The organism is Paraburkholderia sp. J69-1, from assembly GCF_905220255.1.
Lineage (GTDB): Bacteria > Pseudomonadota > Gammaproteobacteria > Burkholderiales > Burkholderiaceae > Paraburkholderia.
This window is the reverse complement of sequence record NZ_CAJMZG010000011.1, coordinates 169,562-227,232: the sequence shown is the minus strand read 5'-3', so window position 1 is coordinate 227,232 and position 57,671 is coordinate 169,562. Positions and strand designations below refer to the sequence as shown.

The 57,671-nt window shown below is 64.7% G+C and carries 53 protein-coding genes (2 of these 53 running past the window's edge); 25 read left to right on the top strand and 28 right to left on the bottom strand.

Annotated elements, in window-relative coordinates; genetic code table 11:
• The 3 genes from U5A67_RS21885 to U5A67_RS21875 form a co-directional block, all read left to right on the top strand.
• Nucleotides 1-69, top strand: the end of a protein-coding gene (locus tag U5A67_RS21885; protein ID WP_028224764.1) for a type B 50S ribosomal protein L31. 195 nt of this gene lie to the left of the window's left edge; only the last 69 of its 264 coding nucleotides appear in the window; its start codon lies off the left edge, out of view; its stop codon occupies nt 67-69.
• Between the two features lie 337 nt (nt 70-406).
• Nucleotides 407-2,161: a glycosyltransferase family 39 protein gene (locus U5A67_RS21880; RefSeq protein ID WP_321815836.1), complete on the top strand. Its 1,755-nt coding sequence runs from the start codon at nt 407-409 to the stop codon at nt 2,159-2,161.
• 7 nt (nt 2,162-2,168) lie between these two features.
• Nucleotides 2,169-3,536 (top strand): MATE family efflux transporter, encoded by a 1,368-nt coding sequence (locus tag U5A67_RS21875; RefSeq protein ID WP_321815835.1) that lies wholly within the window; start codon nt 2,169-2,171, stop codon nt 3,534-3,536.
• Between the two features lie 81 nt (nt 3,537-3,617).
• Here the strand turns inward: U5A67_RS21875 and lipA are convergent, their stop codons facing one another.
• The 5 genes from lipA to U5A67_RS21850 form a co-directional block, all read right to left on the bottom strand.
• Nucleotides 3,618-4,610, bottom strand: coding sequence for a lipoyl synthase (gene lipA / locus U5A67_RS21870; protein WP_321815834.1), 993 nt, complete (start codon nt 4,608-4,610; stop codon nt 3,618-3,620).
• A 2-nt stretch (nt 4,611-4,612) separates the two neighbouring features.
• The gene (locus U5A67_RS21865; RefSeq protein WP_321815833.1) at nt 4,613-5,734 is read right to left on the bottom strand and encodes an acetoin dehydrogenase dihydrolipoyllysine-residue acetyltransferase subunit; all 1,122 of its coding nucleotides are present in this window, start codon (nt 5,732-5,734) and stop codon (nt 4,613-4,615) included.
• 4 nt (nt 5,735-5,738) lie between these two features.
• Complete coding sequence (locus U5A67_RS21860) at nt 5,739-6,743, bottom strand: alpha-ketoacid dehydrogenase subunit beta (RefSeq protein ID WP_321815832.1); 1,005 nt, start codon at nt 6,741-6,743, stop codon at nt 5,739-5,741.
• A gap of 46 nt (nt 6,744-6,789) precedes the next feature.
• The gene (locus tag U5A67_RS21855; RefSeq protein ID WP_321815831.1) at nt 6,790-7,767 is read right to left on the bottom strand and encodes a thiamine pyrophosphate-dependent dehydrogenase E1 component subunit alpha; all 978 of its coding nucleotides are present in this window, start codon (nt 7,765-7,767) and stop codon (nt 6,790-6,792) included.
• 127 nt (nt 7,768-7,894) lie between these two features.
• Entirely contained in the window at nt 7,895-8,956 is a 1,062-nt protein-coding gene (locus tag U5A67_RS21850; protein ID WP_321815830.1) for an ATP-NAD kinase family protein, read from the bottom strand.
• Between the two features lie 488 nt (nt 8,957-9,444).
• Between U5A67_RS21850 and U5A67_RS21845 the strand changes: the two genes are divergently transcribed.
• From U5A67_RS21845 to U5A67_RS21835, 3 genes are all read left to right on the top strand, one after another.
• Nucleotides 9,445-11,457 (top strand): sigma-54-dependent Fis family transcriptional regulator, encoded by a 2,013-nt coding sequence (locus U5A67_RS21845; protein ID WP_321815829.1) that lies wholly within the window; start codon nt 9,445-9,447, stop codon nt 11,455-11,457.
• 222 nt (nt 11,458-11,679) lie between these two features.
• Nucleotides 11,680-12,276 carry a helix-hairpin-helix domain-containing protein gene (locus U5A67_RS21840; RefSeq protein ID WP_321815828.1) on the top strand — a complete coding sequence of 199 codons (597 nt, stop codon included), beginning with the start codon at nt 11,680-11,682 and terminating at the stop codon, nt 12,274-12,276.
• A 130-nt stretch (nt 12,277-12,406) separates the two neighbouring features.
• The gene (locus U5A67_RS21835) at nt 12,407-12,844 is read left to right on the top strand and encodes a YidB family protein (protein WP_205983956.1); all 438 of its coding nucleotides are present in this window, start codon (nt 12,407-12,409) and stop codon (nt 12,842-12,844) included.
• Between the two features lie 94 nt (nt 12,845-12,938).
• Here the strand turns inward: U5A67_RS21835 and clpB are convergent, their stop codons facing one another.
• On the bottom strand, nt 12,939-15,536 hold the full coding sequence (clpB, locus tag U5A67_RS21830; protein WP_205983955.1) for an ATP-dependent chaperone ClpB: 2,598 nt from the start codon (nt 15,534-15,536) through the stop codon (nt 12,939-12,941).
• Nucleotides 15,537-15,718: 182 nt separating this feature from the next.
• Complete coding sequence (locus U5A67_RS21825; protein WP_321815827.1) at nt 15,719-16,225, bottom strand: Rrf2 family transcriptional regulator; 507 nt, start codon at nt 16,223-16,225, stop codon at nt 15,719-15,721.
• A 118-nt stretch (nt 16,226-16,343) separates the two neighbouring features.
• Between U5A67_RS21825 and U5A67_RS21820 the strand changes: the two genes are divergently transcribed.
• Nucleotides 16,344-16,889 carry a group III truncated hemoglobin gene (locus U5A67_RS21820; RefSeq protein ID WP_415767900.1) on the top strand — a complete coding sequence of 182 codons (546 nt, stop codon included), beginning with the start codon at nt 16,344-16,346 and terminating at the stop codon, nt 16,887-16,889.
• A gap of 300 nt (nt 16,890-17,189) precedes the next feature.
• Entirely contained in the window at nt 17,190-18,557 is a 1,368-nt protein-coding gene (locus tag U5A67_RS21815; protein ID WP_321815825.1) for a M23 family metallopeptidase, read from the top strand.
• Nucleotides 18,558-18,628: 71 nt separating this feature from the next.
• On the opposite strand, the gene U5A67_RS21810 is transcribed toward U5A67_RS21815, so the two are convergent.
• From U5A67_RS21810 to U5A67_RS21785, 6 genes are all read right to left on the bottom strand, one after another.
• Nucleotides 18,629-19,108, bottom strand: a complete 480-nt coding sequence (locus tag U5A67_RS21810; protein WP_205983952.1) for a molybdenum cofactor biosynthesis protein MoaE — start codon at nt 19,106-19,108, stop codon at nt 18,629-18,631.
• Between the two features lie 34 nt (nt 19,109-19,142).
• A complete protein-coding gene (gene moaD / locus U5A67_RS21805; protein ID WP_205983951.1) occupies nt 19,143-19,400 on the bottom strand; it encodes a molybdopterin converting factor subunit 1 in 258 nt (85 codons plus the stop codon).
• A gap of 19 nt (nt 19,401-19,419) precedes the next feature.
• The gene (glp, locus tag U5A67_RS21800) at nt 19,420-20,640 is read right to left on the bottom strand and encodes a gephyrin-like molybdotransferase Glp (protein ID WP_415767895.1); all 1,221 of its coding nucleotides are present in this window, start codon (nt 20,638-20,640) and stop codon (nt 19,420-19,422) included.
• 250 nt (nt 20,641-20,890) lie between these two features.
• Complete coding sequence (thrC, locus tag U5A67_RS21795; RefSeq protein WP_321815823.1) at nt 20,891-22,342, bottom strand: threonine synthase; 1,452 nt, start codon at nt 22,340-22,342, stop codon at nt 20,891-20,893.
• A gap of 34 nt (nt 22,343-22,376) precedes the next feature.
• On the bottom strand, nt 22,377-23,708 hold the full coding sequence (locus U5A67_RS21790; protein ID WP_321815822.1) for a homoserine dehydrogenase: 1,332 nt from the start codon (nt 23,706-23,708) through the stop codon (nt 22,377-22,379).
• A gap of 67 nt (nt 23,709-23,775) precedes the next feature.
• Nucleotides 23,776-25,014 carry a pyridoxal phosphate-dependent aminotransferase gene (locus tag U5A67_RS21785; RefSeq protein ID WP_205983947.1) on the bottom strand — a complete coding sequence of 413 codons (1,239 nt, stop codon included), beginning with the start codon at nt 25,012-25,014 and terminating at the stop codon, nt 23,776-23,778.
• A gap of 604 nt (nt 25,015-25,618) precedes the next feature.
• Between U5A67_RS21785 and U5A67_RS21780 the strand changes: the two genes are divergently transcribed.
• From U5A67_RS21780 to U5A67_RS21725, 12 genes are all read left to right on the top strand, one after another.
• Nucleotides 25,619-25,993: an Mth938-like domain-containing protein gene (locus U5A67_RS21780; RefSeq protein WP_205983946.1), complete on the top strand. Its 375-nt coding sequence runs from the start codon at nt 25,619-25,621 to the stop codon at nt 25,991-25,993.
• 170 nt (nt 25,994-26,163) lie between these two features.
• Nucleotides 26,164-27,855 carry a glycosyltransferase family 39 protein gene (locus U5A67_RS21775; RefSeq protein ID WP_321815821.1) on the top strand — a complete coding sequence of 564 codons (1,692 nt, stop codon included), beginning with the start codon at nt 26,164-26,166 and terminating at the stop codon, nt 27,853-27,855.
• A 141-nt stretch (nt 27,856-27,996) separates the two neighbouring features.
• Nucleotides 27,997-28,368 carry an SMR family transporter gene (locus tag U5A67_RS21770; RefSeq protein WP_321815820.1) on the top strand — a complete coding sequence of 124 codons (372 nt, stop codon included), beginning with the start codon at nt 27,997-27,999 and terminating at the stop codon, nt 28,366-28,368.
• A gap of 166 nt (nt 28,369-28,534) precedes the next feature.
• Nucleotides 28,535-29,689, top strand: coding sequence for a DegT/DnrJ/EryC1/StrS family aminotransferase (locus U5A67_RS21765; protein WP_205983943.1), 1,155 nt, complete (start codon nt 28,535-28,537; stop codon nt 29,687-29,689).
• Nucleotides 29,690-29,796: 107 nt separating this feature from the next.
• The gene (locus tag U5A67_RS21760; protein ID WP_321815819.1) at nt 29,797-30,885 is read left to right on the top strand and encodes a glycosyltransferase; all 1,089 of its coding nucleotides are present in this window, start codon (nt 29,797-29,799) and stop codon (nt 30,883-30,885) included.
• A complete protein-coding gene (locus tag U5A67_RS21755; protein ID WP_321815818.1) occupies nt 30,882-31,850 on the top strand; it encodes a formyltransferase in 969 nt (322 codons plus the stop codon). Before U5A67_RS21760 ends, U5A67_RS21755 begins: the two co-directional genes overlap by 4 nt.
• Entirely contained in the window at nt 31,847-32,896 is a 1,050-nt protein-coding gene (locus U5A67_RS21750) for a bifunctional UDP-4-keto-pentose/UDP-xylose synthase (protein WP_205983941.1), read from the top strand. Before U5A67_RS21755 ends, U5A67_RS21750 begins: the two co-directional genes overlap by 4 nt.
• 18 nt (nt 32,897-32,914) lie before the next feature.
• Nucleotides 32,915-33,811 (top strand): polysaccharide deacetylase family protein, encoded by an 897-nt coding sequence (locus tag U5A67_RS21745; protein WP_321815817.1) that lies wholly within the window; start codon nt 32,915-32,917, stop codon nt 33,809-33,811.
• 162 nt (nt 33,812-33,973) lie between these two features.
• Entirely contained in the window at nt 33,974-34,435 is a 462-nt protein-coding gene (locus U5A67_RS21740) for a peroxiredoxin (protein ID WP_205983997.1), read from the top strand.
• Nucleotides 34,436-34,837: 402 nt separating this feature from the next.
• A complete protein-coding gene (locus U5A67_RS21735) occupies nt 34,838-36,679 on the top strand; it encodes a PhoH family protein (protein ID WP_205983939.1) in 1,842 nt (613 codons plus the stop codon).
• A gap of 251 nt (nt 36,680-36,930) precedes the next feature.
• Nucleotides 36,931-37,968, top strand: coding sequence for a C40 family peptidase (locus U5A67_RS21730; protein WP_321815860.1), 1,038 nt, complete (start codon nt 36,931-36,933; stop codon nt 37,966-37,968).
• A 141-nt stretch (nt 37,969-38,109) separates the two neighbouring features.
• Nucleotides 38,110-38,928, top strand: a complete 819-nt coding sequence (locus U5A67_RS21725) for an SDR family oxidoreductase (RefSeq protein WP_205983938.1) — start codon at nt 38,110-38,112, stop codon at nt 38,926-38,928.
• 80 nt (nt 38,929-39,008) lie between these two features.
• Here the strand turns inward: U5A67_RS21725 and U5A67_RS21720 are convergent, their stop codons facing one another.
• The 9 genes from U5A67_RS21720 to U5A67_RS21680 all read right to left on the bottom strand — a co-directional run bounded on the left by U5A67_RS21720 (nt 39,009) and on the right by U5A67_RS21680 (nt 45,833).
• Complete coding sequence (locus U5A67_RS21720; RefSeq protein ID WP_205983937.1) at nt 39,009-40,019, bottom strand: inorganic phosphate transporter; 1,011 nt, start codon at nt 40,017-40,019, stop codon at nt 39,009-39,011.
• Nucleotides 40,020-40,029: 10 nt separating this feature from the next.
• Complete coding sequence (locus tag U5A67_RS21715; protein ID WP_205983936.1) at nt 40,030-40,656, bottom strand: DUF47 domain-containing protein; 627 nt, start codon at nt 40,654-40,656, stop codon at nt 40,030-40,032.
• A 179-nt stretch (nt 40,657-40,835) separates the two neighbouring features.
• On the bottom strand, nt 40,836-42,218 hold the full coding sequence (locus U5A67_RS21710) for a replicative DNA helicase (protein WP_205983935.1): 1,383 nt from the start codon (nt 42,216-42,218) through the stop codon (nt 40,836-40,838).
• A gap of 215 nt (nt 42,219-42,433) precedes the next feature.
• On the bottom strand, nt 42,434-42,886 hold the full coding sequence (rplI, locus tag U5A67_RS21705) for a 50S ribosomal protein L9 (RefSeq protein WP_205983934.1): 453 nt from the start codon (nt 42,884-42,886) through the stop codon (nt 42,434-42,436).
• A 27-nt stretch (nt 42,887-42,913) separates the two neighbouring features.
• On the bottom strand, nt 42,914-43,189 hold the full coding sequence (gene rpsR, locus U5A67_RS21700) for a 30S ribosomal protein S18 (protein ID WP_205983933.1): 276 nt from the start codon (nt 43,187-43,189) through the stop codon (nt 42,914-42,916).
• A 2-nt stretch (nt 43,190-43,191) separates the two neighbouring features.
• Nucleotides 43,192-43,491 carry a primosomal replication protein N gene (priB, locus tag U5A67_RS21695; RefSeq protein WP_027818338.1) on the bottom strand — a complete coding sequence of 100 codons (300 nt, stop codon included), beginning with the start codon at nt 43,489-43,491 and terminating at the stop codon, nt 43,192-43,194.
• Between the two features lie 44 nt (nt 43,492-43,535).
• Entirely contained in the window at nt 43,536-43,907 is a 372-nt protein-coding gene (gene rpsF, locus U5A67_RS21690; protein ID WP_027818337.1) for a 30S ribosomal protein S6, read from the bottom strand.
• A gap of 236 nt (nt 43,908-44,143) precedes the next feature.
• The gene (locus U5A67_RS21685) at nt 44,144-45,040 is read right to left on the bottom strand and encodes a zf-HC2 domain-containing protein (RefSeq protein WP_321815816.1); all 897 of its coding nucleotides are present in this window, start codon (nt 45,038-45,040) and stop codon (nt 44,144-44,146) included.
• A complete protein-coding gene (locus U5A67_RS21680; RefSeq protein WP_321815815.1) occupies nt 45,030-45,833 on the bottom strand; it encodes an RNA polymerase sigma factor in 804 nt (267 codons plus the stop codon). Before U5A67_RS21680 ends, U5A67_RS21685 begins: the two co-directional genes overlap by 11 nt.
• Before the next feature lie 249 nt (nt 45,834-46,082).
• Here U5A67_RS21680 and U5A67_RS21675 point away from each other — a divergent pair, with 249 nt between their 5' ends.
• Together U5A67_RS21675 and U5A67_RS21670 are read left to right on the top strand one after the other, a co-directional pair.
• A complete protein-coding gene (locus U5A67_RS21675) occupies nt 46,083-46,991 on the top strand; it encodes a metallophosphoesterase (protein WP_321815814.1) in 909 nt (302 codons plus the stop codon).
• Between the two features lie 17 nt (nt 46,992-47,008).
• Nucleotides 47,009-47,395, top strand: coding sequence for a cupredoxin domain-containing protein (locus tag U5A67_RS21670; protein WP_321815813.1), 387 nt, complete (start codon nt 47,009-47,011; stop codon nt 47,393-47,395).
• A 34-nt stretch (nt 47,396-47,429) separates the two neighbouring features.
• On the opposite strand, the gene U5A67_RS21665 is transcribed toward U5A67_RS21670, so the two are convergent.
• A complete protein-coding gene (locus U5A67_RS21665) occupies nt 47,430-48,341 on the bottom strand; it encodes a substrate binding domain-containing protein (protein WP_321815812.1) in 912 nt (303 codons plus the stop codon).
• A 201-nt stretch (nt 48,342-48,542) separates the two neighbouring features.
• Here U5A67_RS21665 and gcl point away from each other — a divergent pair, with 201 nt between their 5' ends.
• The 3 genes from gcl (at nt 48,543) to U5A67_RS21650 (ending at nt 52,198) form a co-directional block, all read left to right on the top strand.
• Nucleotides 48,543-50,318 (top strand): glyoxylate carboligase, encoded by a 1,776-nt coding sequence (gcl, locus tag U5A67_RS21660; protein WP_321815811.1) that lies wholly within the window; start codon nt 48,543-48,545, stop codon nt 50,316-50,318.
• A 105-nt stretch (nt 50,319-50,423) separates the two neighbouring features.
• Complete coding sequence (gene hyi, locus U5A67_RS21655) at nt 50,424-51,221, top strand: hydroxypyruvate isomerase (RefSeq protein ID WP_205983924.1); 798 nt, start codon at nt 50,424-50,426, stop codon at nt 51,219-51,221.
• A complete protein-coding gene (locus U5A67_RS21650; protein ID WP_321815859.1) occupies nt 51,137-52,198 on the top strand; it encodes a 2-hydroxy-3-oxopropionate reductase in 1,062 nt (353 codons plus the stop codon). Before hyi ends, U5A67_RS21650 begins: the two co-directional genes overlap by 85 nt.
• A gap of 418 nt (nt 52,199-52,616) precedes the next feature.
• Here U5A67_RS21650 and U5A67_RS21645 read toward each other — a convergent pair whose 3' ends face one another.
• The 5 genes from U5A67_RS21645 to cysT all read right to left on the bottom strand — a co-directional run.
• Nucleotides 52,617-53,636 (bottom strand): asparaginase, encoded by a 1,020-nt coding sequence (locus U5A67_RS21645; RefSeq protein ID WP_321815810.1) that lies wholly within the window; start codon nt 53,634-53,636, stop codon nt 52,617-52,619.
• A gap of 157 nt (nt 53,637-53,793) precedes the next feature.
• Complete coding sequence (locus U5A67_RS21640; RefSeq protein ID WP_205983920.1) at nt 53,794-54,720, bottom strand: CysB family HTH-type transcriptional regulator; 927 nt, start codon at nt 54,718-54,720, stop codon at nt 53,794-53,796.
• Between the two features lie 101 nt (nt 54,721-54,821).
• Complete coding sequence (locus U5A67_RS21635; protein ID WP_205983919.1) at nt 54,822-55,880, bottom strand: sulfate/molybdate ABC transporter ATP-binding protein; 1,059 nt, start codon at nt 55,878-55,880, stop codon at nt 54,822-54,824.
• Nucleotides 55,881-55,882: 2 nt separating this feature from the next.
• Entirely contained in the window at nt 55,883-56,857 is a 975-nt protein-coding gene (cysW, locus tag U5A67_RS21630; protein ID WP_321815809.1) for a sulfate ABC transporter permease subunit CysW, read from the bottom strand.
• Nucleotides 56,854-57,671, bottom strand: partial view of a sulfate ABC transporter permease subunit CysT gene (cysT, locus tag U5A67_RS21625; RefSeq protein ID WP_321815808.1) — the 3' portion only. It continues 73 nt past the right edge of the window; only the last 818 of its 891 coding nucleotides appear in the window; the start codon falls outside the window, past its right edge; its stop codon occupies nt 56,854-56,856. The genes cysW and cysT overlap by 4 nt, the downstream gene beginning before the upstream one ends.

Here is a 57,671-nt window from a genome sequence, read left to right as displayed (position 1 = left end):
ACGGCCGGCCGTGTCGAGAAGTTCAACAAGAAGTTCGGCGCACGCGCCACGGGCAAGGCAACGAAGTAAATCTTCGTCGCACCGGCTTCGCGCCGGTCCCCGCAAAAAAGGGCAGCCTACGCTGCCCTTTTTTATTGCCTGCGCCGTTATCCGTGTCTTTGCCTCGGCACCGCGTTTCATTGCACCCGCATCGAGGTGCGGTAAGACTCGGTCGTACCTGCGCAGTGACGCATACAGGCGCGCCCGGCTAGAATGCCGGATGCTCCCGACCGGGCGCAGGCACGTCAATCGCGGCACGCCGCTGCGAGTCACTGGCGGATGGATGGCGGATTGTTTGCCATTCGCAACGATGCTCCGCCACGACGACGCCCCACCCGGTCCGCTTACCCGAATTTCTCCGCACTGCATGAAGCCTGCCATTCGCCTGACCGCCTCCGCCACCAGCGCCTTGCCGCGCTGGCTGCTGCTGACCATCACCATCGTCTTCGCCTCGTTCGGCCTGTTCGGCCGCGATCCGTGGAAAAACGAGGACGCAGCGGGCTTCGGCGTGATGTGGACGATGGCCGGCGGCACCTCGCACGACTGGCTGCTGCCCAATCTGGTCAGCAAGTATGTGACCGAGAACGGCCCGCTGGGCTACTGGCTCGGCGCGCTGTGCATCCGCCTGTTCGCGCCGTGGGTCGATGCGAGCAATGCCTCGCGGGTCGCCACCGGCCTGCTGTTCTGCTTCGCCTGCGCGTTCGTCTGGTACAGCGCCTATCTGCTGGGCCGCCGCGCCGAAGTGCAACCGTTCAAATATGCCTTTGGCGGCGAGCCCGAGCCGCGCGACTACGGCCGCACGCTGGCCGACGGCGCCCTGCTGATTCTGCTGGCCTGCTTCGGTCTGGCCGAGCGCGGCCACGAAACCACGCCGCAACTGATGCAGTTCCTCGGCATCGCCATGCTGGTCTACGGCCTCGTGCGCGCCATCGACAAGCCGATTCAAGGCGCTGTCTGGTGGGGCGCGGCGCTGGGCGTCGTGATGCTCTCGAGCGGCCCGGTGCTGGTGGGCGCGCTGCTGGTCGGCACGCTGGCGATGCTGACGATCGCGCCCGAGACGCGCTCGCGCTGGCTGCTGGTGGCCGGTCTGCCGGTGGCGATCGTGGTCGGCTTCTCGTGGCCGCTGCTGGCCCTGCACGCCTACCCCGACGATGCCGTCTGGTTCATCAACCAGTGGGCGCGCACCAACGTCAACGCGTTCGCGGGCCCGCCGGGATCGGTCATGCGCTACGCCGCCAAGAACCTGCCGCTGTTCACCTGGCCGGCCTGGCCGCTCGCGATCTGGGCCTGGGTGAGCTGGGCCGGCCTGCGCCGCGCGCCGCACATCGCGATTCCGCTTTCGGTGATCGTGCCGCTGCTGATCCTCGTGATCGTGCAGAGCCACGAAACCAATCGTCTCTTCATGCTGGTGCTGCCGGCGCTGTCGGTACTTGCAACTTTCGCGCTGCCCACGCTCAAGCGCGGCGCGATCAACGCGATCGACTGGTTCGCGGTGCTGAGCTTCACGATTCTCGGCACCTTCGTGTGGCTGGTCTGGCTGGCGGGCATGACGGGCTTTCCGGCGCCGCTCGCGCGCAACCTCGCGCGCCTCGTGCCGGGTTTCGCCCCGCAGTTCAAGATTCTCTCCTTCGTCTGCGCCGTGGGCGTGACGCTCTGCTGGATGGCGCTGGTGCAGTGGCGCGTGGCGCGTCACCCGAAGGTGCTGTGGCGCAGCGTCGTGCTGTCGAGCGGCGGCACCACGCTGATGTGGGTGCTGCTGATGACGCTCTGGCTGCCCGTCGTCAACTACAGCCGGACCTATAAGGACGTGGCCCAGCAGATCTCCGCGCATCTGCCCGCCGACTATCAGTGCATTTCGCCCGTGCGTCTGGGCGACGCGCAGATCGCCACCTTCGCCTACTTCGGCAAGATGCATTTCTCGTTCGACGAAGATTGCGACGTGATCCTGCGCCAGGACACCCAGGATTACGGCGAGCCGAGTTCGATGTCGAACTTCGTCTGGAAGCTGGTCTGGGAAGGCCGCCGTGCCGCCGACCGCGACGAACGCTTCCGTCTCTACGTGCGCATCGACCGCCCGCAGCCGCCGCTGAAGAAGCACGTCTGGCGCAAGCGCCCCGATTGAGACCGCGGTGACCACGACTTTCATCGGCGACGTCCGGCGCATCGCCGGCCTCGCCTGGCCGGTGCTGGTCGGCCAGCTCGCGATCATCGCGTTCGGCGTGATCGATACGGCGATGGTGGGCCGCTATTCGGCGCTCGACCTGGCCGCGCTGGGGCTGGGTTCGTCGATTTACGTTTCGGTCTATATCGGCCTCACCGGGATACTCTCGGCGCTGCAGCCGGTGGCCGCGCAGCTCTACGGCGCGCGCAAGGACACCGAGATCGGCGAGGAAGTGCGTCAGGCCTTCTGGCTCGCGCTTGTGCTGATGGTGATCGGCTTCACGATTCTCTATTTCCCCGGCCCGCTGCTCGACCTCGCCCGCGCGCCAGACGCGCTGCGCGATCGCACCATCGGCTATCTGCGGCTGCTTTCTTTCGGGCTGCCCGCGAGTCTGGCGTTCCGCATCTATAGCTCGCTGACCAATGCGGTGGGCCGTCCGCGTCTGGTGATGTTTCTGCAGGTGGGCGCGCTCGCGCTCAAGATACCGCTCAATACGTGGCTGATTTTCGGCGGTCTGGGCGTGCCCGCGCTCGGCGGACCTGGCTGCGCGCTGGCGAGTACGTCGATCAACTGGGCGCTGGCGCTGTGCGCGGCGGTTGCGTTCACGCGCATCGACGTGTTCGCGCCGTTCGAGATTTTCAAACACTTCTGCTGGCCGGTGTGGAAGCGCCAGGCGGAGTTGCTCAAGCTCGGCATTCCGATGGGGCTGTCGTATCTGATCGAAGTGACGTCGTACACCTTCATGGCGATCTTCATCGCGCGCCTGGGCACGACGACGCTCGCCGGGCATCAGATCGCCGGGAATATGGGCGCGGTGCTGTATATGACGCCGCTTTCGATCGGCGTGGCGACGTCGACGCTGGTGGCGCAGGCGCTGGGCGGCGGACGTCACGCCGAGGCGCGCACGCTCGCGCGGCATGGCGTGATGACGGCGGTGGCGATCGCGTGCTGCTATGGCGCGATCGTGTACGTGCTGCGCCCGCTGATTATCGGCGGCTATACGCCCGATCCGGCGGTCGCCGTGGCGGCGATGCCGCTCGTGGCGATCGTCACGGTCTATCACGTGTTCGACGCGCTGCAGATCACGACGGCCTTCGCACTACGCGCCTACAAGGTCGCCGTGGTGCCGACGGTCATCTACGCGATTGCGCTCTGGGGCGTGGGCTTGGGCGGCGGCTATGCGCTCGGTTTCGATGTGTTCGGCACCCTGCCCGCCTGGGCAACCGGTGCACGCGGTTTCTGGATCGCCAATGCGGCGAGTCTGGTGATCGCGGGTGCGGGTCTGGTGGTGTATCTGTCGCGCGTGAGTACGCGCTATCTGCGGGCTGAGGTTTGACGTTTGAAGCCGAAGGCGCGCGGTGAGCGCGCCTTCGGTGTCATCGATTCATGCTGGCTTGGCTGTTAGTTGCGATATCGACTAGCCAGCGTTGCGCGCCGCCTCCACCGTCTGCGCCGCATGATACGAAGAGCGCACGAGCGGCCCGGCCACCACTTCGCGAAATCCCATCTGCAATCCCGCCTCGCGCAGCGCCGCGAACTCGCCCGGAGGCAGATAACGCCGCACCGGCAAGTGAAACCGCGACGGCGCGAGATACTGCCCGATCGTCAGCACCTCGACGTCGTGCGCGCGTAAATCACGCATCGTCGCCAATAATTGCGCGTCGGTTTCGCCCAGCCCGACCATCAGCCCGGATTTCGTCACGAGCGCCGCATTGGCCGCCTTCGCACGCGCAAGCAAGGCCAGCGAGCCGCGATAATCCGCGCCCGGCCGCGCCGCGCGATACAGCGACGGCACGGTCTCGACGTTGTGGTTGAATACATCGGGCCAGGCCACGGACAGCGCATCCAGCGCACGATCGATACGCCCGCGAAAATCCGGCGTCAGAATCTCCACGCCGATACCCGGCACGCGGGCCCGCACCTGCGCGACGCACTGCGCGAAATGCCCCGCGCCGCCGTCGCGCAGATCGTCGCGATCCACCGACGTAATCACGACATGGCGCAAGCCCAACGCCGCCACCGCCGACGCCAGATGCGCGGGTTCATCGGCATCGAGCGGCGCGGGGCGCCCGTGCGCGACGTCGCAGAACGGACAGCGCCGCGTGCACAGCCCGCCCATGATCATGAACGTGGCCGTGCGCTGCGCAAAACATTCGCCGATGTTCGGGCACATCGCCTCTTCGCAGACCGAATGCAGCCGATGCTCGCGCAGCACGGCGGCCACCGCCGCGACGGTCGTGCTCATGAGCGGCCGCGCCCGCAGCCAGGACGGCTTGGGCTGCGTCTCGCCCGCCGATGCCGGCACGATCTTGACCGGAATGCGCGCAAGCTTGTCGCGGTTGCGCAGACCATGCTGACCGAGCGCGGTGTCGCCCGGCAGCGCGGCTTCCTGAGACACGACCTCGCCCATGATCAGCCTCCTGCTGCGAAAAAGGCCTTCAGCAGTCGATTGACCTCGGCGGCGGCTTCCATCTGCACCATATGCCCCTTGCCCGCGATCACCTCGACGCGCACGACCGGCGCCAGACCCTGCGCATGCCGCGCCGGAATGATCTGGTCGGTCTCGCCCCAGACCACCAGCACCTTCGGCGCAAGCGTCGAGAGCCGGTCGCGGAACACACGCCGCTGCGCGCCGCCCTCGAACGCCTGCGCCGCAATCTTGCCGAGCGCCTCCTGCACGCCTTCGAGCCGCTTGTACTTCACGAGGTCTTCGACAAGCTGACGCGTCACCAGCGCCGGATCGGCGAACAGCTTCGTCACGTGCGGCTTCAACGCATTGCGATTCGCCGCCGCAACAAAGCCCTCGATATACGCGCCGTTGATGTCGTCGCCCAGCCCGGCGCTCGCGATCAAAGCCAGCGATGCCACGCGCGCAGGCGCCTTGTCCGCGACCGCCATCGCCACCGCGCCGCCCAGCGAATGGCCCACCAGATTGGCGCGCTCGATTTGCTGCGCGTCGAGAAAAGCGATCACACTCTGCGCGAGTTCGTCGAGTGCACCGCTTTCTACCGCCTTGCCCGACTCGCCGTGCCCCGGCAGATCGAACGCCCAGACGGTGCGGTCCGCGGCGAGATCGGCGTGATTGAACAGCCAGTTGTTGAGGTCGCCGCCAAAGCCATGAATCAGCACCACGGGCGTGCCGCCGCCTTCACCGAGCTTCAACCAGCGCACGGTACGCCCGCCAATCTGCGTCTTTTCGGGCTGCGGGCCTGAGTCCGCCTCGCCGGCTTTCGCGGGCACGAAATCACGCTGGAATTCGCTCACGGCCGCATCTATTTCGGCATCCGAAATTTCACTATCGGCAACGACACCGAGCAGCGCGCCCACCGGCAGCGTGTCGCCTTCCTGCGCGATCTGCCGCCGCAAAATGCCTTCGAACGCGCATTCGACGCCCGACGCGATCTTGTCCGACTCGACGTCCAGCAGTTCGTCGCCTTTCGTAACCGTGTCGCCCGGCGACTTGAGCCAGCCGTTCACCTGGCCCTGCTCCATCGACAAGCCCCATTTGGGCATCGTGATCATGTGAATCGGCATAACGTCAGCTCCTTGCGGCGCGCGCGGCTTCGGCGATCTGATCGGCCGAGGGGATATAGAGATCTTCGAGCGAGGCCGCGAACGGCACCGGCGTATGCGGCGCAGTGACCATGCGCACGGGCGCCTTGAGATCGCCAAACGCCTTGCTCGCCACCAGCGCGGCGATATCGGTGGCCATCGAGCAGCGCGGGTTCGCCTCGTCCACGACCACGATGCGGCCGGTGCGGCCGACGCTCTCCAGAATCGTGTCCTCGTCGAGCGGCGACGTCGTGCGCAGATCGATCACATCGGCTTCGATGCCGTCTTTCGCGAGCTTCTGCGCGGCGTCGAGCGCGTAATGCACCATGCGCCCGTAGGTGACGATCGTGACGTCGTCGCCATCGCGCACGATATTGGCCTCGCCGAAAGGAATCGAATACGACTCTTCGGGCACATCGCCTTCCATCGTGTAGAGCAGCTTGTGCTCGCAGAAGATCACCGGATCGTTGTCGCGGATCGCCGCGATCATCAGCCCTTTCGCGTCATAAGGCGTAGCCGGGCACACGACCTTGAGCCCCGGAATATGCGTGAAAAGCGAAGTCAGCATCTGCGAGTGCTGGGCCGCCGCGCGCAAACCCGCACCGTACATCGTGCGGATCACCACCGGCGTCACCGCCTTGCCGCCGAACATATAGCGAAACTTCGCGGCCTGATTGAAGATCTGATCGAAGCACACGCCCATGAAGTCGATGAACATCAGCTCCGCCACCGGGCGCATGCCGCACGCCGCCGCGCCCACCGCCGCGCCGATAAAACCGCCTTCCGAAAGCGGCGTATCGAGCACGCGGCCCGGGAATTTGCCGTAAAGCCCTTTGGTCACGCCCAGCACGCCGCCCCACGCATCCTGCTCGCCGGGCGCGCCCGCGCCGCCCGCGTTGTCTTCGCCCATCACGATCACGCTGTCGTCGCGCGACATTTCTTGTGCAAGCGCCTCGTTGATCGCTTGCGAATAGGTGATTTTCCGTGCCATTTTCGTCTCCTTGATCGGGAATCCTGATGATTGACCTGCAATGCGTTCAGGGATACGACACGTACACGTCCGTGAGCAACGCTTCGGGCGCGGGCAACGGCGCGGCCTTCGCTTTGGCCACGGCGTCGTCGATCAGCGCCTTGACTTCGGCGTCCACCTTGCGCAGATCGTCGGTATTGGCCAGCTCTGCGCGCACCACGCGCTCTTCGAAGCGCTTCAGGCAATCCTTTTCTTCGCGCAGCTTCTGCACTTCGCCAGGCGCGCGATAGGTCTGCGCATCGCCTTCGAAATGGCCGAAATAGCGCGACAGTTTCATCTCCACCAGCGTCGGGCCACCGCCGTTACGCGCCCGCGCAATCGCTTCGCCCAGCGCTTCGTGCACGGCGAAAAAATCGAAACCGTCGACGATCACGCCCGGCATGCCGAAGCCATTGGCGCGATCGGCGATGTTATCGGCGGCGACCGACCACGTGGATGACGTCGCTTCCGCGTAGCCGTTGTTTTCGGCCACGAAAATCACCGGCAGACGCCAGACCGAAGCCAGATTCATCGATTCGAAAATCACGCCTTGATTCGAGGCGCCATCGCCGAAAAAGCACACGCCCACGCCGCCGGTTTTCTTCTGCTTCGCCGCGAGCGCCGCACCGCAGGTGAGCGGGCCGCCCGCGCCCACGATGCCGTTCGCGCCCAGCATGCCCTTGGCCAGATCGGCGATGTGCATCGAGCCGCCTTTACCGCGGCACGAACCGGTTGCGCGGCCGTAAATCTCGGCCATCATCTCGCGCACATCCACACCCTTGGCGATGCAATGGCCGTGGCCGCGGTGCGTGGTGGCCACGTAATCGCGATCGTTCAGATGGCTCATGACGCCGACCGCCGACGCCTCCTCGCCCGCATAGAGGTGCACGAAGCCGGGAATCTCGCCGGTCGCGAACTCGACGTGCAAACGCTCCTCGAATTCGCGGATCGTGCGCATCGAGCGATAGGCATTCAGCAACTGCTCCTTGTTCAACTGGCCTGACATGGTTGTCTCCTGTCGATAAGACACGGTGTATGCCTGCAGCACTGCAACCGGCGGCGCGCGCCTGGGAAAGCGAAGCCGCCGGAATCGCTGTTGCCTCCTTTTTCGTTGAGGTCTGGTTTCGAATCAATCAGTCGCGCCCGATGGCCTCGCGCATCAACTGGTGTGAGGCCGCATAGCGCAGCGTGCGGGCGACATCGACGGTCAACGGGCCTTGCCAGTCGAGCGAAACCTCGTAGCGATCGCCGCGCGACGGTTCGATCTCGCGCTCGCCATCGAAGGCCAGCGTGCCGTGGCCCGCGTCGAGCGGCAGCGCCATGCCGACTTCGAGACGCTGACAGGTGCGCAGCGTCACGCGCTCGATGCGGCCCGGCGCGATGGGCGCGATCAGCGGCAAGCCCGCTTCGTTGTGTTCCCGCGGATGAACGAAGGTCATGTGCAAGCCATGCGCGGCGTCGCGCGCGACGGGCGCCCACGCGCCGCCAATCGACGCCAGCCCGATACCGTCCGGCGGCGCGAAAGCCAGAAATAACGATTCGATATCCGAACTATCCGAGATGGCACGCGCCCCGATAAACGGCTGGCGCGATACGCAGATATCGACCAGCGCGATCTCCTCGTGGCCGCGATTGGGCCCTTCCACGCAGCGCGCCACGAGCCGCTTGTTGCGCACCAGCGCGGCTTCGGCAGGCACGGCGCACGTGGCCACCAGCGCGCCCGCCATGCCGGCGACGGTGGCTTCGCGCAGTTCGGGGAACGCGTTGTTGGTGCCGGTGGACAGCGCGATGAGCGGCGTCGTGCCGCAATGCGCCGCGACCGCGCGATGGGTGCCATCGCCGCCCAGGACGGCGATCAGCGCGACCTGCTCGCGAACCATATGCGCGACGCCCGCGTGCGTATCGGCGACGCTATCGCTCATCGGCAGATCGATGAACTCGACGGCAGACCAGCGCTCGTGCGCGGCCACGGCCGCATGGGTTTCGATCGCGCGCAGCACCAGTGCCGCCACGCCGGTGCGGTCGCGCAGCGTCAGCACGCGATCGACGCCCAGTGCGCCCAGGCCGGCCAGCAGGCGCACGACCATATTGGCTTTTTCCGCCGTCGGGAATACGGAAGCATGCGTGGTGAGGCGGCGGATATCGCGACCCGATGCCGGGTTCGCGATCACGCCTACGGTCACGGGCGTCGTCACGGGCGTTGTCTCCTGTCCACGCATCGCGAGGCGTGCGTGGACGTGTTGTGATGGCTACGCTCGACGCTAATAGCGGCGTGAGCGCGCCTTTGATGGCAACACTCTCTGCAAGCGTTATGCCAATCGCGCTAAAAACGATGGCGATGGCGCTCGAACGCTTGAGTCGCGGGCGTTTGCGGTAGCCGCAGCTGGGCAGCGGCAACGGTCCGAAAAGGCTCGCGAACGTCTCAAGCGACGCGCCCACGACGGTCGCTTCCCGCCGCCCTCGCCTCGCCATCAAACGCCATCCGCGCCAAAGCCTTGCCACAAGGGCGTCACACGCTTTGACGCGGCGTCTCAACATCGTCTCGATGCCCGTTGAGACGATCGTCTCAGGCGTCTCGCTTGCTGCGCTGCGGTGTGATCGCGCGCGGCGAATGTGCTACAAAAGGTCGCGCCGCCCGCTCGCAGCGCTCCTCTGGATCGGCTGAAATCGACTGGAATCGCCCATGCCCTACGCTCTAGCGCCCACCCGGCACGCCGAACGCGTGCGCGGCGCCGTCGAAGGCCGGCTGCCTGCGCCGTCCGACTCGCCACGCCTCGTGTCGTCGTGGCAGCGCTCGTTCGAGCGCTATCAGCTCGATCCCGGCTCGGTGATCGGCCCGCGCGTGCTGAGCACCGCCGAGCTGCGCGAAATCCGCGATCGCGAGGAAGCGTTTCTACGCGCCTCGGGCCAATGCCTCACGCGCCTGCACGAAACCGTGCGCGACGCCGATTACTGCGTGATGCTGACCGACGCGCACGGCGTCACCATCGATTCGCGCATCGACCGCGAGCGGCGCAACGATTTCAAGCACGCGGGCCTTTACGTCGGCTCGTGCTGGTCGGAAAGCGAGGAAGGCACCTGCGGCATCGCCAGCGTGCTCACCGATCTCGCGCCCATCACAGTGCACAAGACCGATCACTTTCGCGCCGCGTTCACGACGCTCACCTGCAGCGCCGCGCCGATCTTCGCGCCGGGCGGCGAGCTGATCGGCGTGCTCGATGCGTCCGCCGTGCAGTCGCCCGACAACCGCGACAGCCAGCGCATCGTCAATCAATTGGTGCGCCAGAGCGCCACGCTGATCGAAGACGGCTACTTCCTGCATCGCACCTCGGCGTGCTGGATTCTGTTCGGGCATCAGAACCGCAATTACGTCGAGGCGCAGCCCGAACTACTGATCGCCTTCGACGAAAACGGCAACGTGGTGGCGGCGAACCGGCGCGCGCGCGAAAGCATCGCCGGGCTCGATGCGCCGCGCCATATCGACGAGATTTTCGATTCCTCGCATGTGCAGTTGCGCGATATCGGCCGGATCGAAGCGATTGCAGCGCTGCGCCTGCGCGCGAGCGGCGCGATGCTTTACGCGCGCATTCGCGCGCCGCTTGCGCGTACCGGACGCAGCGCCGCGCCGGATCTGCATGGCGCGACGCCGCTGCGCGATGCGCGCGCCACGCCCGGCGACGAGGCGCACGAACGCAGCGCGCTCGGCCCGTTTCTGCGCAGCGCCGATGCGCGTGTCGCGGAAAACGCCCGTATCGCCCAGCGCGTGGCGGGCAAGCGCCTGCCGGTGCTGCTGCTCGGCGAAACGGGCGCGGGCAAGGAAGTGTTTGCGCGCGCGATCCACGACTCGGGGCCGCGCCGCAACCGGCCGTTCGTGGCGGTGAATTGCGGCGCGCTGCCTGAAGCGCTGATCGAGAGCGAACTGTTCGGCTATGCGCCGGGCGCGTTCACGGGCGCGCGACGCCACGGCGCACGCGGCAAGATCGCGATGGCCGATGGCGGCACGCTGTTTCTCGACGAAATCGGCGATATGCCGCTCGTGTTGCAGACGCGGCTGCTGCGCGTGCTCGCGGAAGGCGAAGTGCTGCCGCTGGGCGGCGAAGCGCCCACGCGCGTCGAACTCGATGTGATCTGCGCGACGCACCGCGATCTCGCGCAGATGGCGGCCGCCGGCAGCTTCCGCGACGATCTCTACTACCGCCTGTGCGGCGCGGTTCTCACGCTGCCGCCGATGCGCGAGCGGCGCGATATCGACACCTTGATCGACACGGTGTTTGCCGAGGAAGCGCAGGCGGCCGGACGCCCGCTCGCGCTCGACACGGCGCTAGCCGCGCGTCTTGCGGCCTACGCGTGGCCCGGCAATCTGCGCCAGTTGCGCAATGCAATGCGCTACGCATGCGCGGTGTGCGACACGGTGCGCGTGGAAGCGCGTCACTTGAGCGCCGATCTCGCGGCGCAATTGCCGCCGGGCAGCGCGGCCAGCACAACGGGAACGCGTCAAAACGCCTCGGACGCCTCGAACGCATTGAGCGACTCGAACGCCAACGAAACCGAAGCCGACGAACGCACACGCATCCTCGCCACGCTCACGGCGCATCGCTGGCGCCCGAACGCGGCGGCAGCGGCGCTCGGCATCTCGCGCGCAACGCTTTATCGGCGGATTGCGAAGCTTGGGATCGTCGGGCCGCATCGGGCCTGAAAATACGCACCATGCTGGCGCGCGCCGCCTCGATCGCGCCACCGGATTGCACAGAAGTATTAAATATTGTGCGGTGCGATTGTCTTGCCACGAAAGCGTGGGTATAAATCGACCGCTTCCCGTCCACGGATACGTCAACTGTCCTATTCTTGTAGCGCAGCACCAGACTGGATGCGTCGTCCGTTCCCGGCTAACTGAAATGCCCTCAATGGAGTGATTGCCATGCTCAAGAAGTTGCTGATGCTGTTTCTCGCCATCGGATTTTCGCTGTCCGCCGCGCTTGCCGCCGCCGTCGAAGTCAATAGCGCCGACCAGACCGCGCTCGAATCGGTCAAGGGCATCGGCCCGGCCCACGCCAAGGCGATCCTCGACGAACGCAGCAAGAACGGGCCGTTCAAGGACGCCGACGATCTCGTGAATCGCGTCAAGGGCATTGGTCCCAAGTCGGTGCAGAACCTCGAAGCGGCCGGTCTGACGATCAACGGCTCGTCGGCGCCGCCGGCGGGCAAACCGGCTGCATCGGCCAAGAGCAGCAAGAGCACGGGCACGGCAGCAGCGACGACAGGCACCGCGCCGAACCCGGCGACCACCACGGCTCAAGGCACGCCGGCACCCGCTGCCACGACCGCACCGCAAGCCGCTTCGGACGCCAAGGCCAGCAAGTCCAAGCGCAAGAGCAAGAAGGACGCCGCAGCAAGCGCCGCCGATGCAGGCACCGCCGCCTCCGCGCCGGGTGCGGCTTCGGACACGACGGCGAAGAAAGGCAAGAAGGCCAAGAAGAGCAAGGCAGCGTCGGCTACCGCCGCCTCAGGTACTTAAAACAGGTGCCTGAAACTCGCGTGCCAATCCGGCGTCTACGTTTCCAGCTTTCATTTCCGGCGCGCCCGTTGCGCGCCGCCCCACTCAACGGCCGCGGCCCCCGCCACGGCCATTATTCAGAGAGATCGTCATGAGCCTGCTTGATACCCTCGGTTCCCTGCTTGGTTCGTCGCAACAGCAACAAGGCGGCGGCCAGGCCCAACTCCTCGCGCTTGCGATGGAATTCGTCAACAACCAGCCGGGCGGCCTGAACGGCCTGATCCAGAAGTTCCAGCAAGGCGGCCTCGGCGACGTCGTGCAATCGTGGGTCGGCAACGGCGAGAACCAGCAGGTTTCCGGCGATCAACTGCACAACGTACTGGGCTCGGATGTGGTTTCGGGTCTCGCGCAGAAGGTTGGCATGGAGCCGAGCCAGGTGAGCGGCCTGCTCGCCCAGGTGCTGCCGCACATCGTCAATGCCGGCACGCCCAATGGCGAAGTCCCGCAAGGCGGTCTGATCAATTCGGAAAGCGTGCTGGGCACGCTCGGCGGTCTGGCCTCGCTGTTTGGCGGTAACAAGCAAGCCTAAACCACTGCCGCGACCATGAATAAGGGCTCCCCGATTGGGGAGCCCTTTGCGTTTGCAGCGGCGCGCGCCTCCCGGCCCGCACCATCGCGGCGTGTTAGTGCACGACGCGCTCGAACACCAGCTTGCCGTCCTGGACATCGACGGGAATCACGTCCTTCGGCCCGAACTTGCCCGCGAGGATCAGCTTGGCGACCGGATTTTCGATCTCCTGCTGGATCGCGCGCTTGAGCGGCCGCGCGCCGAACAGCGGGTCGTAGCCGACATCGGCGATCTTGCCGAGCGCTTCGTCCGACACCACCAGCTCCATGTCGAGCTTCTCCAGACGCTCGCGCAGACGCTGCAACTGGATCTTCGCGATCGACTCGATGTTCGCCTTGCCGAGCGCATGGAACACGACGACTTCGTCGATCCGGTTGAGGAATTCAGGGCGGAACTGCAGCTTCACTTCGTTCCACACCGCTTCCTTGACGGCTTCCTGCGGCTCGCCCGCCATCGACTGGATCAGATGCGAACCGAGGTTCGAGGTCATCACGATCACCGTGTTCTTGAAGTCGACGGTGCGGCCCTGGCCATCGGTCATACGGCCGTCGTCGAGCACCTGCAGCAGCACGTTGAAGACGTCCGGGTGGGCCTTTTCGACTTCGTCGAGCAGGATCACGCTATACGGCTTGCGGCGCACCGCTTCGGTCAGATAACCGCCTTCCTCGTAACCGACATAGCCCGGCGGCGCGCCGATCAGACGCGCGACGCTGTGCTTCTCCATGAACTCGCTCATGTCGATGCGGATGAGATGATCCTCCGAATCGAACAGGAAACCCGCGAGCGCCTTGCACAGCTCGGTCTTGCCCACGCCCGTCGGCCCGAGGAACAGGAACGAGCCATACGGCCTGTTCGGGTCCGCGAGACCGGCGCGCGAGCGGCGGATCGCATCGGCCACGGCGGTGATTGCCTCGTCCTGGCCGACCACGCGCTCGTGCAGCTTGTCCTCGATCAGCAGCAGCTTTTCGCGCTCGCCCTGCATCATGCGCGAGACCGGAATGCCGGTCGAACGCGACACGACTTCGGCGATTTCCTCGGCGCCCACCTGCGTGCGCAGCAGACGATGACGCGTCGGATTGCTCTGCTCGCTGGCCTCGGCCTGCGCGACCTGCCGGAGTTGCGCTTCGAGTTGCGGCAGCTTGCCGTACTGCAGTTCCGCGACCTTTTCGAGCTTGCCGTCGCGCTGGAATTTCGTGATCTCGGCGCGCACGCGGTCGATGTCTTCCTTGATCTGCGCGCTACCCTGCACGGCCGCTTTTTCCGCCGTCCAGATCTCTTCGAGATCCTTATATTCGAGGCTCAGCCGATCGATTTCTTCCTCGATCAGTTGCAGACGCTTCTGCGACGCTTCGTCCTTTTCCTTCTTGACGGCTTCGCGCTCGATCTTCAACTGGATGAGACGACGGTCGAGCTTGTCCATCTCTTCAGGCTTCGAATCGATTTCCATCTTGATCTTCGAAGCGGCTTCGTCGATCAGGTCGATGGCCTTGTCCGGCAGAAAACGGTCCGTGATATAGCGATGCGACAGTTCCGCCGCCGCGACGATCGCCGGATCGGTAATTTCGACGCCGTGGTGCAGCTCGTACTTCTCCTGCAGACCGCGCAGGATCGCGATGGTCGCCTCGACCGACGGTTCGTCGACGAGCACTTTCTGGAAGCGGCGCTCCAGCGCGGCATCCTTTTCGATGTACTTGCGATATTCGTCGAGCGTGGTCGCGCCGATGCAGTGCAGCTCGCCGCGCGACAGCGCCGGCTTGAGCATGTTGCCCGCATCCATCGCGCCTTCGGCCTTGCCCGCGCCCACCATCGTGTGGATTTCGTCGATAAAGACGATGGTCTGGCCTTCGTCCTTGGCAATATCGCTGAGCACCGACTTCAAACGCTCTTCGAATTCGCCGCGATACTTCGCGCCCGCGAGCAGCGCCGCCATGTCGAGCGACAGCACGCGCTTGCCCTTGAGCGTTTCCGGCACTTCGCCGTTGACGATGCGCTGCGCGAGACCTTCGACGATGGCCGTCTTGCCCACGCCCGGCTCGCCGATCAGCACCGGGTTGTTCTTGGTGCGGCGCTGCAGGATCTGGATCGAGCGGCGGATTTCGTCGTCGCGGCCGATCACGGGATCGAGCTTGCCGGCGCGCGCGCGCTCGGTCAGATCGACGGTGTACTTCTTGAGCGCTTCGCGCTGGCTTTCGGCGTCCTGGCTGTGCACCTGCGCACCGCCGCGCACGGCCACAATCGCCGATTCGAGCGCCTTGCGCGTCAAGCCGTTCTTGCGCGCGATCTGGCCGGCATCGCCTTTATCGTCGGCGACCGCCAGCAGGAACATCTCGCTGGCGATGTAGGTGTCGTTGAGCTTCTGCGCTTCCTTGTCGGCCTGATTGAGCAGGCCCGTGAGTTCGCGCCCGACCTGCACGTTGCCGTCGGTGCCCTGCACCTGCGGCAGACGGTTGATGGCGTCGTTCAGCGCGTTCTGCAGCGCCTGAACCTGCACGCCGGCGCGCGACATCAGCGAGCGCGCGGAACCGTCCTGTTGCGCGACGAGCGCCGCCAGCAGGTGAACCGGTTCGATGTATTGATTATCGTGGCCGACGGCGAGACTTTGGGCGTCGGCGAGTGCTTCCTGAAACTTGGTGGTGAGTTTGTCGATTCTCATTTAAAGCGAGACCTCCAGTATTCTTGACTGTCACCAAATCTAAGGGGTCCTGCGCCATTTTCAAGCGCCGATCACGTCATTTTTTCCGATTTTTACGGCAAGCGTCGGTCGGCCGCCAGCCGTGACGGCGTTGGCCGGCAAAGCTGGAGCAAGTCTGGCGGAAAAAACGGGATGTGGGTGCGTCAATGCTCGCGCGTGGGCGCGCCGCGCGCAACGCCTGCGGCGGCATTCGGCACGAATTCGATGGGCGCGAGCCCGAGCAGGCCGGTCAGTTCATTGGCCGGCTGCGCAAGTTCGCCGATGGTGTGGCGGTCGAGTTCGGCGAGGAAGGCGTCACGCGCGGCCGCCAGCGCATGCTTGAGGCGGCATTGCGGCTCTATGACGCACTGCCGGCGATCGCCGCGCTCGTCGGGAAAGCAGCCGACCAGCGCGAAGTCGTTTTCGGTCTTGCGCACCACCGCGCCGATGCTCAGCGCGCGCGAGTCCGGCGCGAGCCGCAAGCCGCCGTTGCGGCCGCGCACGGTATCGACCCAGCCCAGCTCGCCCAGCCGCTGCACCACCTTCATCAGATGGTTCTTGGAGATGCCGTAGGCGTCCGAGATTTCCTGAATCGTCGCCAGGCCGTCGCGGCGCAGCGCGAGGTACAGCATCACGCGCAGCGAGTAATCGGTGTAATCGGTCAGTCTCATGGCGACAGGGTTCGAACAGGCGTGCTAAAGAGGAATCCGTACATTAACATGCAAGCGGCATGCACGTTTTAGGTTGGCCGGGTATGATGGTCAGCTGATTCAGGCCCGTTCCATCATGATGCAAGCCGACGCCAGCGCCCGCGCGCGCCACACCGAACCCACCGAAGACAACATCCGCGAACTGGTCTACGCGTTCTACGACCGCGTGCGCGCGGACGCCCTGCTCGGCCCGGTCTTCGACGGCGCGCTGGCTGGCCGCTGGGACGAACATCTGCCGAAGATGTGCCGTTTCTGGTCGAGTCTCGTACTGGGCAGCAAATCGTATCGCGGCAATGTGCAACAGGCGCACGAGCCCGTGCCGGGGATCGAGCCGAAGCATTTCAGCCACTGGCTCTATCTGTTTCTCGATACCGTGCAGGCGCATTACGAACCGGCCGCCGCCGTGCGCTTTATGGAGCCGGCGCTGCGGATCGCACAGAGCCTGCAGTTGAGCCGCTTCGGCTGGGATTTTCAGATTCCGCCCGAGCAACAGGCAATCCTCGACGCAATCGCGCCGCGACGCCATCCCGCAGGCCACGGCCACGATCTCCCCGAACGTCCGGCTGGCGAGCCGTTTCCGGCCAAAATCATCGGCCGCTCGATGGATCACGACGAAGTGGCTTGAGTTTGACGACCCGCCCATGGGTCGCGTCCTGGCAGTTCTGGCTGTTAGTTGCATTAGACGCCCGCCAATCCGCCCCGTTTTATGCGCATAAGGTCGCTCGCCTGAGCGACTCGCCCCATCTTCTTCCCGCCGCATTCGAACTCGTTCTACAGAATCCCGTTAAGCGGATTCGTAAAATTTGTTCATCGCTCGTTGGGCTGCGCGGCGCGAAGACCTGTTCCTCGCCACGCGCCGCTGCCATGCCTGGCCTGGCCGCTCCTGCCCGCGTTCCTTTGTTTCTAACCGCGAGAATCCGACGTGATGGACTTACGCTCACTCCTCGCGCGCGGGCAAGACATTTCCGCGGCAGTCGATCTGCCGCTCAAACGCAAGACGCTCAGCGGCGTTGCCGCACTGGTCGCCCTGTGGATCGGCACGACCGCCGCGCCTGGCGCGCACGCTGCCGCTTCGACGGCGTTCAGCCAGGGTTCGGCCTTCACCCGCGCCCCGTTTGCGAACGAAATGACTTTGCCGGGCGCGCAGCCCACGACTTCATTCGATGCCATCTGGCCGTCCCTGCGTGACGTCGATGGCGTCTTTGCCCAACCGTATGCGTTGAGTGCCAGTAACGGCGCCGATGACGACGCCGCGCCCTTTGGCCTGAAACCGCCAGCGGCCGAGCGGGACGAGCGTGCGAGCGCTACCGTGTGCTCGCGCCTCGCCTCGATGTGTCTGCCTGTCGAGGAAACGGCATCGGCCAACGACTCCAGCGAGTCGAACGCACGCCAGTGGTTCGGCCATGTGATCGAACTGGTGAGCGGCGACGCCGCGGCTTTCGGCTCGCCTGCGAACCTGACCCAGGCCGCAGCCGGCCCGATCGACACGACCTTGCGCGACTCGCTCGCCCAGGCCGGTTTGCCCGCCAGCATCGCCGCGCAGATCGACACCCTCTTTGCGGGCCATGTCGATCTCGACGCTCCGGCCCAGCCCGGCGACACGTATCGCGTCATGCTGGACAGCGCGGATAACCCGCAGACGCCGCGCGTGGCGTCGATCTCGTTGCGCCTGCATGGCGAGACCTACGACGCGCTGTGGTTCACGGCGCCCGGCGCCTCGCGCGGTGCGTACTACACGCTCGACGGTGCGTTGCTGACCGGCAAGCCGTTCGCGATGCCGCTGGACTACCGGCGCGTGAGTTCGCCGTTTGGCATGCGTACGCACCCGGTTTATGGCGAGCCGCGTTTTCATGAAGGCGTCGATCTGACCGCGCCCGTGGGCACGCCGATCTATGCCGCGGCTTCCGGGACGCTGGCGCTGGCCACGCGCGGGCATGGTTACGGCAAGCTGGTCGTGCTGCGTCACGACGACGGTTATTCGACCCGCTACGCGCATCTGGCTTCCTGGGCGGCGGGTCTGCGCTTCGGCCAGCGCGTCGAGCAGGGTCAGGTAATCGGTTATGTCGGCCGCACTGGCACGACGACCGGGCCGCATCTGCATTTCGAGGTGCGCCGCAACGACCAGCCGGTCGATCCGCTGACGCTGACTTCGCACGATTTCGTCGCCCCGCTCAGCGGAGCCGCGCGCATGGCTTTCGATGCAAGTGTCGAAGCGGCGCGTACGCAGATGGCCGCGTTGCCGCAACCGGCGGTGCGGATGGCATCGGTGATGGGTGTGCGCCGGATCGGTTGATCGCTGCCATTGCGTGCGCACGTAGAAGCCGTCATTTCAACCGACGGCTTCTATCACTGGAATGCGCGAAATCACCCTTCCCCAGCCGCATTCCCCGACTTCACGCCCCAGCGCGCGAGCGCCGCGTCGTCGCTGACACGCGCATCGACCCAACGCGCGCCGTGTTCGGTTTCTTCCTTCTTCCAGAACGGCGCCTCGGTCTTGAGGTAGTCCATCACGAATTCGCAGGACGCAAACGCATCGCCGCGATGCTTCGACGTGGTCGCAACCAGCACGATCTGGTCGAGCGGCGCGAGCTTGCCGACCCGATGCACGATCAGCACGTCGATGCCGGGCCAGCGTTCGCGCGCCTGCACGACAATCGCTTCGAGCGCCTTTTCCGTCATGCCCGGATAGTGCTCGAGCTCCATGCCCGCGACGCTGCTGCCGTCGTTGAGATCGCGCACGGTGCCGACAAAGCACGCCACCGCGCCAATCGACGGATCATGCGCGCGTAGCTGCGCGACTTCGGTACTCAGGTCGAAATCTTCGGTCTGGACGCGTACAGGCATAGTCTCGTTCCTCTGCTTGCTTCTGTGCGCGGGCTCAGCCGCCCGTAACCGGCGGGAAGAACGCCACTTCGCAGCCTTCGGTGATGCGGGTGGTCGGCTCGGTCATCACGTGGTTGCAGGCCATGCGCAGCGCGCGGCCTTCCGCCAGCGTTTCGGCCCAGACGCCGCCGCGGGCGCGCAGCCAGCCGCGCACGTCGCCTACCGTGGCGATACCGTCGGGCACGTCAGCCGTTTCATCGGCGACGCCCAGTGCTTCACGCACGCTCGCAAAAAACTTCAGTTCAATCTTCATCGGATAAGGCCGGCTTCGCTTAGTACAGGAGTTCGGTAAAGGGGATGAACCGCACGGTCTCGCCCGCGCTGATCGCGTGATTGGGCGGATTGTCGATGATGCCGTCGCCCCAGACCGTCGAGGTCAGCACCGCCGAGCTCTGGTTCGAGAACAGATCGAGGCCGCCTGCCGGGTTCACGCGCGCGCGCAGGAACTCATTACGGCGATCGGCCTTGTGCTGGCTGAAATCGGCGCGCAGCGAGAGCGCGCGCGGGCTCACATGCGCCACGCCCGCCAGACGCAGCAGGAACGGCCGCACGAACAGCAGGAAGGTGACGAAGCTCGAAACCGGATTGCCCGGCAGGCCGATGAAAAACGCTTCGCCCGATCCAGGCGATCCTTGCGGGCGGCGGACCGCGCCAAACGCCAGCGGCTTGCCCGGCTTCATGGCGATCTGCCACATATCGATGCGGCCTTCGGCTTCCACGGCCGGCTTCACGTGATCTTCCTCGCCCACCGATACACCGCCGGAGGTCAGGATCAGATCGTGGGTCGCGGCCGCGTCGCGCAGCGTTTCGCGCGTGACGTCGAGCCGGTCGGGCACGATGCCGTAATCCGTCACTTCGCAGCCGAGGTTGCGCAGCAGCCCCGTCAGCGTGAAACGATTCGAGTTGTAGATTGCGCCAGGCTTGAGCGGCTTGCCGGGCATCGTCAGTTCGTCGCCGGTGAAGAACACCGCCACTTTGACGCGGCGCGTAACCGTGAGCGTCGCGCAACCGACCGAAGCCGCCAGCCCGAGCGCCGCCGGGCTCAAGCGCGTGCCCACCGGCAGGATCACCGAATCCTTCTTGATATCCGCGCCCTGTGCGGTGATCCACTCGCCCGCTTTGGGGTTATGGAGGATCGTCACTTCGCCGTCGGCGCTTTCGGTCTGTTCCTGCATGACCACGGCATCGGCGCCCGGCGGCACGGAGGCGCCCGTGAAAATGCGCGCCGCGGTACCCGCCGCCAGCGGCTGCGGGGCGTGTCCGGCTGGAATACGCTGCGAGACCGGCAAACGGCGGCTACCCTGCGCGAGATCGGCCACCCGCACGGCGTAACCGTCCATCGCGCTCGTGTTCATGGGCGGCACATCGAGCGACGAAACGACTTCGGCCGCCAGCACGCGGTTGAGCGCATCGAAAGTCGAGAGCGTTTCGGTCTGGGCCAGCGGTTGGGCGGCGGCGAGCAAGGTCGCGAGTGCGTCGGCGGTCGAAATCATCGGCGCGCGCGGAGCCGGTGCGGCGGAGGAAGTATTGGGCGTGGACATGTGCGGGGAGGATGTGGCCGGGCGCACGGCGGTATGAGGTGCTTGAGCGCGGGCGCCATCGGCAGTGATGATCTGCCGATATTGTAGCGGCGGGGGCGCAGCGTTGCCCCCTCTCCCCAACCCTCTCCCCAAGGGAGAGGGAGGCCGTGCTCCCCTCTCCCTTTGGGAGAGGGGCCGGGGGAGAGGGCTGATTAGCGCGTGCTTACAGACCCGTATGGCCCGCAATAAACTGCTTCACGCGCTGAGCATCAGCCGGCATGACTTCGAAGCGCTGCGGCAGCGCCTCCAGACCGTCGAACGCCGCCGGACGCTCCGGCTCGCATTCCAGCGCTTCGCGAAGCGTCTCGCCGAACTTCACCGGCTGAGCCGTTTCCAGCACGATCATCGGCACGCCAGGTTGCAGATGCTCGCGCGCCACCTTCACGCCATCGGCGGTGTGGGTGTCGATCATCGTCTTGTAGCGCGTATGCACGTCGCGGATCGTCGCGATACGGTCGTCGTGGCTGCTACGACCCGACACGAAGCCGAATTGCTGCACGCGCACAAAGTCGCCGCTCGCAGCCAGATCGAAACCGCCCTTTTCTTCCACGTCGCGGAACAACTGCGTCACGCGCGCCGGATCGCGGCCCAGCAGGTCGTACACGAAGCGCTCGAAATTCGAGGCCTTCGAGATGTCCATGCTCGGGCTGGTCGTGTGATACGTCTCCGCCGAGGCGCGCACACGGTAGATACCCGTGCGGAAGAACTCGTCGAGCACGTCGTTTTCGTTGGTGGCCACCACGAGCTTTTCGATCGGCAGACCCATCATGCGCGCGATATGACCCGCACACACATTGCCGAAGTTGCCCGACGGCACCGTGAACGACACGCGCTCGTCGTTGCTCTTCGTCGCCGCGAAATAGCCGGCGAAGTAGTACACGACCTGCGCGACGACACGCGCCCAGTTGATCGAGTTGACCGTGCCGATCTTCTGCTGCGCCTTGTAGGCGTGATCGTTCGACACCGCCTTGACGATGTCCTGGCAGTCGTCGAACACGCCTTCCACCGCCAGGTTGAAGATGTTCGGGTCCTGCAGGCTGAACATCTGCGCCGTCTGGAACGCGCTCATCTTCTTGTGCGGCGAGAGCATGAACACGCGCACGCCCTTCTTGCCGCGCATCGCGTATTCGGCGGCGCTGCCGGTGTCACCCGAAGTCGCGCCCAGAATGTTCAGTTGCTGGCCAGCCTTGGCAAGCGCGTACTCGAACAGATTGCCGAGCAGCTGCATCGCCATGTCCTTGAACGCCAGCGTCGGGCCGTTCGACAGTTCGAGCAGCGAGAGCGTCGCGCCGTTTTCTTCGCCGAGCGTGGTCAGCGGCGTGATCTTGCTCGCGTCTTCGCCGTGACGCACGTTGCAGTACGTCTGCGCCGTATAGGTGCGGCGCGTGATGTCGCGCAGGTCGTCGGCGGGAATGTCGCCGGCGAATTTCGAGAGAATCTCGAACGCGAGATCGGCGTACGACAGACCGCGCCAGCGCGCGAGTTCGTCCGCGCCGATCTGCGGATAGTCGGCCGGCAGATAGAGGCCGCCGTCGCGCGCGAGGCCGCCCAGCAGGATGTCCGAAAACGAATGATGCTCGCCGGCGCCCGCGCCGCGCGTAGATACGTAATTCATTGCCTTTGCCTTACCTTCGTCTTTCGACGCCTGATTAGTTCAGTCCTTCCATGCGCAGCTTCGTCACCGACGACTTCACCGTCGCCAGTTTTTCGATCTGCGCGATCGCCGCGTTCACGTTCTTTTCGATCGTTTCGTGCGTGATCAGGATGATGTCGGTCTCGGCCTTGCCTTGCGCATCGACGTCTTCCGATTCCTTCTGCAGCAGCGCATCGATCGAGATGCCGCTATCCGCGAGGATGCGCGTGATGTCGGCCATCACGCCGGTCTGGTCGGCCACGCGCAGGCGCAGGTAGTAACCGCTCGTGACTTCGTCGATCGGCAGGATCGGCGTGTTCGAGAGGCTGTCCGGCTGGAACGCCAGATGCGGCACGCGATGTTCCGGATCGGCCGTATGCAGACGCGTCACGTCGACGAGATCGGCCACCACCGCCGAAGCCGTCGGCTCCGCGCCCGCGCCCTTGCCGTAGTACAGCGTCGTGCCCACGGCGTCGCCATGCACCACGACCGCGTTCATCGCGCCTTCCACGTTGGCGAGCAGACGCTTCGCGGGAATCAGCGTCGGATGCGTACGCAGCTCGATGCCCTTCTCCGTGCGGCGCGCGATACCGAGCAGCTTGATGCGGTAGCCCAGTTCCTCGGCGTACTTGATGTCGATGGCGTCGAGCTTGCTGATGCCTTCCACGTAAGCCTTGTCGAACTGCACGGGCACGCCGAACGCGATCGCGCTCATGATCGTGGCCTTGTGTGCGGCGTCCACGCCTTCGATGTCGAAGGTCGGGTCCGCTTCCGCGTAGCCCAGTTCCTGCGCGCCCTTCAGTGCGGTCGCGAAGTCGAGGCCGCGCTCACGCATTTCCGACAGGATGTAGTTGGTCGTGCCGTTGATGATGCCGGCGATGTACTGGATGCGGTTGGCCGTGAGACCTTCGCGCAGCGCCTTGATGATGGGAATGCCGCCCGCCACCGCCGCTTCGAACGCGACCATCACGCCCTTGGCGCGCGCAGCCTGGAAAATTTCCGTGCCGTGCACCGCCAGCAGCGCCTTGTTGGCCGTGACGACGTGCTTGCCGTTGCCGATCGCACGCAGCACGAGATCCCTGGCGAGCGTGGTGCCGCCAATCATTTCGGCGATGATCGCAATCGACGGATCGTCGACCACGGCGTTGAAATCGGTCGTCAGATCGACGCTGCCGGCTTGCGTGCCGAGCGCCGCGGTGGCCTTGGCCGGATTGCGCACGGCAATGCGCGCGATCTCGATGCCGCGGCCCGCGCGACGTTTGATTTCTTCCTGGTTGCGGCGCAGTACCGTGAAGGTGCCGCTGCCCACCGTGCCGAAGCCCAAGAGACCTACTTTGATCGGTTCCATGCAGCGTGTGTTCGTCTAAGAGTGTGAATAGAAAAATGCGGAAATGCGGGTCGCGCCGTGCGCGTAATCAGGTGCCGTGACGCTGGCGATAACCGTCGAGGAAGCGCGCGATCCGGTTGATCGAATCGGTCAGGTCGTCGACGTTCGGCAGGAACACCACGCGGAAGTGATCCGGCTGCTTCCAGTTGAAGCCCGTGCCCTGCACCAGCAGGACGCGCTCCTGCAGCAGCAGATCGAGGATGAACTGCTGGTCGTCCTGGATCGGATAGAGCTTGGGGTCGAGGCGCGGGAACATGTAGAGCGCCGCCTCGGGCTTCACGCAGGTCACGCCCGGAATCGACGTGAGCATGTTGTAGGCCAGATCGCGTTGACGATACAGGCGACCGCCCGGCTGGATCAGCTCGTTGATGCTCTGGTAGCCGCCCAGCGCGGTCTGGATGGCGTACTGGCCCGGCACGTTCGCGCACAGGCGCATCGACGCCAGAATGCCCAGACCTTCGGTGTAATCCTTGGCGCGGCGACGGTTTTCGCCCGTCATGCCCGAGAGGAACATCCAGCCCGCGCGGTAACCGCACGCGCGATAGCTCTTCGACAGGCTGTTGAACGTGACCGTGAGGACGTCTTCCGAGAGCGAGCCGAGCGCCGTGTGCGTCTTGCCGTCGTAGACGATCTTGTCGTAGACCTCGTCGGCGAACAGGATCAGGCCGTGTTCGCGCGCGATCTCGATCAGGCCGCGCAGCAGTTCGTCCGAGTACAGCGCGCCGGTCGGGTTGTTCGGGTTGATGACCACGAGCGCACGCGTATTCGGCGTGATTTTGGCGCGGATATCATCGAGGTCCGGCATCCACGCGTTCGATTCGTCGCAGATGTAGTGAATGGGCGTGCCGCCGGAGAGGCTCACCGCCGCGGTCCAGAGCGGATAGTCGGGCGCGGGCAGCAGCACTTCGTCGCCGTCGTTCAGGAGCGCCTGCATGGCCATCACGATCAGTTCGGACGCGCCGTTACCGATGTAGATGTCGTCGAGTTCGACGCCTTTAACGCCCTTTTGCTGCGCGTAATGCATGATCGCCTTGCGCGCGGCGAACACGCCCTTCGAGTCCGAATAGCCCGAGGAGCCCGGCAGGTTCAGGATCATGTCCTGGATGACTTCGTCGGGTGCGTCGAAACCGAACGGCGCGAGATTGCCGATGTTCAGCTTGATGATGCGGTGGCCTTCTTCTTCGAGGCGCTTCGCATGCTCGAGCACCGGCCCGCGGATGTCGTAGCAGACGTTCTGCAACTTGTTGGATTTGAGGATCGGTTTCACGGCGGGCGGTCGGTTGAAAAGCCTGGTACGGGCAAACGGGGTTGATCGGATCGGCGAACGCGCAACAAGTCGCGAGCGGCGCAGCGCCATCGCTGCGGCCGGATGTGATGCACGCGAGACACGCAGGGGCACGCGGACGGCAGCGCAGGCGACAGGATAAGGCATGCCCGCACGCGGATGAGACCAGCCTGCAGCTTGTGGCTGCATTCGCCCTGAAAACGGATGATTCGGGCAGCTGGCGTGAGGCGGGCGCTGCCAGGGCTGCCGCCCGTGCTTGCCCCGTATTGGGACTCACGCAAGCGCGGCGCGGGTCGAGGCACGGTACACGGCGTCGGCGCGGCCGCCAAAAAGCTATAATTTAGCGGATTTTGGCCGGGTTCCGCAATGCGCAAGAAGCCGCGCCGGCCCGCCAGCCGCGGGCGTCGCGGAAATGGGGCGTAATAAAGTGTCGCGGCCGGCGGCCTGCCGGACACGCGAGACCCACCCCAGACCCGCCCGAGGTCCGAAAACCGATCTCGTTAATTCCCGCCGATCCGGCGCGAGACTGCGGCACGAGAGCGTCCCGCGATCCCGCCACCGGCCGGCGATCTTCCGGAATGCCGTTTTGAAATTACACCAGGACTCCAGCGCCGCGCTCAACACCGTCACCGGTTACGGCGCCGATTACGTCGAAATCAATCTCGAACGCCACAACGGCAGCATCCTGATGCTGCCCGAGGAGCCGGTCATCGCGTGGCCCGTGAGCGCGTTCGACGCCCTCACGCCCGAATTGTTCGAGATGCTGCTGCCGCTCAAGCCGGAAGTGGTCGTGTTCGGCAGCGGCGAGCGCCTGCGTTTTCCGCATCCGCGCCTGACTGCGGCGCTGACGGCGAAGCGCATCGGCGTGGAAGCGATGGATTTCAAGGCCGCCTGCCGCACCTACAACATCCTGATGGCCGAGGGCCGCCGCGTCGCCGCTGCACTGCTGATCGAGACCTGATTCGCCACGCGGGGCGCGCCGCGAAACACGCAGCAGAAACGGCGAGCAGGCGCTTCGGAACCGGTCCCTTAAGCTCGCCTTCAGGTTCGATTTACGCGCCGTAGTACACTTGCGCGCCGCGCGGGCGCCGCCCGCACGCCCGCAACGTTGACAAGAACAGGCTGCAATCCATGACCGATACGCCCTCGAGGCTGCCGCTCAACCGTGGCGCGATCCTGCTGCTGATCGTGGCACTCGCCGTGATCTGGTTTCTGCCGCTCGGCTGGCGCCATCTGCTGCCGAGCGACGAAGGCCGCTATGCCGAAATGGCCCGTGAAATGCTCGCTTCCGGCGACTGGATCACGCCGCGCTATAACGGCTACAAGTATTTCGAGAAACCGCCGCTGCAAACCTGGATGAACGCGCTCACGTTCGCGTGGTTCGGCATCGGCGAGTGGCAGGCGCGCCTCTATACGGCCCTGACGGGCTTCGCCGGCGTGCTGCTGATCGGCTTCACGGGTGCGCGCGTGTTCAACGCCGCCACGGGTTTCTTCGCCGCGCTGGTGCTCGCCTGCGCGCCGTACTGGAACCTGATGGGCCACTTCAACACGCTCGACATGGGCCTGTCGTTCTGGATGGAGCTCACGCTCTGCGCGCTGCTGCTGGCCCAGCGTCCGAACCTGTCCACCCGCGACGCGCGTCTGTGGATGTGGGTCTGCTGGGGCTCGATGGCGCTGGCCGTGCTCTCGAAGGGTCTGGTCGGCCTGATCCTGCCGGGCGCCGTGCTGGTGCTCTATACGCTGGTCGCGCGCGACTGGGCGCTGTGGAAACGTCTGTACCTCGTGAGCGGTCTGATCGTGTTCTTCGCGATCGTGACGCCGTGGTTCATCCTCGTGCAGCAACGCAACCCCGAATTCTTCAACTTCTTCTTCATCGTCCAGCAGTTCCAGCGCTATCTCACACCCGCGCAGAACCGCCCCGGCCCGTTCTACTATTTCGTGCCGGTGATGCTGGTGGGCTTCCTGCCGTGGCTGTCGGTGAGCGTGCAGAGCGTGCGCCATGCGCTGCGCACGCCGCGCCAGCCCAACGGCTTCGCGCCCGTGACGCTGATGCTGGTGTGGACCGCCTTCATCTTCCTGTTCTTCAGCGCCTCGCATTCGAAGCTGATTTCGTACGTGCTGCCGATCGCCCCGCCGCTCGCGCTCGTGATCGGCCTGTATCTGCCGCTGATGACGCGCAAGCAGTGGATGCGTCACCTGATCGGCTACGCCCTGCTGGCCGCCGCGCTGATGGCCGGTTCGTTCGTGCTCACGCGTCTGGGCGATGCGCGCAATCCGAACGCGCTGTATCGCGAATTCCAGGTCTGGGTGTTCGCCGCCGCCGCCGTCGCCTTCGTGGCGACCATGGTCGGCCTGCGTTTTGCGCGCGGCAAATCGACACCCGAAACCGGCGCGCAATCGCCCGCCATCGCACTGGGCACCGCCTGGCTGCTGCTCGCGACCATCGCCGGCACCGGCCATGACGTGTTCGGCACGCTGAGTTCCGGCGCGCCGCTCGCGCCGGCCGTGCGTTCGGCCATCGCGAAAATGCCGCCCGATACGCCGTTCTATTCGGTCGGCGTGCTCGATCACACGCTGCCGTTCTACGTGCGTCATTCGATGACGATGGTGCAGGTCACCGACGAACTGGCCTTCGGCATCAGCGAAGAGCCGCAAAAATGGGTGCCGACCGTCGCGCAATGGGAACAGCGCTGGAAGTCCGAGCGTTACGCGCTCGCGCTGCTGCCCGTGCAGCGTTACGAAGAGCTCGCGGCACAAGGCCTGCCGATGCAGGTGATCGCCCGCGACATGCGCCGCGTGGTGGTCGAAAAACCGCAGCCCTGAGCCTGACCGGCGAACGCCCCGCAACGCGCCGGTCGCGCCCCGCACTTGAGCGATAATGCGGGGCGCGGGGGCGGAGATCCGCCCCCGAATATGACCGAAACCGGCAGAAGCTGGCCAGGCCAGCATTAACGATCCAACACGATGAATCCGATTTCCCTGATCTGTATCCTCGCCGGCGTCGGCCTGAACGCCTGCGCGCAACTGTTGCTGAAAGCCGGTGTCAATGCTGTTGGACACTTCGAATTCACCCGTGCGAACATCCTGCCCATCGGCTGGAAGCTCGCCACACAACTGCCGATCATCGGCGGCCTGACCTGCTACGTGTTCAGCGTGGTCGTGTGGATCGTGGGCCTGTCGCGCGTGGACGTCTCGATCGCCTACCCGATGCTCTCGCTCGGCTACGTGGTCAACGCGTTCGCAGCGTGGTATCTGTTCGGCGAAGTGCTGAGCATCCAGCGCCTTGTCGGCATCGGCATCATCCTGATCGGCGTGGTCGTGCTCGCGCGCAGCTAAGGCGCACGGCCCGCATCGCAGCACACTGCATCGGCGATACAACAAGCACCCGGCCAGCAGGCGCGCCATCGTCGCGCCGCACGCGAAACACCCCGGGGCTCACCCGGCTTTCGCAAGGCTTACGCTGTTTTCGACTATTCCTGACGTTCCGACCAAGAAAGCACTCATGACCCAGACACCCGCCTCGTTCCTGCCGTTCGTGAAGCCCGAAATCGACGAAGAAACCATTGCGGGCGTCGTCGACGTGCTGCGCTCGGGCTGGATCACTACCGGCCCGCAGAACCAGGCCTTCGAAGCCGCGCTGTCCGAATACTGCGGCGGCCGCCCGGTGCGTACCTTCAATTCGGGCACGGCGACGCTCGAAATCGGCCTGCGCATCGCGGGCGTCGGTCCCGGCGACGAAGTCATCACCACGCCCGCCTCGTGGGTGTCCACCAGCAACGTGATCTATGAAGTCGGCGCGACGCCGGTATTCGCCGATATCGACCCGATCACGCGCAACATCGACCTCGACCGCCTGGAAGCCGCCATCACGCCCCGCACGAAGGCGATCATCCCGGTGTTCCTGACCGGCCTGCCGGTGGACATGGACCGCCTCTATGCGATCGCCCGCCAGCACAAGCTGCGCGTGATCGAGGACGCCGCGCAGGCGTTCGGTTCGAGCTGGAACGGCAAGCGCATCGGCGCGATCGGCGACATCGTCTCGTTCAGCTTCCACGCCAACAAGAACCTGACGTCGATCGAAGGCGGCGCGCTCGTCCTCAATAACGAGGACGAAGCCGAACTGGCCCGCAAATACCGTCTGCAAGGCATCACGCGCATCGGTCTGGACGGCATGGACTGCGACGTGCTCGGCGGCAAGTACAATCTGACCGACGTGGCCGCGCGCGTGGGCCTCGGCCAGCTCAAGCACATCGAGCGTTTCACGGAGCAGCGCCGCAAGCTCGCGCATGCGTATTTCACGGGCTTCGAAGGCAGCGCCGCCGCGAAGCTGGGCGTGGGCCTGCCGGTGGCGGACCTCGTCAACAGCAACTGGCACATGTTCCAGATCACGCTGCCGCTGGAAAACCTGACGATCACCCGCGCGGAGTTCATGGAACAGATGAAGGAGCGCGGCATCGGCACGGGCGTGCATTACCCGGCGATCCACCTCTTCACGCTCTATCGCGAGCGCGGTTTCAAGGCGGGCATGTTCCCGCACGCAGAGCGTTTCGGCGAGACCACGGTCACGCTGCCGCTCTTCACGCTGATGAGCGTCGCCGACGTGGCACGCGTGTGCCGCGCCGTCGACGAGATCTGCACGCAGTACGCGAAGCAGTAAGTGAAACAAGTACACGCAAGGCAGGGGCGCTGTTCGACGAATCGGGCGCGCCCGGCCGGCCGTACACTCTCGCGCAACACGTATTACCCAACGGAAAAGACGCACACATGAGTCAAACGGAACAACGCACCTTGACCCCGGAAACGCCGGAAGTCTCGGTCATCATTCCGGTCTACAACGAGGAAGCCGGCCTGAAGGCGCTGTTCGAGCGTCTGTACCCGGCGCTCGACAAGCTCGGCACCTCGTACGAAGTCATCTTCATCAATGACGGCAGCCGCGACCGCTCGGCCGCGATGCTCGCCGAGCAGTTCCGCGCGCGCCCGGACACCACGCGCGCGATCCTGCTCAACGGCAACTACGGCCAGCACATGGCGATTCTCGCGGGCTTCGAACAGTCGCGCGGCGAGATCGTCATCACGCTCGACGCCGATCTGCAGAATCCGCCCGAGGAAATCGGCAAGCTGGTCGAGAAGATGCGCGAAGGCTACGACTACGTGGGCACGATCCGCATGCAGCGTCAGGACAGTCTGTGGCGCCGCAAGGCTTCGCAGGCCATGAACCGCCTGCGCGAGCGCATCACGCGCATCAAGATGACGGACCAGGGCTGCATGCTGCGCGCCTACAACCGTCATATCGTCGATACGATCAATCGTTGCGGCGAAATCAACACCTTCATTCCGGCGCTCGCGTACACCTTTGCGCAGAACCCGGTCGAAGTCGATGTCGCGCACGAAGAACGCTTCGCGGGCGAATCGAAGTATTCGCTCTACAGCCTGATCCGCCTGAATTTCGACCTCGTGACCGGTTTTTCGGTCGTGCCGCTGCAGTGGCTGTCGTTTATCGGCGTGATTCTGTCGCTGGGTTCGGCGGGCCTGTTCCTGCTGCTGCTGATCCGCCGCTTCGTGCTGGGCGCCGAAGTTCAGGGTGTGTTCACGCTGTTCGCCATTACGTTCTTCATGCTTGGCGTGATCATCTTCGCGCTGGGTCTGCTGGGCGAGTACATCGGCCGTATCTATCAGCAGGTGCGCGCGCGTCCGCGTTATCTGGTGCAGACCATTCTGGAAGAGCGCAACGGCCGCACCGTGGTCGATGTGCCGCGTCAGGACGTCGTGCAGGGCGTGCAGGCTTCGCTCACTATCGGCAATGCTGCGGGCGCCGCCGGTAACACGAACACCCAAACGGGAACCGAATCATGAAACCGCGCGCAGTCGTCTTCGCGTATCACAACGTCGGCGTGCGCTGCCTGCAGGTGCTGCTCGCGCGCGGCGTGGACGTGGCGCTCGTCGTCACGCACGAGGACAGCCCGAGCGAGAACATCTGGTTCGGCAGCGTGAAGTCGGTCGCCGAGGAACACGGCATCGACGTCATCACGCCCGCCGACCCGAAGAGCGCCGAGCTGCGCGCGGCAGTCAGCGCCGCGCAGCCCGACTTCATCTTCTCGTTCTACTACCGCCACATGCTGCCGGTGGATCTGCTCGCGCTGGCCGCGCGCGGCGCCTACAACATGCATGGCTCGCTGCTGCCGAAGTATCGCGGCCGCGTGCCCACCAACTGGGCCGTCATCAAGGGCGAAACCGAAACCGGCGCGACGCTGCACGAAATGGCCGCGAAGCCCGACGCCGGCGCGATCATCGCGCAGACTCCGGTGCCGATCCTGCCCGACGACACCGCCGCCATGGTGTTCGACAAGGTGACGGTCGCCGCCGAGCAGACGCTCTGGCGCGTGCTGCCCGCGCTGATCGCGGGCGAAGCGCCGCATCTGCCGAACGATCTCACACACGGCAGTTACTACGGCGGGCGCAAGCCGGAAGACGGACGCCTCGACTTTTCGCACAGCGCGCAGGACGTCTATAACCTGATCCGCGCGGTGGCGCCGCCCTATCCGGGCGCGTTCACCGACATCGGCGCGCATCGCTTCGTGATCGCCCGTGCGCGCCTCGTGCACCCAGGCACCCAGGAAGCCGAAAAGGTGCGCGCCCTCGCCGGATTGCCCGCGGGCATCCACGTAAGCGATAATGCGTTTTTCGCCCTCTGCGGCGACGGCCGCGCCATCGCGATTTACGAACTGCGGCATGCGCCGAACCTGGCTCACGGCGGTCAAGAAACCGTCGTCACGCCTGCCGCGTTCTCCGACCTCATTTCATCTGTCCCCCGTCCATGAAAAAAGTTCTGATCCTGGGTGTCAATGGCTTTATCGGCCATCACCTCTCCAAGCGCATCCTCGAGACCACGAACTGGGAAGTGTTCGGCATGGACATGCAGACGGACCGCCTCGGCGATCTGGTCAAGCATGAGCGCATGCACTTCTTCGAAGGCGACATCACGATCAACAAGGAATGGGTCGAATACCACGTCAAGAAGTGCGACGTGATCCTTCCGCTGGTCGCCATCGCCACGCCCGCTACGTACGTGCAGCAGCCGCTGCGCGTGTTCGAACTCGACTTCGAGGCGAACCTGCCGATCGTGCGTTCGGCCGTCAAGTACGGCAAGCACCTCGTCTTCCCGTCGACGTCGGAAGTCTATGGCATGTGCTCGGACGAGCAGTTCGACCCGGATGCATCGGCCCTCACCTACGGCCCGATCAACAAGCCGCGCTGGATCTACGCCTGCTCGAAGCAGCTGATGGACCGCGTGATCTGGGGTTACGGCATGGAAGGCCTGAACTTCACGCTGTTCCGTCCGTTCAACTGGATCGGCCCGGGCCTCGACTCGATCTACACGCCGAAGGAAGGCAGCTCGCGCGTCGTGACGCAGTTCCTCGGCCATATCGTGCGCGGCGAGAACATCAGCCTCGTGGACGGCGGCGCGCAAAAGCGTGCGTTCACCGACATCGACGACGGCATCGAAGCGCTGATGAAGATCATCGACAACAAGGACGGCGTCGCCTCCGGCAAGATCTTCAACATCGGCAATCCGACCAACAACTTCTCGGTGCGCGAACTCGCGCACAAGATGCTGGCGCTGGCCGCCGAATTCCCGGAATACGCGGAAACGGCCAAGCAGGTCCAGCTGGTGGAAACGTCGTCGGGCGCGTACTACGGCGCGGGCTACCAGGACGTGCAGAACCGCGTGCCGAAGATCGACAACACGATGCAGGAACTCGGCTGGGCGCCGAAGTCGACCTTCGACGAAGCGCTGCGCAAGATCTTCGAAGCGTATCGCGGCCATGTCGCCGAGGCACGTGCCCTCGTCGAACAACAAGCGTAACGCGAAGGACTTCGCCACTTGGCTCGCATCGTCCTGAAAATCGACGTCGACACGCTGCGCGGCACGCGTGAAGGCGTGCCGAATCTCGCGCGCATCTTCGATCGCTACAAGGCGCGCGCGACGTTCCTGTTCAGCCTCGGCCCGGACCATACGGGCTGGGCGCTGCGCCGCGTGTTCCGTCCGGGCTTTCTGAAGAAGGTCTCGCGTACGTCCGTGGTCGAGCATTACGGCGTGAAGCAGCTGATGTACGGCGTGCTGCTGCCGGGACCGGATATCGGCGTGGAAGCAGCGGCGGAAATGCGCGCGATCCACGAAGCCGGTTTCGAATGCGGCATTCACACGTGGGATCACGTCTACTGGCAGGACAACGTGCGCACGCGCGACGCGCAGTGGACCGCGCGTCAGATGCGGAAGAGCCATGACCGCTTCGCGCGCATCTTCGGCACGCCGCCCGTCACGCACGGCGCGGCCGGCTGGCAGATGAACGAAGCGGCGTTCGAGCAGATCGACAACTGGGGCATGCAGTACGCCTCGGACGGGCGCGGGCATTCGCCTTATCGCCCGGTCGTCAACGGCCGCACGCTCAAGCACGTGCAGATGCCCACCACGCTGCCGACGCTCGACGAAGTGCTGGGCGTCGATGGCGTGGACATCGACACGGTGGCAGCGTGGATGCTCAAGCGCACCGAAAACAATCCGCACGATCAGGTGTTCACGCTGCACGCCGAGCTCGAAGGCCAGAAGCTCGCGCCGGTGTTCGAACAACTGCTCGCCGGCTGGCGCGCGCAAGGCCACACGTTTGCCACGATGGGCGACTACCATGCGACGCTGGACCCGGATTCGCTGCCATCGTACCCTGTCACCTGGGGCGAGATCGCCGGCCGCTCCGGCGAGCTGATCATCCAGCCCGACTGAAACTCGCACCCAGCCCGATCGAAAGCCGCCGCCCGCTATGCCGGGCGGCTTGTCGTTCCGGCGATGCCCGCGAGGACGCCCTCCCCAGCGCAGCAAGCTGCCGACCGCGCCCCCGCCCGCCACCAAGCCAGCCAATAACAAAGGGAGTGCCACGTGCCTGACGTGACCATCGCAGTCGACCAACCCGTTCCCGACTTCACCGCGCCTGCCACCGGCGGCGACTTCACGCTTTCGAGCCTGAAGGGCAAGAAAGTGGTGCTGTACTTCTATCCGAAGGACAACACGCCTGGCTGCACGCGCGAAGGCATGGAGTTCCGCGACCTCTTTCCGAAGTTCAAGAAGGCCGGCGCCACCATCGTAGGCGTCTCGCGCGACAGCGTGCGTTCGCACGAAAACTTCAAGACCAAGCTCGAACTGCCGTTTACTCTGGTATCGGATGGCGATGAAGCGCTCTGCTCGCTCTTCAACGTCATCAAAATGAAGAAAATGTATGGCAAAGAAGTACGTGGAATCGAACGCTCCACGTTCCTCATCGATGCCGATGGCGTGCTGCGCCAAGAGTGGCGCGGACTGAAAGTCCCGGGCCATGTCGACGAGGTTCTGGAGGCTGTACAAGCGCTTTGAGGCGCGTTATATTGGGCTGCAATGAGTGCCTGTCCACCCTATATTTTGTCGCGTTTTCCTACGTTTGCGCGGTCCCGCGAACGGTCACTGGATGACCGCCTCCGCGCATTCGGGCAACGCGCCATCAGAGCAGTGAAGCCGCTTGCCTCGTCAGTCGGGGCGGCGGCTTTTTTGTTGGTTTTTTCGGATTTCGTACCCACCACGCTGTGCCGGCCTGGCAATCCGGCTCGCGTCCACGTCAAGGAGCCGATCGAAAACCAGGCGAACCGGCATTTTCAGACCTGAGCGCGCACCCTGCGCGGTCACGGCGGACGGCCTACCCGGCTGACCGCACGCACCGCCCGAAAGCGCACCTTACTGGGTAACCCCGGACCACTCGACCCGAATTTTTCGAGGGACACCATGCCTTTGCCTACTCCCCCCAGCAAGCTCGGCAACCTGCTGCCGCCCGAGGAATACAAGACGCGTGCGCGCACTACGCGCAGCACGCGTAAAGCGGCGAGCGAGAACGACGCCGCCGATGTCGATTTTGGCGCGGAGAGCGTCGCGGAGCCGATGACGCCCGCCGCCAACGCGTCAACCACCTTGCGCACGGTGCCGCTGCCTTCGGCCAGCGCCGAACTCGCTGCGCTCGAACCCGTCGCGCCCGCACCGGCGCGCAAACGCAAGCAACAGACCGCAGCGCTGCTGCAGCCCGTGCAGGCCCACGCCGAACCGCAAGCCGAAGCACCGGCAGCACCGGTCGCGCGCAGCGGCAGCAAACCCGCCTCCGCGAAAGCTGCCGGCGGCGCGGCCGCACCGGCTGCGCGCGGCGCATCGAAGAAACGCGTGCATCCGGAAGAAAGCGTCGAAGTGCAGAAGCTCTTCGTGCTCGACACCAACGTGCTGATGCACGATCCGACCTGCCTGTTCCGTTTCGAGGAACACGACGTCTATCTGCCGATGATGACGTTGGAAGAACTCGACAACCACAAGAAGGGCATGTCGGAAGTCGCGCGTAATGCGCGTCAGGTGAGCCGCACGCTCGATCAGCTGGTGGCGAACGCCGGCACGATCTCGGAAGGCATTTCGCTGGCGCGTCTGGGCAGCCGCGAGGCGCTCGGCCGCCTGTACTTCCAGACCACGCTCACGCATATCGATCCGGTCGACGGTCTGCCCGAAGGCAAGGCCGATAACCAGATCCTCGGCGTGGTGCGCGCGTTGCAGCGCGACCGGCCCGACCGCCTCGTCGTGCTGGTGTCGAAAGACATCAACATGCGTATCAAGGCGCATGCGCTCGGCCTGCCCGCGGAAGACTACTTCAACGACCAGGTTCTCGAAGACAAGGACCTGCTGTACTCGGGCATCCGTGCGCTGTCGCAGGACTTCTGGACCCGGCATGCCAAGGGCATGGAGTCCTGGCAGGACACCAAGACCGGCACCACGTATTACCGCGTTACCGGCCCGGAATGCCTGTCGATGCTCGTGAACGAGTTCGTCTATCTGGAGCCGCAGAACGGCGAACCCGCGTTCCACGCGATCGTGCGCGAACTCAACGGCAAGACGGCGTTGCTGCAAACGCTTCGCGACTACGGCCACCACAAGAACAACGTGTGGGGCATCACGGCGCGCAACCGCGAGCAGAATTTCGCGCTGAACCTGCTGATGAACCCGGACTGCGACTTCGTCACCCTGCTCGGCCAGGCCGGCACGGGCAAGACGCTGGTTGCGCTCGCCGCGGGTCTGGCGCAGGTGCTCGACGACAAGCGCTACAACGAGATCATCGTGACGCGTGCGACGGTGCCGGTTGGCGAGGACATCGGCTTCCTGCCGGGTACGGAAGAGGAAAAGATGCAGCCGTGGATGGGCGCCTTCGACGATAACCTCGAAGTGCTCCAGAAAACCGACGACGCCGCCGGCGAATGGGGCCGCGCCGCGACCCAGGAACTGATCCGCTCGCGTCTGAAGGTCAAGAGCATGAACTTCATGCGCGGCCGCACGTTCGTGGACAAGTATCTGATCATCGACGAGGCGCAGAACCTGACGCCGAAGCAGATGAAGACGTTGGTCACGCGCGCGGGTCCGGGCACGAAGATCGTCTGTCTGGGCAATATCGCGCAGATCGACACGCCCTACCTGACCGAAGGCAGCTCGGGTCTGACCTACGTGGTGGACCGCTTCAAGGGCTGGGCGCATAGCGGCCACGTCACGCTGGCGCGCGGCGAGCGTTCGCGTCTGGCCGATTACGCGTCGGACATTCTGTAAGCCGTATTTCCGCCGGTTCCGGCGCTTTTCGAAGCGCCGGATGAGCGCCAAAGGACCGTTTCCGGGCAACCGGATGCGGTCCTTTTTTCATGGGCGCAGGGCTCGCTCGTGTCCGCGAACGGCCACAGTTAGCAGCGTAAGTTCATGTAAGTTGTGAAGAATTCTTGCCGAAGCCATGTCTGACGGGCTACCATCGGCCCATTAACGGTTTTCCTCAATGGCGCGCGTCTCGCGTGCGTCATCTGCTTTTCATGCGGCGACTCTGGCTTGCGTTACTGATCGTGGTGTTTCTGGCGGCGTGTTCGAGCGCGCCGGAGCGGGTATCGCGCGGCGGTAGCTCGGGGTCCGGTTACGCCTGGCGCACCAAACCACCGGGCTTTCCCAATTTCGTCGATCACAGCGTCGGGCGCGAGGAAATCTCGATCCAGGCGATGGGTCTGGTCGGCATTCCCTATCGCTGGGGCGGCAATACGCCCGATAGCGGCTTCGATTGCAGCGGTCTCGTGAAATACGTGTTCGCGCGCGCGGCCGCGACGGACGTGCCGCGCACGACGCTCGACATGAGCCAGCGCGGCGAGGCGATCGAACCCGATGAAATCGCGGCCGGCGATCTCGTGTTCTTCAATACGACCGGGCGGCCGCACTCGCACGTGGGCATCTATGTCGGCAAGCTGCGCTTCGTCAATGCGCCATCGACCGGCGGGACGGTGCGGCTCGACTATCTGACGAACCCGTATTGGGCCAAACATTTCGATGGCATCCGGCGTCTGGCGCCTGCGAAACGCGCGCCCGCACCGTTCGATACGCCAACTTACGAAGCGGCCGCGCCGGTACAGCGTGCGCCTGCGGTGACGCCGGCAGTCACACCGGTCGTGGCAGCGGTTGCGGCGCCCTTGCCTGCCGCAAATGGCTACGCCGCGCCTGCCGCCGACCAAAATCGCCTGACCTCTGCGCCACAGACTGCCTACACCACCAGCGCACCCGCCACCGACGCCTTCGAGCCGCCGCCCCAAGCCCTGAACGCCGCCCAGACGCAGGCACGGCAGGCAGGCGCAATTGCCCCGACGACGTCCTCCTACAGCCAGCCCGACGCCATCGACGCCGCCGCCGATGCGTTCGAACCGCCGCCGCCCACCGTCAACACTGCGCAGCGCCAGGCCGCTCAGGCCGGCTCCACGCCGGTGCAACCGGTCCAGATCATGCGCGCCTCGACAGCGGGCAGCAGCGCACCCGCCCCCACGCAGTCCAGCGACGACCCGATCGCCCGCTTCGCCAACGGCTCGTTCTGAACGCCGCCGCGCGGTGCATCGCGGCCCGTCGCCCATATCCGCATGGCCAACGACGCGCCGCGGCGGTTTCCCCCGCCCGCCGTGTCTGCTATGGTTTTGCTACCGTTTTCACTTTTCAATCCCAGGCGCAGCGAGGCAGCGATGGATCTCGGACTCGGTAACAAGGTGGTTCTGGTAACGGGCGGCAGCAAAGGTATCGGCCTTGCCTGCGCCCGCGCATTCGCAAAGGAAGGCGCGCGCGTGGCGATCGTCTCGCGCGACCCGGCCAATCTGGCGCGCGCACGCGAGCAACTCGCGAGCGAAGGCCTGCACGTCCATCTGACCCGCGCGGACCTGCACGAGCCGCATAGCGCCGCCGATGTGGTCGAGGAAGTCTCCACCGCGGTCGGTGCGATCGACATCCTCATCAACAGTTCGGGCGCCGCGCGCCGCTATGACCCGGAAGCGCTCGACGCCGACGCCTTCAGGGCGACCATGGAGGCGAAATACTTCCCGTACATCTACCCGCAGCAGGAAGTACTGCGCCGCATGGTCGAGCGCGCGAAACAAACCGGCGCTGCCGGCGATGGCAAGGCGCCCGGCACGATCGTCAATATCATCGGCATGGGCGGGAAGTACGCGAGCGATATCCATATTGCGGGCGGCGCGGCCAATGCGGCGCTCATGCTGGCGACCGTGGGCCTTGCGCACTATCACGCGCGCTACGGCATCCGCATCAACGCGATCAATCCGGGCGCCACGCTCACCGAGCGTCTGCAGGAAGCACTTCAACTGGAAGCCGGGCGCGAAGGCCTGAGCGCTGAGGAAGCGCTCGCGCGCGGCGAGGCCAGAGTGCCGCTTGGCCGCTACGCCAAACCCGAGGAAATCGCCGACGTCGCGCTCTTTCTGGCAAGCGCGCGCGCCAGCTATGTCACCGGCGCAATCGTGCCAATGGACGGTTGCGCCACGCCGATCATCTGACGTCGCCCGGCGCGCGCAAAAGAAAACGGCGCCCGAAGGCGCCGTTCATGTCGTAGCTCGAAGCACGTAGCTGGAGCGGATTACATCAGGCGGTGACCGATCCACCAGCCCGCCGCAGCGAGCGTGGCCGAGGCCGGGATCGTCAGCACCCAGGCCCAGACGATATTGCCCGCCACGCCCCAACGCACGGCGCTGAGCTTTTGCGTCGCGCCCACGCCGACGATCGCGCCGGTAATCGTGTGCGTCGTCGACACGGGAATGCCCAGCCACGAAGCCGTGAAGAGCGTCAGCGCCCCGCCCGCTTCGGCGCAAAAACCGCCCACGGGCTTGAGCTTGGTGATCTTCTGGCCCATGGTGCGCACGATGCGCCAGCCGCCGAACAGCGTGCCGATACCCATCGACAGATAGCAGCCGCCGATCACCCAGATAGGCGGCGCATCCGAACCGACCGCCGAATAGCCCGTGGCGATCAGCAGCATCCAGATAATGCCGATGGTTTTCTGCGCATCGTTGCCGCCGTGGCCAAGGCTATAGAGACTGGCCGAAATCAGCTGAAGGCGACGGAAACGCCGGTCCACCTTGCTGGGTGGCGTGCGGAAATACAGCCACGACACCGTCAGCATGAAGAACGAGCCCAGGATGAAACCGAGCAGCGGCGAAATGAAGATGAACGCCACGGTCTTCATGAGGCCGTCGAAGTTCAGCGCGTGCCAGCCCGACTTCGCCAGCGCCGCGCCCACCAGACCGCCGATCAGCGCATGCGACGAGCTCGACGGAATGCCGTAGTACCACGTCAGCACGTTCCAGCCAATCGCGCCCACGAGCGCGCCGAACACGACGTAGTGATCGACGATATCGGGGTCGATGGTGCCCTTGCCCACCGTCTGCGCCACCTTGAGGTGGAACACGAAATACGCGATCACGTTGAACATTGCCGCGAACGCCACCGCCTGCTGCGGTTTGAGGACGCCCGTGGACACGACCGTGGCGATGGAGTTCGCCGCGTCGTGAAAGCCGTTCATGAAGTCGAAAATGAGGGCGATGGCCACCAGCGTGGCGACCACCCAGAGGGCGAGTTGTATCGATTGCATCGTAGTCCGCTCAGGCGTTCTCTAGCACGATGCCTTCGATGATGTTCGCGACATCCTCGCACTTGTCCGTGATCGCTTCGAGCAGTTCGTAGATTGCCTTCAGCTTGATCAGGTTCTTGACGTCGTTTTCCTCGCGGAAGAGCTTGGAAATCGCGCTGCGCAGCAGGCGGTCGGCGTCCGACTCCAGACGGTCGATGTCCTCGCAGGCCTTGAGGATATCGCGCGCCTGCTTCATGTCGGACAGCAGCGCGACTGCAGCCTGAACACGCTCGGCCGATGCCGTGACCACGTGCGCAAGCTGGCTCGCTTCAGCGGTGACGGCCTGCACGTCGTACAGCGAAATGGCGGTGGCGACGTCTTCCATGAGGTCGAGGCAGTCGTCCATCGTCGTGATGAGTTTGTGGATCTCGTCGCGATCGAGCGGCGTGATGAAGGTCTTGTGCAGCAGGTCAATCGCTTCGTGCGTGAGCTTGTCGGCGGCCTTTTCGGCGGCCTGCACATTCTGTTTGTGGACTTCCGCGTCCGACAGATTGTCGATCACGAGCTCGAGCTCACGGCTTGCGGAAACGATGCACTTCGCGTGCGCGTTGAAGATTTCGAAGAACTTGCCCTCGGTGGGCATGAATCGACCGAACATTGGAATCCCGTAATGGTCTCGAATTGCCGTCACAAAACGGCAAGATAGCCGTCATAAAACGGCAATATTGTATCGTCACGGACTGGAGGCCGCACTGATCCAGGGATACCCAAGCGGCATTTGCGCCACGATGGCGCGCACGCCCGGGTCCCCGCTTGACTCCACGTCAATTTCCGGCCTTATTCGCCGTAGAAGTTCTGCGCACCCGCAAAATTGTCGAACTTCGTGTATTGACCGTGGAACGTGAGGCGTACTGGCCCAATCGGGCCGTTACGCTGTTTGCCGATAATGATCTCGGCGGTGCCCTTGTCGGGGCTGTCGGGGTTATACACTTCGTCGCGGTAAATAAACAGAATGACGTCGGCATCCTGTTCGATAGCGCCCGATTCACGCAAATCGGACATCACCGGACGCTTGTTGGGGCGCTGTTCGAGGCCACGATTGAGCTGCGAGAGCGCAATCACCGGCACATCGAGTTCCTTGGCGAGACTCTTGAGCGAACGTGAAATTTCGGAAATTTCCGTCGCACGATTCTCGCCGCTGCCCGAACCGCTCATCAGCTGCAAATAGTCGATGATGATCAGGCCGAGCTTGCCGCACTGGCGCGACAGACGCCGCGCGCGCGAGCGCAGTTCCATCGGGTTCAGACCGCCGGTTTCATCGATAAAGATCTGCGCCTCGCTCATTTTCTGCACGGCGTGCGTGAGCTTGGGCCAATCTTCGTCGGTGAGGCGGCCGGTACGCATACGGTGCTGGTCCAGTCGGCCGACCGAACCGAGCATACGCATGATCAGCTGCGTCCCCGGCATTTCCATCGAGAACACCGCGACCGGCAGACCGTACTCCACCGCCACGTATTCACCGACGTTCATCGAAAACGCCGTCTTACCCATCGACGGACGCCCTGCCACGATGATCAGTTCGCCGCCGTGCATGCCCGACGTCATGCGATCGAGGTCGATGAAGCCCGTGGGCGTGCCCGTCACATCGCTCGGATTGGCCGTGTGATAGAGCGTGTCGATACGCTCGACCACCTGCGTGAGCAGCGGACCGATCTCGAGGAAGCCCTGGGTGCCGCGCGCGCCGTCTTCGGCGATCGAGAACACTTTCGACTCGGCCTCGTCGAGCAGCTGGCGTACTTCCTTGCCCTGCGGATTGAAGGCATCCGCGGAGATTTCGTCGGCCACCGACACGAGGCGGCGCAGCACCGCGCGGTCGCGCACGATTTCCGCATAGCGGCGGATGTTCGCCGCGCTCGGCGTGTTCTGCGCGAGCGCGTTCAGATATGCGAGCCCGCCAACCTCTTCCGCCTTGCCCGAGCTGCCGAGCGACTCGTACACCGTCACCACGTCAGCCGGGCGCGAGGACGCGATCAGGCGGCCAATGTGCTCGTAAATGATGCGGTGATCGTAGCGGTAGAAGTCGCTTTGCGAGAGGAAGTCGGCAATCCGGTCCCAGGCGCCGTTATCCAGCAGCAGGCCGCCGAGAACCGATTGCTCGGCTTCGATCGAATGCGGCGGGACTTTCAGCGACTCGAGTTGGGGATCTTTCGGAGCGTTCATGGAGGGCAATTATCGGGCAGCGGGCGAGCGCTCACAAGCTTCAAAAAGTGCAAAAGGCAATGCGCGCGATTGACGGGTGCCTGGCCTGCGATCCGGCAAGCGCGCAACAAAAAAGGCAGAAGCCCTGCGGCTCCTGCCTTTCTTGTTTTTATGCGTCGCTTATGTGCCGAGGCACAGCGCTGGCAACCCTTGCGGGCCGCCGGCAGCGAGCGTGCTTAGGCGTGCTCGCCTTGCACCGACACCGAAACGTCGACGAGGACGTCCGTGTGCAGTGCAACTTGAACCGGGTGCTCGCCAACCATCTTCAGCGGGCCTTCCGGCAGACGCACTTGCATCTTTTCGACAGCGAAGCCAGCCTTGACCAGCGCTGCTGCGATGTCTGCGTTCGTGACCGAACCGAACAGACGGCCGTCGACGCCAGCCTTCTGGCCGATCGTGACGGTCAGGCCGTTCAGCTTTTCGCCTTCGGCTTGAGCGGCTGCCAGCTTTTCAGCAGCAGCCTTTTCGAGTTCAGCGCGGCGAACTTCGAATTCGGCGATTGCGTCCTTCGTAGCACGGCGTGCCTTCTTGTTCGGGATCAGGAAGTTACGTGCGTAACCGTCCTTGACCTTCACGATGTCGCCGAGGTTACCCAGGTTGACGACTTTTTCCAGAAGAATGATCTGCATTCTATTGCTCCTTATCGCGTCGTCTTATTAGGCCTTGTGCTGGTCGGTGTACGGCATCAGCGCGAGGAAACGCGCGCGCTTGATAGCCGTGTCCAGCTGACGCTGATAGTGGGCCTTCGTACCCGTCAGACGTGCCGGCGTGATCTTGCCGTTTTCGCCGATGAAGTCCTTCAGCGTATCGATGTCCTTGTAGTCGATCTGATCGACATCAGCAGCCGTGAAGCGGCAGAACTTCTTACGCTTGAAGAGCGGGTTTTGTTGTTGACGACGCTTGTCGAATTTCTTACCAGTCGGGCGGGGCATGATTAGTCCTTTCCTGTGCCTTGCATTTCGGTGATGTGAAACACCAGGGTTCGTGCGTTGCGGTGCTTTTTGGCCAGAAAACCGGTGAAGAGCGCTTCCGCGCCCAACTCGCAGCTTTCGACCAGACCGCAGGCCTTGCCTGCCGCCACCGCGGGCATCGTCAGTTCGACGAAGCGGGGAATCCCGGCTTCGACGACTTCCGTGCGGTGCTGCAACGTGACGCTGGCAATCGGAACGCCGGCGGGTGTGTACCGCACCGGTTCGCGTTCGACGACGCTAGCCGTAAGTTGCAACCTGTTCACGCGATTGGCTTATTAGGCAGTTGCTCGAATCCTGATGGCTTTACTTAAGCCTGCGCTTCGGTCGGCTGGGCAGCCGCCTTCTTGGCTTCTTCGCGCTGCACTTCCTTCATCATCGGCGACGGGCCGGTTTCGGCCTTCTTCATCTTGACGATCAGGTGACGCAGGACAGCGTCGTTGAACTTGAATGCGTGTTCCAGCTCGTCGAGCGTGGTCTGGTCGCATTCGATGTTCATGCAGACGTAGTGAGCCTTCGCGAGTTTCTCGATCATGTAGGCCAGTTGGCGACGGCCCCAGTCTTCGATACGGTGGATCTGGCCACCGTGCGACGTGATCGTGCTCTTGTAACGCTCGATCATTGCGGGCACTTGCTCGCTTTGATCGGGATGCACGATAAATACGATTTCGTAATGACGCATATTCACTCCTTGTGGATTAAAGCCACCCGGGCGTCGGAACCGGTGCGGCAAGTGAGAAGCCGAAGAGTATAGCGCGAGCAGACGACTCCCGCAACTGGATTAGACGGCTTACGTGGTGATTCAAGCGTGAATTCAAGGACTTGCACGAGTTCGCGCAGGCTTTGCCAGAGCAAATTCGGGCATCTGGCGGTGGGTTCACGCTCGATTCACGCCCGATTCGTAGACAAATCAGAGGCTCAGGGGCGCGCTTCCACACCCGTCGAACCATCGGCCAGACGCGTATCGAGCGCCGCGCGCAGGCCGACCAGCGCATCCGGCCCCGCATCCGTCACCGCCCACCAGGTCATGCCGGCCGCCTGCCAGCGCAGCAGCGAATAGCCGTCGCTCGCGCGCGGCGGCGCGGCGTGCTGCGCGGGGCCGGCCGAACCGGGCGGAAAGACGTACAGATCGATCACATGCTTGCGGAAGCGATAAACCAGCACGGCCACGCGTTCGCGCCCCACATAATCGAGCCGCCCTCCTACGAGCGGAAAGCCCTGAGCCGTGAAATCCTCGACCGGCGGCGCGTAGTCGATGCGGCCGTTGAACCACGGCTTCACGGTATGGCGGTCGGTGGAAATCACATCGAGATCGCGCCCCGAAATCTGCGCGCGAATATGACTCGCGACGATTTCATCGACGAACGCACTATCGGCGGCCGGAGTGCGCAGATGCAAAGTCACGGCAACGCCCAGCGCACAGAGCAGCAGAATCGCGCTGCCGAACCACGCAAGGCCTGGCGCGCGAACGCCAGGCGCTCCGGCGGCAGCAGGCCACTTCGGCCACAGCCGCTCCCGCCAGCCGCGGTTTCTCGCGGGTTTGACACGATCCGCTGCACGCGGCGGCTGATTCACCACCTCGGCATCGAACGTTTCGACAGATGGCAACGCCGCCACGATGCGCGCGGCCAGGCCATCGGGCGCGCGGTGATACGGCGCTTCACGGGTGATCCGGGCAATCGCTTCGACCTGCGCCACGGCGCGGCGGCACGGCACGCAGCCAGCCAGATGTTCACGCACACGCCATTCGTCGGCGGCGGACAGTTCCCGGTCGACGCTGGCATCGACCAGCGGACGCGCTTCGTCACAGTTCATCGGGCGCCTCCGTGGTTCGCGGGGTCAAGGCATCGCCGCAGCGGCGATCCTGCGCGCGTGGTTCGTGCGCTCCGCCGTCGACGGCCGGCTCCTCGCGGAACCGGCCGTCTGGCCCCCGGCCGGATGGTCTCCAGGCTTTACTGCTACTTCCCCCGACTGCTGAACCGCTCACTGCCCGGCCGCCCTTTCGGTCGTTCCCGGGCGTCGCAGCGCCATGCCCCTGCACCGCCAGCATCGCCGCGAGGCGCTTGCGGGCACGGGCGAGACGCGACATCACCGTCCCGATCGGCACGTCGATGACCGTGGCGATCTCGCGATATTCCAGTTCCTCCAGCTCGCGCAGCACCAGCACCTCGCGATACTCGACCGGCAGCCGTTGCAGCGCCTCATGCACATGCCGCGACGACTCCGCGCGCATCGCCAGCGTTTCCGGGTCGATGCTGCCCGTGTCCCAGCCGTCCGGCGGCAGGTCGTCGCGCAACTCGTCGAACGGCGCGACCTCTTCCGCGCCCGCGCGCCGCCGCCACTCGTCGTACCAGACGCGCCGCACGATCGCCAGCAGCCAGGGCCGCGCCTCGTCGCCGCGAAAGGCGTCGAAGAAACGGAACGCCCGCAAAAACGCTTCCTGCACGATGTCTTCGGCGTCGCCGGGATTGCGCGAGAGCCAGCGCGCGAGGTTGTAGGCGGCGTCCAGATGCGGCAACGCCAATGCCTGGAAGCGACGGCTGCGTGCCGCCACTTCCATCGCCTCCTGCGCCTGTCTTTCGTGCTGACCGTTCGCGGTTTCGCCCACGTCGTCCCCTCGTGCCGCACGCCTGCTGCCCACTGTCTCGCGCCCGTGCCGTCGCTTTATTCCGACGCCTGCATTACCGCGCTAGCGGCCAGTTTATTCCCGCTCGATGCGCACGAAAACCAAAAATAAATCGGGAATGTTTGCTCACGAAAAGCGGTACGACAGGCAGGCCGGAAAGCAAGGCAAGACTCCAGCCGACGTCCCCAAACATCGGATCAATGTGCAGATTTTCCTGACGAGGAGACCACCATGTCCCACTCCACCGCCTCGCTCAAGCGACGCGATTTTCTCAAGCTGGCCGCGCTCGGCGGCGGCGCCGTGTTCGCCTCGGCGTTGCCCGGCTGGGCAGCGGGTCAATCCGCCGGTCATGCCGATTTCTTCTTCGTGCAACTCTCCGACGCCCACTGGGGTTTCGAAGGCCCGGCCGTCAATCCCGATGCGAAAGGCACGCTGCCCAAGGCCATCGCCGCCGTCAACGCCCTGCCGGTCACGCCCGATTTCGTCGTGTTCACCGGCGACCTCACGCACACGACCGACGACCCCGCCGTGCGCCGCGCACGCATGCGCGAGTTCCAGCAGATCGTCGGCGGCCTGCGCGTGAAGCCGCTCTATCTGATGCCCGGCGAGCACGATGCGAGTCTCGATAACGGCGCGGCGTTTCGCGAACTGTTCGGCGCGACGCACTACACCTTCGATCATCGCGGCGTGCATTTCATCACGCTCGATAACGTCTCCGATCCGGGTGGCCGTATCGGCGATGCGCAACTCGCCTGGCTCGCCGACGACCTGAGCCGCCAGCCCGACGACGCGCGCATCGTCGTCTTCACGCACCGGCCGCTATTCGATCTCGCGCCGCAATGGGACTGGGCCACGCGCGACGGCGCGGCAGCGATTGCGCTCTTGCAGAAGCACGCGAACGTGACCGTGTTCTACGGCCATATTCATCAGGAGAACCACACGATGACGGGCTCGATTGCGCATCACGCCGCGCGCTCGCTGATGTTCGCGCTGCCCGCGCCGATGTCGCAGCCGCAAAAAACGCCTGTGCCCTGGGATGCGGCCGCGCCGTACAAGGGACTGGGCTGGCGCGATATCGCCGTGGATGGCGCACCGCAGGCATTCGCGCTCACCGAAATGCCGATCCGCAACGTGGGTTGAGACGCCAGGAGACCGAGATGTTGAAACTTCACTTTCTACGCGCGAGCCAGCCGCGCCTTGCGCGCCGCCGCTGGCTGGCGCTTGCGGCGGCGGGCGTTGCGGCGTTGAGCCGTCTGGACGCCCAGGCTGCGCCGCGCGTGATCAAGGTTCACGCGCGGCGCTTCGTGTTCACGCCCGATCACATCACGCTCGCGCCGCACGAGAGCGTGGTGTTCGAAGTCACGTCGCAGGACACGACGATGGGCTTCTCGATTCCGCAATTCGGCGTGCGCGCCGATGTGCCGCCGGGCGCGGTGGTACGCGTCGCCGCGACGGCGGGCGATGCGGGCAACGTGCCGTTTCTCTGCGATATCTTTTGCGGATCGGGCCACGAATCGATGAACGGCGTGATTATCGTGGGGTGAATCCTGTCGGGAAGAATCGGTCGTAAAGAACCGCTCAGACCACCCCGCTCCAGTAACCCGGCCGGGCGTAAACGTCCTTCAGATAATCGATGAAGTAACGCACCTTGGCCGGCACATAGCGCTGCTGCGGATACACGGCAAGAATGTCGTAATCGGGCAGCGCGTATTCGTCGAGTACGGTTTCGAGCTCGCCGCGCGCGAGTTGCGCGTCGATTTCCCACGTGGACCGCCAGCCCAGCCCCAACCCTTCCGTCACCCAGCGATGCAGCAACTCGCCGTCGTTACAGTCGAGATTGCCGCCCACGCGCACGGTCGCGAGCTTGCCGTTGCGGCGGAAATACCAGCCGCGGTTCTGCCCGCCCTGCAGATTGAACGCCAGGCAATTGTGGGCAGGCAGATCTTCGAGCGTCTTCGGCCGGCCGTGCTTGCGGAAATACTCGGGCGTGCCGCACACCACGCGCCGGTTCGTCGCCAGCTTTACGGCGACGAAGTTCGGATCGACCGAACCGCCGATGCGGATCGACAGGTCATAGCCCTCGCGCACCAGATCGACCACGCGGTCGGTCAGATTGAAGGACACCTGGAGTTCGGGTTTATCGGCGAGAAAATCGGGCGCGAGCGGCGCGACGTGCTTGCGCCCAAACGCCGCTGGCGCCGATACGATCAAGTGACCGTTCACCACGCGCCGCCCCACCGAAAGTTCGTTCTCCGCCTGCTCCCATTCCGCCAGCAGGCCGCGGCAGCGCTCCAGAAACGCCGCGCCGTCTTCGCTCACCACCAGACGCCGCGTCGAGCGATACATCAGCTTCACGCCCAGACGCTTTTCCAGCGCGTCGATACGCCGCCCGAGGATCACGGGCGACACGCCTTCCTCCAGCGCCGCCGCCGCGAGGCTGCCCGCCTCGGCCACGCGCACGAAGGTTTCGATCTGCTTGAAGCGATCCATTGCTTTGTCTCCTTCTGTCTCCGGCATTGGCCGCAAACGCCCGCCACACCGTCATTCCATACTTTTTGTTTCGAAATAAGCGACTGGGACTGATCTTATCAAACCTTTCGTGCATCCCTAAAGTGAACCTCAAGCGCTGTATTCACTGCGCGCTATTTTCAGCGCGTCATTCAAGGCTTTTGCGACATTCAGGAGACAACCATGGCCAAAATGAGAGCCGTCGACGCCGCCGTGCTGGTGCTCGAGAAAGAAGGCATCGATACCGCCTTCGGCGTGCCGGGCGCCGCGATCAACCCGTTCTACTCGGCGCTCAAGAAGGCCGGCAGCATCACCCACGTGCTGGCGCGCCACGTCGAAGGCGCCTCGCACATGGCCGAAGGCTATACGCGTGCGCAGCCGGGCAACATCGGCGTGTGTATCGGCACGTCGGGCCCCGCGGGCACCGACATGATCACGGGCCTCTATTCGGCTCAGGCCGACTCGATTCCTATCCTCGCGATCACGGGTCAGGCGCCGCGCGCACGTCTCTACAAGGAAGACTTCCAGGCCGTCGATATCGAATCGATCGCCAAGCCGGTCACCAAGTGGGCCGTCACGGTGCGCGAACCGGCGCTCGTGCCGCGCGTGTTCCAGCAGGCTTTCCACCTGATGCGCTCGGGCCGCCCGGGCCCGGTGCTGGTCGATATGCCGATCGACGTGCAGCTCGCCGAAATCGAATTCGATATCGACACGTATGAGCCGCTGCCGGTCTACAAGCCGCGCGCGACGCGCAAGCAGATCGAAGCCGCGCTCGAACTCCTGAACGCCAGCGACAAGCCGCTGATCGTCTCGGGTGGCGGCGTGCTCAACGCAGCCGCTGAAGACCTGCTCGTGCAGTTCGCCGAAACCGTGGGCGTGCCGGTGATCCCGACGCTGATGTCGTGGGGCGCCATCGCCGACGACCATCCGCTGATGGCCGGCATGGTCGGTCTGCAGACCTCGCATCGCTACGGCAACGCCACGATGCTGGCTTCGGACTTCGTGCTCGGCATCGGCAACCGTTGGGCCAACCGTCACACGGGCAGCGTCGAGGTCTACACGAAGGGCCGCAAGTTCGTGCACGTCGATATCGAACCGACGCAGATCGGCCGCGTGTTCGGCCCGGATCTGGGCATCGTCTCGGACGCGAAGGCCGCGCTCGAACTGTTCGTCGAAGTGGCGCAGGAATGGAAGGCCGCGGGCAAGCTCAAGGACCGCAGCGAGTGGGTGGCGGACTGCCAGCAGCGCAAGGCCACGATGCATCGCAAGACGCACTTCGACAACGCGCCGATCAAGCCGCAACGCGTCTACGAAGAGATGAACAAGGCGTTTGGCCGCGACACCTGCTACGTCAGCACGATTGGTCTGTCGCAGATCGCCGGTGCGCAGTTCCTGCACGTCTACAAGGCGCGCAACTGGATCAACTGCGGCCAGGCCGGCCCGCTCGGCTGGACGATTCCGGCAGCGCTGGGCGTGCGTGCCGCCGATCCGTCGCGCCCCATCGTGGCGCTCTCGGGCGACTACGACTTCCAGTTCATGATCGAAGAACTGGCGGTGGGCGCGCAGTTCAAGCTGCCCTACGTGCATGTGCTGGTGAACAACTCGTATCTGGGCCTGATTCGCCAGGCGCAGCGCCAGTTCGACATGGACTTCTGCGTGCAGCTCGCGTTCGAGAACATCAACGCGCCGGAATTGAACGGCTATGGCGTCGATCACAAGACCGTGGTCGAAGGTCTGGGCTGCAAGGCGCTGCGCGTGTTCAAGCCGGAAGAGATCGCTCCGGCGCTCAAGCAGGCGCAGTCGATGGCCGCCGAGTTCAGCGTGCCGGTCGTGGTCGAAGTGATCCTCGAGCGTGTGACCAACATCTCGATGGGCACGGAAATCGACGCGATCAACGAGTTCGAAGAACTCGCCGACAAGCCCGAGCACGCCCCGACGGCGATCTCGCTTCAGTCCTGAAGACCACTGTAGCCGAACGACGTAACCGCAAGATCCGCTTTTCGCCTCAGCCCTGATGCGCGAAAAGCGGATTCCCTCCCTCACTGACGCCCCGCGAGACCTCAAATGCCGAAATTCGCAGCGAATCTCACCATGCTGTTCAACGAAGTGCCGTTCCTCGACCGCTTTGCCGCGGCTGCCGAGGCGGGCTTCGAAGCCGTCGAATTCCTGTTCCCCTATCCGTTCAAGGCCGCCGAACTGGCCGAGCGCCTGGAGGCGAACAAGCTCAAGCTCGTGCTGCACAACCTGCCCGCCGGCAACTGGGAAGGCGGCGAGCGCGGCATTGCGTGCCTGCCGGATCGCCGTGGCGAATTCCAGGAAGGCGTGGGCCGCGCGATCGAATACGCGAAGGCGCTCAAGGTGCCGCAACTCAACTGCCTGGTCGGGATTCCGACGGCGGGCATCGACCGCGACACGGCGCTCAACTCGATCGTCGATAACCTGCGCTATGCGGCCGGCGAACTCAAGCGCGAAGGCATCCGCCTGCTGGTCGAACCGTGCAACAGCTACGACATCCCGGGCTTTGCGCTGAATCGTTCGGCCGAAGGGCTGGACGTGATCGACAAGGTCGGCTCGGACAATCTGTTCCTGCAGTACGACATCTATCACATGCAGCGCATGGAAGGCGAACTGGCCGCGACCATCAAGAAGCAGTTCGCGAAGATCGCGCACATCCAGCTCGCCGATAACCCGGGCCGCAACGAGCCGGGCACGGGCGAGATCAACTATCCCTTCCTGTTCGATCTGCTCGACTCGCTCGGCTACGCGGGTTACGTGGGCTGCGAATACAAGCCGAAGACCCAGACCGTCGACGGACTGGGCTGGCTGCGCGGCGCGCAGCAGCGCGCGGCCGAACTGGCCTGAAACCAGCCAGCCTCAAGCACTGTAAATCGACACATCGAACCGAATTCGACTCAACGGAGACACACAAGATGGCAAAGATTGGATTTATCGGCCTCGGCATCATGGGCGCGCACATGGCGCGCAACCTTCAGAAGGGCGGCCACTCGCTCGTCGTGAACGGCAAGTTTCCGGTGCCGGACGATCTGCGCGCGAGCACCGCTGTGGTCGCCGATTCGACCGCGGTGGCGCAGGAATCGGAAATCATCATCCTGATGGTGCCGGACACGCCCGACGTGCAGAACGTGCTGTTCGCCGATGACGGCGTCGCCAAGGGTCTGTCGGCCGGCAAGCTGGTGATCGACATGAGCTCGATCTCGCCGCTGGAAACGCAGCAGTTCGCGAAGCAGATCAACGCGCTCGGCTGCGACTACCTCGACGCGCCGGTCTCGGGCGGCGAAGTCGGCGCACGCGACGCGACGCTCTCGATCATGGTCGGCGGCCCGCAGAAGTCCTTCGATCTGGCCAAGCCGCTGTTCGAGATCATGGGCAAGAACATTTCGCTGGTCGGCGATAACGGTGCGGGTCAGACCACCAAGGTCGCGAACCAGATCATCGTTGCGCTGAATATCGAAGCCGTCGCCGAAGCGCTGCTGTTCGCGGCTCGCTCGGGCGCCGATCCGGAGCGCGTGCGCAAGGCGCTGATGGGCGGTTTCGCGTCGTCGCGCATTCTCGAAGTGCACGGCGAGCGCATGACGAAGCGCACCTTCAACCCGGGTTTCCGCATCGAACTGCACCAGAAGGATCTGAACCTGGCGCTCGACGGCGCACGCAAGCTCGGCATCGCCCTGCCCCACACGGCCAGCGCGCAGCAACTGTTCAGCGTGTGTGCAGCGAACGGCGGCAAGGCATGGGATCACTCGGCGATGATTCGCGCGCTGGAAATCATGGCGAATTTCGAAATCGCCGAAGCGCCGGCATCGCAGGCGAAGGCAGCTTAAGTACGTCAAGCAGTAGTCGTCGATTAGAGAACGAAGCGATGCGCGCGTGGGCCCGTGCGCATCGCCTCCCGCAACGTTGTTCATGCAGGCGGCCCGCAACACAGACACGCAAACAGACACGCACACAGACACGCATTCAGGCTGGCGCGGCATCAGGCACGCGACGGCCGCAGGTGGGGCGCTTCGTGGCGGCGGCAACCGCTGCGGGGCAAATCGGGGCCGCTCTGGGCTGAGAGCGGCCAGTGGGGTCCGAAAGCGGCACCCGGCGACGACGGGGAAGCCTTGGTCGGTCAGACGTCGTCATCGGGTGTCCGCGTACGGATCGCGATATCCCTCATCCAGATAAAAATCGCTGGAAAACAAAAGGGCCTTGCGGAGGTTGCTCCGCAAGGCCCTTGGTGTTTGCTGCGCGTGATGCTTAATACGTATCGAACACGCGTTGCAGATCGGCCTTTGCGCTCGTGCCCGCGGCCAGCGCGAGCATCAGCAGCACGCGCGCCTTGAACGGGCTGAGCGTGCCCGCCGAGACGAAGCCGAGCGCATCGTCCTTCGCCGCGCCGTTATGCATCACGTGACCCGAGCCCACGCGCGACGCGCGCACCACGGCAATGCCCTTCGCCACCGCATCGGCCAATGCCTGTTGCAGCGTAGCGTGAATCGAGCCGTTGCCCGTGCCCGCGACCACGATGCCGCGCACGCCCGCGCTCACCAGCGCATCGACGGCAATGCGCGACACACCCGCATAGCTCGTGACGATCTCCACGTGCGGCCAGACGGTATCCGCCTGGAACGGCGTATCGGCCGTATGCGCACGCAGCGCGCGCCGCTGGAATTCGACGCGGCCATCCTGCACCCAACCCAGCGCGCCGATCTCGGGCGACTGGAACGCATCGACGGCATAGGTGCTCGTTTTCACGACATCGCGCGCGCAGTGGATGCGGTTGTTGAACGCCACCAGCACGCCCTGCCCGCCTGCCTGGCCGCTCGCGGCCAGCGTCACGGCATTGAGCAGATTGAGCGGGCCATCGGCGGACAACGCCGAAGCCGGACGCATCGCCGCCGTCAAAATCACCGGCTTCGCGCTTTTCACCGTGAGATGCAGCACGTAGGCGGTTTCTTCGAGCGTATCCGTGCCGTGCGTGATAACCACGCCGTCGATATCGTCGCTCGCGAGCAGTGCGTTCACGCGCTGCGCAAGCGTGCTCCAGAGCGCGAACGACATATCCTTGCTGTCGACGCTGGCGACCTGTTCGGCGTGGATCTGCGCGACTGCATCGAGGCCGGGCACGGCCGCCAGCAGTTGCGCGACGCCGATCACACCGGCCTGATAGCCGGCGGTATTGGCCGCATCGGGCGCGGAGCCCGCGATCGTGCCGCCGGTCGCGAGCACGGCGATACGCGGCAACGCCGCGCTTTGGGTGGTGTTCGATGTATTCATGGCCGCGATTTTAAGCGATCCGCCGCACGCCGCGATCTGGCGGAAAACCCCGCCGGCCCACGACTGCGCGAACGCACGTGCAGAAATGGCGGCAACCGCACAAACGAAAGCGGCGGCACGCAACCGTGCCGCCGCTTAAAAAACCGCTACGACGCGCTCAAACCACTTCGCGCAACTGGCTGGCGATCTGCTGCTCGGTCAGTTGCGGCGCGAACATCTCGATCAGGCGATACGCGTACTGGCGCAGGAACGCACCCTTGCGCAGACCCACGCGCGTCGTGCTCGCCTCGAACAGGTGCTGCGTATCCAGCGCCACGAGTTCGCTGTCGCGTTTCGGGTCGTAGGCCATCGCCGCCACCACGCCGATACCCATGCCCAGTTCGACGTAAGTCTTGATGACGTCCGCGTCGATGGCGGTCAGCACGACATCGGGCACCACGCCCACTTTCGCGAACGCCTGGTCGATGTGCGAGCGGCCCGTGAAGTCCTGGTCATAGGTGATGATCGGATATTCGGCGATCTCTTCGAGCGTGAGGTTTTCGCGGCCCACGAGCGGATGCGTCTTCGGCACGACGACCGTGTGATGCCACGAGTAGCACGGGAACGTCACGATATCGGGGAAACGGTCGAGCGCTTCGGTCGAGATGCCGATATCGGCCTCGCCGTTGATGATCATCTGCGCGATCTGCTGCGGATTGCCCTGACGCAGCGCCAGATGCACCTTCGGGAACACCTCGCGGAACTGGTGCACGACCTTGGGCAATGCGTAGCGCGCCTGCGTGTGGGTGGTCGCGACCACCAGATGGCCGCTGTCCTGATCGGCGAACTGGCGCGCGACGCGGCGCAGGTTTTCGGCGTCGAGCAGCATGCGCTCGATCAGCTGATGCACGGCCTTGCCCGGCTCCGTGAGGCCCGTGAGACGCTTGCCGCGGCGGATGAAGATATCGACGCCCAGCTCGTCTTCGAGATCCTTGATCTGCTTCGAGACGCCCGACTGCGACGTGTACAGCACGTTCGCCACTTCGGTCAGGTTCATGTTCTGCCGCACGGCTTCGCGCACGAAACGCAACTGCTGAAAATTCATGTTCTTCTCTCCGGAACTGCCGACCTGATTTTTATAAGCTCGTTATTGTGTGTTGACGCGTGTGTTGATGCGTGTGTTGACGCGCGGTTCAAGCGCCCGGCTCACTGCGCCGGAAACACGCGCAGCCCGCGCGGCACCGCCGTCACGCCGTCGCCCACGGCCAGATTCAGCGAGCGCCATGCCTCGCGGTCGAGTTGCGCTTCGAGCGCGCCGCCCGAGCGGCTTTCCAGTTCCACACGCACCGAACCGCCCAGCGTCACCACACGGCGCACATCGACGACGATGCCATCGCGATGATCCGCGGCGTCGCGATGCAGCACGATATCGTGCGGACGCACATAAGCGAGCGCCGGGCCTTCGAACGCGGCCTCGACCGCGATCGGCTGCGCCGCGCCATCGGCGACGAAACCGCCCGCCGCCACCTTGCCGCGCAGACGGTTCGCCGCGCCGAGGAACTCGTAGACGAACGACGTCTGGGGATGATCGTACACGTCCTGCGGGCTGCCGACCTGCTCCACATGACCGTGATTCATCACGACGATGCGATCGGCCACTTCGAGCGCCTCTTCCTGATCGTGCGTGACGAAGATCGTCGAGATATGCAGATCGTCGTGCAGACGGCGCAGCCAGCTACGCAACTCCTTGCGCACCTTGGCGTCGAGCGCGCCGAACGGCTCGTCGAGCAGCAGCACCTTCGGCTCCACGGCCAGCGCGCGGGCCAGCGCGATACGCTGACGCTGGCCGCCCGACAGCTCGGACGGATAACGCTGCGCAAGCCAGTCGAGTTGCACGAGCTTGAGCAGTTCATGCACTTTTTCGCGGATCTGCGCTTCGGACGGACGCTCGCCGCGCGGCTTCACGCGCAGGCCGAACGCCACGTTTTCGAACACCGTCATGTGACGGAACAGCGCGTAATGCTGGAACACAAAGCCCACCTGACGCTCGCGCGCACCAGCCGCGCCCACGTCCTGGCCTTGCAGCACGACCTGGCCTGCATCGGCATATTCGAGACCCGCGATCACGCGCAGCAGCGTGGTCTTGCCGCAACCGGAGGGCCCCAGCAGCGCGACGAGTTCGCCCGGCGGAAAGTCGAGCGAGACGTTGTCGAGTGCCGTGAAATCGCCAAAGCGCTTCTGCAAATTGCTGACGGTGATGCCCATGATTACAGCTCCTGTTGAAGCGATTGACGCGCTGCGCCGGTACGGGGCGCGGGTTGCGAATGGGTTGCGGACGACGAAGCATGCGCGGCCGCCGGGCCGGCAAACGCGGGCACATCGTCGTCGCGCAGTGCGGCGTTCATATGGCGCTCCGCGAGCAGCTTGAGGCCGAGCGTCACGAGCGCGAGCAGCGCCAGCAGCGAAGCCACGGCGAATGCGGCCGCAAAGTTGTATTCGTTGTAGAGAATCTCGACGTGCAGCGGCATGGTGTCGGTCTGGCCGCGGATGTGGCCCGAGACCACCGAAACCGCGCCGAATTCGCCCATCGCACGCGCGTTACACAGAATCACGCCGTACAGCAGACCCCAGCGGATATTCGGCAGCGTCACGCGGCGGAACATCTGCCAGCCCGAAGCGCCGAGCACGTGCGCGGCTTCTTCCTCGTCGTTGCCTTGCGCCTGCATCAGCGGAATCAGTTCGCGCGCGACAAACGGGAACGTCACGAAGATCGTCGCCAGCACGATGCCGGGCACCGCGAAAATGATCTGCACGTTATGGTCGGCGAGCCACGGTCCGAACCAGCCCTGCGCGCCGAACATCAGCACATAGATCAGGCCGGAAATCACCGGCGAGACCGAAAACGGCAAGTCGATCAGCGTGGTCAGCAGCGCCTTGCCGCGGAAGTCGAACTTGGCGATGGCCCACGAAGCAGCCAGGCCGAACGCGCAGTTCAGCGGCACCGCGATCCCCGCCGTGATCAGCGTGAGCTTGATGGCGGCGAGCGCATCGGGATCGGCGAGCGATTCGAAATAGAAGCCGATGCCCTTCGAGAGCGCCTGCCAGAACACCGCCACGAGCGGCACCACGAGGAACAGCGCGAGAAACACCAGCGCGATCGTGGTCAGCAGCCAGCGCACCCACGGCGCTTCGGTGACCGGGTCCGGTCGGCCAGCCTGCGGTTTGCGAACCGTCGAACTCATTGCACACCTCCCGTTGCCGCCTGGGCGCTTACCGGCGCCGCGCTGGCCGCGCCACGACTCGTGCGCCGCTGCAGATACCACTGCAAGGTGTTGATAAAGAGCAGCATGAGGAAGGACACGCACAGCATCACCACGGCCAGCGCGGTGGCGCCCGCGTAGTCGTATTGCTCGAGCTTGGTGATGATGAGCAGCGAGGTGATTTCCGACTTCATCGGCACATTGCCGGCGATAAAGATGACCGAGCCGTATTCGCCCAGCGCGCGCGCGAACGCGAGCGCGAAACCCGTGAGCAGCGCCGGCAGCGCGGCGGGCAGCACGACGCGGCGAAACGTCAGCCAGCGCGACGCGCCCAGGCACGCCGCGGCCTCTTCCTGCTCGCGCTCGAACTCTTCGAGCACGGGCTGCACGGTACGCACGACAAACGGCAGGCCGATAAAGGTCAGCGCCACCAGCACGCCCAGCGGCGTAAACGCCACCTTGAGCCCGAGCGGCTCCAGATATTGGCCGATCCAGCCATTGCCCGCGTAGACGGCCGCGAGCGAAATGCCTGCCACGGAAGTGGGCAGCGCGAACGGCAGATCGACGAGCGCGTCGATGACGCGCTTGAACGGGAACGTGTAGCGCACCAGCACCCACGCCAGCAGGAAGCCGAACACGGCATTGATGAGCGCCCCGCCGAGCGCGGAGAAGAACGTGAGGCGGTACGACGCGATCACGCGCGGCGACCACACGGCGCGCACGAACTGCGCCCAGTCGAGCGTCGCGGTCTTGAGGAAGGTCGCCGCGAGCGGGATCAGCACCACGAGGCTCAGAT

Coding starts and splice junctions, on each gene's coding strand:
- gcl (WP_321815811.1), top strand. CDS start 48,543: ATGGCCAAAATGAGAGCCGTCGACGCCGCCGTGCTGGTGCTCGAGAAA.
- U5A67_RS21725 (WP_205983938.1), top strand. CDS start 38,110: ATGGATCTCGGACTCGGTAACAAGGTGGTTCTGGTAACGGGCGGCAGC.
- U5A67_RS21640 (WP_205983920.1), bottom strand. CDS start 54,720: ATGAATTTTCAGCAGTTGCGTTTCGTGCGCGAAGCCGTGCGGCAGAAC.
- U5A67_RS21810 (WP_205983952.1), bottom strand. CDS start 19,108: ATGCCTGTACGCGTCCAGACCGAAGATTTCGACCTGAGTACCGAAGTC.
- U5A67_RS21645 (WP_321815810.1), bottom strand. CDS start 53,636: ATGAATACATCGAACACCACCCAAAGCGCGGCGTTGCCGCGTATCGCC.
- U5A67_RS21720 (WP_205983937.1), bottom strand. CDS start 40,019: ATGCAATCGATACAACTCGCCCTCTGGGTGGTCGCCACGCTGGTGGCC.
- U5A67_RS21770 (WP_321815820.1), top strand. CDS start 27,997: ATGAATCCGATTTCCCTGATCTGTATCCTCGCCGGCGTCGGCCTGAAC.
- U5A67_RS21715 (WP_205983936.1), bottom strand. CDS start 40,656: ATGTTCGGTCGATTCATGCCCACCGAGGGCAAGTTCTTCGAAATCTTC.
- U5A67_RS21820 (WP_415767900.1), top strand. CDS start 16,344: ATGCAAGCCGACGCCAGCGCCCGCGCGCGCCACACCGAACCCACCGAA.
- U5A67_RS21835 (WP_205983956.1), top strand. CDS start 12,407: ATGAGCCTGCTTGATACCCTCGGTTCCCTGCTTGGTTCGTCGCAACAG.
- lipA (WP_321815834.1), bottom strand. CDS start 4,610: ATGGGCGAGGTCGTGTCTCAGGAAGCCGCGCTGCCGGGCGACACCGCG.
- U5A67_RS21840 (WP_321815828.1), top strand. CDS start 11,680: ATGCTCAAGAAGTTGCTGATGCTGTTTCTCGCCATCGGATTTTCGCTG.
- rplI (WP_205983934.1), bottom strand. CDS start 42,886: ATGCAGATCATTCTTCTGGAAAAAGTCGTCAACCTGGGTAACCTCGGC.
- U5A67_RS21865 (WP_321815833.1), bottom strand. CDS start 5,734: ATGCCGATTCACATGATCACGATGCCCAAATGGGGCTTGTCGATGGAG.
- U5A67_RS21635 (WP_205983919.1), bottom strand. CDS start 55,880: ATGGGCATCACCGTCAGCAATTTGCAGAAGCGCTTTGGCGATTTCACG.
- U5A67_RS21685 (WP_321815816.1), bottom strand. CDS start 45,040: ATGAACTGTGACGAAGCGCGTCCGCTGGTCGATGCCAGCGTCGACCGG.
- U5A67_RS21675 (WP_321815814.1), top strand. CDS start 46,083: ATGTCCCACTCCACCGCCTCGCTCAAGCGACGCGATTTTCTCAAGCTG.
- U5A67_RS21760 (WP_321815819.1), top strand. CDS start 29,797: ATGAGTCAAACGGAACAACGCACCTTGACCCCGGAAACGCCGGAAGTC.
- rpsF (WP_027818337.1), bottom strand. CDS start 43,907: ATGCGTCATTACGAAATCGTATTTATCGTGCATCCCGATCAAAGCGAG.
- U5A67_RS21765 (WP_205983943.1), top strand. CDS start 28,535: ATGACCCAGACACCCGCCTCGTTCCTGCCGTTCGTGAAGCCCGAAATC.
- rpsR (WP_205983933.1), bottom strand. CDS start 43,189: ATGCCCCGCCCGACTGGTAAGAAATTCGACAAGCGTCGTCAACAACAA.
- U5A67_RS21860 (WP_321815832.1), bottom strand. CDS start 6,743: ATGGCACGGAAAATCACCTATTCGCAAGCGATCAACGAGGCGCTTGCA.
- U5A67_RS21775 (WP_321815821.1), top strand. CDS start 26,164: ATGACCGATACGCCCTCGAGGCTGCCGCTCAACCGTGGCGCGATCCTG.
- U5A67_RS21735 (WP_205983939.1), top strand. CDS start 34,838: ATGCCTTTGCCTACTCCCCCCAGCAAGCTCGGCAACCTGCTGCCGCCC.
- U5A67_RS21880 (WP_321815836.1), top strand. CDS start 407: ATGAAGCCTGCCATTCGCCTGACCGCCTCCGCCACCAGCGCCTTGCCG.
- U5A67_RS21790 (WP_321815822.1), bottom strand. CDS start 23,708: ATGGAACCGATCAAAGTAGGTCTCTTGGGCTTCGGCACGGTGGGCAGC.
- U5A67_RS21670 (WP_321815813.1), top strand. CDS start 47,009: ATGTTGAAACTTCACTTTCTACGCGCGAGCCAGCCGCGCCTTGCGCGC.
- U5A67_RS21665 (WP_321815812.1), bottom strand. CDS start 48,341: ATGGATCGCTTCAAGCAGATCGAAACCTTCGTGCGCGTGGCCGAGGCG.
- U5A67_RS21730 (WP_321815860.1), top strand. CDS start 36,931: ATGCGGCGACTCTGGCTTGCGTTACTGATCGTGGTGTTTCTGGCGGCG.
- U5A67_RS21755 (WP_321815818.1), top strand. CDS start 30,882: ATGAAACCGCGCGCAGTCGTCTTCGCGTATCACAACGTCGGCGTGCGC.
- glp (WP_415767895.1), bottom strand. CDS start 20,640: ATGATTTCGACCGCCGACGCACTCGCGACCTTGCTCGCCGCCGCCCAA.
- U5A67_RS21825 (WP_321815827.1), bottom strand. CDS start 16,225: ATGAGACTGACCGATTACACCGATTACTCGCTGCGCGTGATGCTGTAC.
- thrC (WP_321815823.1), bottom strand. CDS start 22,342: ATGAATTACGTATCTACGCGCGGCGCGGGCGCCGGCGAGCATCATTCG.
- cysW (WP_321815809.1), bottom strand. CDS start 56,857: ATGAGTTCGACGGTTCGCAAACCGCAGGCTGGCCGACCGGACCCGGTC.
- hyi (WP_205983924.1), top strand. CDS start 50,424: ATGCCGAAATTCGCAGCGAATCTCACCATGCTGTTCAACGAAGTGCCG.
- U5A67_RS21815 (WP_321815825.1), top strand. CDS start 17,190: ATGGACTTACGCTCACTCCTCGCGCGCGGGCAAGACATTTCCGCGGCA.
- U5A67_RS21855 (WP_321815831.1), bottom strand. CDS start 7,767: ATGTCAGGCCAGTTGAACAAGGAGCAGTTGCTGAATGCCTATCGCTCG.
- U5A67_RS21750 (WP_205983941.1), top strand. CDS start 31,847: ATGAAAAAAGTTCTGATCCTGGGTGTCAATGGCTTTATCGGCCATCAC.
- moaD (WP_205983951.1), bottom strand. CDS start 19,400: ATGAAGATTGAACTGAAGTTTTTTGCGAGCGTGCGTGAAGCACTGGGC.
- U5A67_RS21710 (WP_205983935.1), bottom strand. CDS start 42,218: ATGAACGCTCCGAAAGATCCCCAACTCGAGTCGCTGAAAGTCCCGCCG.
- U5A67_RS21845 (WP_321815829.1), top strand. CDS start 9,445: ATGCCCTACGCTCTAGCGCCCACCCGGCACGCCGAACGCGTGCGCGGC.
- clpB (WP_205983955.1), bottom strand. CDS start 15,536: ATGAGAATCGACAAACTCACCACCAAGTTTCAGGAAGCACTCGCCGAC.